This window comes from Spiroplasma endosymbiont of Sarcophaga variegata (genome assembly GCF_965178695.1).
In the GTDB taxonomy this organism is placed as follows: Bacteria; Bacillota_I; Bacilli_A; order Mycoplasmatales; family Mycoplasmataceae; genus Spiroplasma; species Spiroplasma poulsonii.
Map to the genome: position 1 here is coordinate 576,713 of NZ_CBCXVU010000002.1, position 57,671 is coordinate 634,383.

57 protein-coding genes, 1 tRNA gene and 1 pseudogene (2 of these 59 running past the window's edge) are annotated in these 57,671 nt (G+C 26.4%); 17 read left to right on the plus strand and 42 right to left on the minus strand.

The window, feature by feature from the left end:
• A protein-coding gene (locus ACOBME_RS04785) for a hypothetical protein (protein WP_419334470.1) crosses the window boundary here: on the plus strand, nucleotides 1-1,879 show its 3' portion. 539 nt of this gene lie to the left of the window's left edge; only the last 1,879 of its 2,418 coding nucleotides appear in the window; its start codon lies off the left edge, out of view; the stop codon is at nucleotides 1,877-1,879.
• A gap of 14 nt (nucleotides 1,880-1,893) precedes the next feature.
• Here the strand turns inward: ACOBME_RS04785 and ACOBME_RS04790 are convergent, their stop codons facing one another.
• Nucleotides 1,894-2,391: a lipoprotein gene (locus ACOBME_RS04790; RefSeq protein ID WP_419334472.1), complete on the minus strand. Its 498-nt coding sequence runs from the start codon at nucleotides 2,389-2,391 to the stop codon at nucleotides 1,894-1,896.
• Nucleotides 2,392-2,805: 414 nt separating this feature from the next.
• Here ACOBME_RS04790 and ACOBME_RS04795 point away from each other — a divergent pair, with 414 nt between their 5' ends.
• Nucleotides 2,806-3,132, plus strand: a complete 327-nt coding sequence (locus ACOBME_RS04795; RefSeq protein ID WP_127093498.1) for a S1 RNA-binding domain-containing protein — start codon at nucleotides 2,806-2,808, stop codon at nucleotides 3,130-3,132.
• A gap of 39 nt (nucleotides 3,133-3,171) precedes the next feature.
• Here ACOBME_RS04795 and ACOBME_RS04800 read toward each other — a convergent pair whose 3' ends face one another.
• On the minus strand, nucleotides 3,172-4,908 hold the full coding sequence (locus ACOBME_RS04800) for a hypothetical protein (RefSeq protein ID WP_338966379.1): 1,737 nt from the start codon (nucleotides 4,906-4,908) through the stop codon (nucleotides 3,172-3,174).
• 102 nt (nucleotides 4,909-5,010) lie between these two features.
• On the opposite strand from ACOBME_RS04800, the gene ACOBME_RS04805 reads away from it, so the two are divergent.
• The 10 genes from ACOBME_RS04805 (at nucleotide 5,011) to ACOBME_RS04850 (ending at nucleotide 17,155) form a co-directional block, all read left to right on the plus strand.
• On the plus strand, nucleotides 5,011-6,327 hold the full coding sequence (locus ACOBME_RS04805) for an Mbov_0401 family ICE element transposase-like protein (protein ID WP_338966382.1): 1,317 nt from the start codon (nucleotides 5,011-5,013) through the stop codon (nucleotides 6,325-6,327).
• A 1,086-nt stretch (nucleotides 6,328-7,413) separates the two neighbouring features.
• A complete protein-coding gene (locus ACOBME_RS04810) occupies nucleotides 7,414-7,698 on the plus strand; it encodes a hypothetical protein (protein ID WP_040092454.1) in 285 nt (94 codons plus the stop codon).
• Nucleotides 7,653-8,144, plus strand: coding sequence for a hypothetical protein (locus ACOBME_RS04815; RefSeq protein WP_338966353.1), 492 nt, complete (start codon nucleotides 7,653-7,655; stop codon nucleotides 8,142-8,144). The genes ACOBME_RS04810 and ACOBME_RS04815 overlap by 46 nt, the downstream gene beginning before the upstream one ends.
• The gene (locus tag ACOBME_RS04820) at nucleotides 8,125-8,523 is read left to right on the plus strand and encodes a hypothetical protein (RefSeq protein WP_338966354.1); all 399 of its coding nucleotides are present in this window, start codon (nucleotides 8,125-8,127) and stop codon (nucleotides 8,521-8,523) included. The genes ACOBME_RS04815 and ACOBME_RS04820 overlap by 20 nt, the downstream gene beginning before the upstream one ends.
• A 490-nt stretch (nucleotides 8,524-9,013) precedes the next feature.
• Nucleotides 9,014-10,240: a hypothetical protein gene (locus ACOBME_RS04825; RefSeq protein ID WP_338966359.1), complete on the plus strand. Its 1,227-nt coding sequence runs from the start codon at nucleotides 9,014-9,016 to the stop codon at nucleotides 10,238-10,240.
• A 36-nt stretch (nucleotides 10,241-10,276) separates the two neighbouring features.
• A complete protein-coding gene (locus ACOBME_RS04830) occupies nucleotides 10,277-11,872 on the plus strand; it encodes a hypothetical protein (RefSeq protein ID WP_419334465.1) in 1,596 nt (531 codons plus the stop codon).
• Nucleotides 11,873-11,884: 12 nt separating this feature from the next.
• Nucleotides 11,885-13,066: a hypothetical protein gene (locus ACOBME_RS04835; protein ID WP_419334467.1), complete on the plus strand. Its 1,182-nt coding sequence runs from the start codon at nucleotides 11,885-11,887 to the stop codon at nucleotides 13,064-13,066.
• 123 nt (nucleotides 13,067-13,189) lie between these two features.
• The gene (locus tag ACOBME_RS04840) at nucleotides 13,190-13,468 is read left to right on the plus strand and encodes a hypothetical protein (protein ID WP_338966369.1); all 279 of its coding nucleotides are present in this window, start codon (nucleotides 13,190-13,192) and stop codon (nucleotides 13,466-13,468) included.
• 13 nt (nucleotides 13,469-13,481) lie between these two features.
• Nucleotides 13,482-14,738, plus strand: a complete 1,257-nt coding sequence (locus ACOBME_RS04845) for a hypothetical protein (RefSeq protein WP_338966371.1) — start codon at nucleotides 13,482-13,484, stop codon at nucleotides 14,736-14,738.
• The gene (locus ACOBME_RS04850; RefSeq protein WP_419334470.1) at nucleotides 14,738-17,155 is read left to right on the plus strand and encodes a hypothetical protein; all 2,418 of its coding nucleotides are present in this window, start codon (nucleotides 14,738-14,740) and stop codon (nucleotides 17,153-17,155) included. Before ACOBME_RS04845 ends, ACOBME_RS04850 begins: the two co-directional genes overlap by 1 nt.
• A gap of 14 nt (nucleotides 17,156-17,169) precedes the next feature.
• On the opposite strand, the gene ACOBME_RS04855 is transcribed toward ACOBME_RS04850, so the two are convergent.
• Complete coding sequence (locus tag ACOBME_RS04855) at nucleotides 17,170-17,667, minus strand: lipoprotein (protein WP_419334472.1); 498 nt, start codon at nucleotides 17,665-17,667, stop codon at nucleotides 17,170-17,172.
• 414 nt (nucleotides 17,668-18,081) lie between these two features.
• On the opposite strand from ACOBME_RS04855, the gene ACOBME_RS04860 reads away from it, so the two are divergent.
• Nucleotides 18,082-18,408, plus strand: coding sequence for a S1 RNA-binding domain-containing protein (locus ACOBME_RS04860; protein ID WP_127093498.1), 327 nt, complete (start codon nucleotides 18,082-18,084; stop codon nucleotides 18,406-18,408).
• 39 nt (nucleotides 18,409-18,447) lie between these two features.
• Here ACOBME_RS04860 and ACOBME_RS04865 read toward each other — a convergent pair whose 3' ends face one another.
• Complete coding sequence (locus tag ACOBME_RS04865; RefSeq protein ID WP_338966379.1) at nucleotides 18,448-20,184, minus strand: hypothetical protein; 1,737 nt, start codon at nucleotides 20,182-20,184, stop codon at nucleotides 18,448-18,450.
• A 102-nt stretch (nucleotides 20,185-20,286) separates the two neighbouring features.
• Here ACOBME_RS04865 and ACOBME_RS04870 point away from each other — a divergent pair, with 102 nt between their 5' ends.
• The gene (locus tag ACOBME_RS04870) at nucleotides 20,287-21,603 is read left to right on the plus strand and encodes an Mbov_0401 family ICE element transposase-like protein (protein ID WP_338966382.1); all 1,317 of its coding nucleotides are present in this window, start codon (nucleotides 20,287-20,289) and stop codon (nucleotides 21,601-21,603) included.
• A gap of 209 nt (nucleotides 21,604-21,812) precedes the next feature.
• Here ACOBME_RS04870 and ACOBME_RS04875 read toward each other — a convergent pair.
• From ACOBME_RS04875 to ACOBME_RS04970, 20 genes and pseudogenes are all read right to left on the minus strand, one after another.
• Nucleotides 21,813-22,679: pseudogene (locus tag ACOBME_RS04875) on the minus strand (spiroplasma phage ORF1-like family protein); the annotation flags it as partial.
• 16 nt (nucleotides 22,680-22,695) lie between these two features.
• On the minus strand, nucleotides 22,696-22,932 hold the full coding sequence (locus ACOBME_RS04880) for a hypothetical protein (protein WP_338963583.1): 237 nt from the start codon (nucleotides 22,930-22,932) through the stop codon (nucleotides 22,696-22,698).
• Nucleotides 22,932-23,243: a hypothetical protein gene (locus ACOBME_RS04885; protein ID WP_419334477.1), complete on the minus strand. Its 312-nt coding sequence runs from the start codon at nucleotides 23,241-23,243 to the stop codon at nucleotides 22,932-22,934. Before ACOBME_RS04885 ends, ACOBME_RS04880 begins: the two co-directional genes overlap by 1 nt.
• Nucleotides 23,236-24,249, minus strand: a complete 1,014-nt coding sequence (locus ACOBME_RS04890) for a hypothetical protein (RefSeq protein WP_419334479.1) — start codon at nucleotides 24,247-24,249, stop codon at nucleotides 23,236-23,238. Before ACOBME_RS04890 ends, ACOBME_RS04885 begins: the two co-directional genes overlap by 8 nt.
• On the minus strand, nucleotides 24,249-24,452 hold the full coding sequence (locus ACOBME_RS04895) for a DUF2649 family protein (RefSeq protein ID WP_338964381.1): 204 nt from the start codon (nucleotides 24,450-24,452) through the stop codon (nucleotides 24,249-24,251). The genes ACOBME_RS04890 and ACOBME_RS04895 overlap by 1 nt, the downstream gene beginning before the upstream one ends.
• Before the next feature lie 153 nt (nucleotides 24,453-24,605).
• Entirely contained in the window at nucleotides 24,606-25,043 is a 438-nt protein-coding gene (locus ACOBME_RS04900; protein ID WP_338964384.1) for a DUF3627 domain-containing protein, read from the minus strand.
• Nucleotides 25,044-25,647: 604 nt separating this feature from the next.
• On the minus strand, nucleotides 25,648-25,899 hold the full coding sequence (locus tag ACOBME_RS04905; RefSeq protein WP_338964387.1) for a hypothetical protein: 252 nt from the start codon (nucleotides 25,897-25,899) through the stop codon (nucleotides 25,648-25,650).
• Nucleotides 25,893-26,048, minus strand: a complete 156-nt coding sequence (locus ACOBME_RS04910) for a hypothetical protein (protein ID WP_419334482.1) — start codon at nucleotides 26,046-26,048, stop codon at nucleotides 25,893-25,895. The genes ACOBME_RS04905 and ACOBME_RS04910 overlap by 7 nt, the downstream gene beginning before the upstream one ends.
• 429 nt (nucleotides 26,049-26,477) lie before the next feature.
• The gene (locus tag ACOBME_RS04915; RefSeq protein WP_338964392.1) at nucleotides 26,478-27,917 is read right to left on the minus strand and encodes a M60 family metallopeptidase; all 1,440 of its coding nucleotides are present in this window, start codon (nucleotides 27,915-27,917) and stop codon (nucleotides 26,478-26,480) included.
• Complete coding sequence (locus ACOBME_RS04920; RefSeq protein WP_338964395.1) at nucleotides 27,918-28,049, minus strand: hypothetical protein; 132 nt, start codon at nucleotides 28,047-28,049, stop codon at nucleotides 27,918-27,920.
• Between the two features lie 504 nt (nucleotides 28,050-28,553).
• Nucleotides 28,554-29,039: a Fur family transcriptional regulator gene (locus tag ACOBME_RS04925; RefSeq protein WP_338964398.1), complete on the minus strand. Its 486-nt coding sequence runs from the start codon at nucleotides 29,037-29,039 to the stop codon at nucleotides 28,554-28,556.
• A gap of 14 nt (nucleotides 29,040-29,053) precedes the next feature.
• Nucleotides 29,054-29,278, minus strand: coding sequence for an acyl carrier protein (locus tag ACOBME_RS04930; RefSeq protein ID WP_338964400.1), 225 nt, complete (start codon nucleotides 29,276-29,278; stop codon nucleotides 29,054-29,056).
• A gap of 82 nt (nucleotides 29,279-29,360) precedes the next feature.
• Nucleotides 29,361-29,792: a hypothetical protein gene (locus ACOBME_RS04935; protein WP_338964403.1), complete on the minus strand. Its 432-nt coding sequence runs from the start codon at nucleotides 29,790-29,792 to the stop codon at nucleotides 29,361-29,363.
• Nucleotides 29,773-30,258, minus strand: a complete 486-nt coding sequence (locus ACOBME_RS04940) for a hypothetical protein (RefSeq protein WP_338964406.1) — start codon at nucleotides 30,256-30,258, stop codon at nucleotides 29,773-29,775. The genes ACOBME_RS04935 and ACOBME_RS04940 overlap by 20 nt, the downstream gene beginning before the upstream one ends.
• Before the next feature lie 204 nt (nucleotides 30,259-30,462).
• On the minus strand, nucleotides 30,463-31,086 hold the full coding sequence (locus ACOBME_RS04945) for a hypothetical protein (RefSeq protein WP_338964409.1): 624 nt from the start codon (nucleotides 31,084-31,086) through the stop codon (nucleotides 30,463-30,465).
• 54 nt (nucleotides 31,087-31,140) lie between these two features.
• Entirely contained in the window at nucleotides 31,141-32,562 is a 1,422-nt protein-coding gene (proS, locus tag ACOBME_RS04950; RefSeq protein ID WP_338964412.1) for a proline--tRNA ligase, read from the minus strand.
• A gap of 3 nt (nucleotides 32,563-32,565) precedes the next feature.
• On the minus strand, nucleotides 32,566-33,255 hold the full coding sequence (locus tag ACOBME_RS04955) for an acetyltransferase (RefSeq protein ID WP_419334487.1): 690 nt from the start codon (nucleotides 33,253-33,255) through the stop codon (nucleotides 32,566-32,568).
• 58 nt (nucleotides 33,256-33,313) lie between these two features.
• Entirely contained in the window at nucleotides 33,314-34,852 is a 1,539-nt protein-coding gene (gene cls, locus ACOBME_RS04960; protein ID WP_338964418.1) for a cardiolipin synthase, read from the minus strand.
• Nucleotides 34,853-34,966: 114 nt separating this feature from the next.
• Nucleotides 34,967-35,057, minus strand: a tRNA-Ser gene (locus tag ACOBME_RS04965).
• Nucleotides 35,058-35,127: 70 nt separating this feature from the next.
• Nucleotides 35,128-36,702 (minus strand): TrkH family potassium uptake protein, encoded by a 1,575-nt coding sequence (locus ACOBME_RS04970; protein WP_338964421.1) that lies wholly within the window; start codon nucleotides 36,700-36,702, stop codon nucleotides 35,128-35,130.
• A gap of 104 nt (nucleotides 36,703-36,806) precedes the next feature.
• Here ACOBME_RS04970 and ACOBME_RS04975 point away from each other — a divergent pair, with 104 nt between their 5' ends.
• Entirely contained in the window at nucleotides 36,807-37,508 is a 702-nt protein-coding gene (locus ACOBME_RS04975) for a potassium channel family protein (protein ID WP_338964424.1), read from the plus strand.
• A 10-nt stretch (nucleotides 37,509-37,518) separates the two neighbouring features.
• On the opposite strand, the gene gatB is transcribed toward ACOBME_RS04975, so the two are convergent.
• The 6 genes from gatB to ACOBME_RS05005 all read right to left on the minus strand — a co-directional run bounded on the left by gatB (nucleotide 37,519) and on the right by ACOBME_RS05005 (nucleotide 44,955).
• On the minus strand, nucleotides 37,519-38,961 hold the full coding sequence (gene gatB, locus ACOBME_RS04980; protein ID WP_338964427.1) for an Asp-tRNA(Asn)/Glu-tRNA(Gln) amidotransferase subunit GatB: 1,443 nt from the start codon (nucleotides 38,959-38,961) through the stop codon (nucleotides 37,519-37,521).
• Nucleotides 38,954-40,426, minus strand: coding sequence for an amidase family protein (locus tag ACOBME_RS04985; protein ID WP_338964430.1), 1,473 nt, complete (start codon nucleotides 40,424-40,426; stop codon nucleotides 38,954-38,956). Before ACOBME_RS04985 ends, gatB begins: the two co-directional genes overlap by 8 nt.
• 1 nt (nucleotide 40,427) lies before the next feature.
• Nucleotides 40,428-40,721, minus strand: coding sequence for an Asp-tRNA(Asn)/Glu-tRNA(Gln) amidotransferase subunit GatC (gatC, locus tag ACOBME_RS04990; protein WP_338964433.1), 294 nt, complete (start codon nucleotides 40,719-40,721; stop codon nucleotides 40,428-40,430).
• Nucleotide 40,722: 1 nt separating this feature from the next.
• Nucleotides 40,723-42,726, minus strand: coding sequence for an NAD-dependent DNA ligase LigA (gene ligA / locus ACOBME_RS04995; protein ID WP_338964436.1), 2,004 nt, complete (start codon nucleotides 42,724-42,726; stop codon nucleotides 40,723-40,725).
• 10 nt (nucleotides 42,727-42,736) lie between these two features.
• Nucleotides 42,737-44,359 (minus strand): hypothetical protein, encoded by a 1,623-nt coding sequence (locus ACOBME_RS05000; RefSeq protein ID WP_419334490.1) that lies wholly within the window; start codon nucleotides 44,357-44,359, stop codon nucleotides 42,737-42,739.
• Nucleotides 44,360-44,472: 113 nt separating this feature from the next.
• Complete coding sequence (locus ACOBME_RS05005) at nucleotides 44,473-44,955, minus strand: PTS sugar transporter subunit IIA (protein ID WP_338964441.1); 483 nt, start codon at nucleotides 44,953-44,955, stop codon at nucleotides 44,473-44,475.
• A 167-nt stretch (nucleotides 44,956-45,122) separates the two neighbouring features.
• Here ACOBME_RS05005 and ACOBME_RS05010 point away from each other — a divergent pair, with 167 nt between their 5' ends.
• Entirely contained in the window at nucleotides 45,123-46,088 is a 966-nt protein-coding gene (locus ACOBME_RS05010; RefSeq protein ID WP_419334492.1) for a transposase, read from the plus strand.
• Nucleotides 46,089-46,194: 106 nt separating this feature from the next.
• On the opposite strand, the gene ACOBME_RS05015 is transcribed toward ACOBME_RS05010, so the two are convergent.
• Together ACOBME_RS05015 and ptsP are read right to left on the minus strand one after the other, a co-directional pair.
• Nucleotides 46,195-46,482: a hypothetical protein gene (locus ACOBME_RS05015; protein WP_338964444.1), complete on the minus strand. Its 288-nt coding sequence runs from the start codon at nucleotides 46,480-46,482 to the stop codon at nucleotides 46,195-46,197.
• A gap of 55 nt (nucleotides 46,483-46,537) precedes the next feature.
• Entirely contained in the window at nucleotides 46,538-48,271 is a 1,734-nt protein-coding gene (gene ptsP / locus ACOBME_RS05020) for a phosphoenolpyruvate--protein phosphotransferase (protein WP_419334495.1), read from the minus strand.
• Nucleotides 48,272-48,944: 673 nt separating this feature from the next.
• Here ptsP and ACOBME_RS05025 point away from each other — a divergent pair.
• On the plus strand, nucleotides 48,945-49,523 hold the full coding sequence (locus ACOBME_RS05025) for a nitroreductase family protein (RefSeq protein WP_338966574.1): 579 nt from the start codon (nucleotides 48,945-48,947) through the stop codon (nucleotides 49,521-49,523).
• Between the two features lie 393 nt (nucleotides 49,524-49,916).
• Here ACOBME_RS05025 and ACOBME_RS05030 read toward each other — a convergent pair whose 3' ends face one another.
• The 10 genes from ACOBME_RS05030 to ACOBME_RS05075 form a co-directional block, all read right to left on the minus strand.
• Entirely contained in the window at nucleotides 49,917-50,105 is a 189-nt protein-coding gene (locus ACOBME_RS05030; RefSeq protein WP_338964448.1) for a hypothetical protein, read from the minus strand.
• Nucleotides 50,106-50,345: 240 nt separating this feature from the next.
• Nucleotides 50,346-51,308: an IS1/IS1595 family N-terminal zinc-binding domain-containing protein gene (locus ACOBME_RS05035; RefSeq protein ID WP_338963247.1), complete on the minus strand. Its 963-nt coding sequence runs from the start codon at nucleotides 51,306-51,308 to the stop codon at nucleotides 50,346-50,348.
• A 234-nt stretch (nucleotides 51,309-51,542) separates the two neighbouring features.
• Nucleotides 51,543-52,547, minus strand: coding sequence for an NAD(P)-dependent oxidoreductase (locus ACOBME_RS05040; protein WP_338964459.1), 1,005 nt, complete (start codon nucleotides 52,545-52,547; stop codon nucleotides 51,543-51,545).
• Between the two features lie 38 nt (nucleotides 52,548-52,585).
• Nucleotides 52,586-53,800 carry an AEC family transporter gene (locus ACOBME_RS05045; protein WP_338964462.1) on the minus strand — a complete coding sequence of 405 codons (1,215 nt, stop codon included), beginning with the start codon at nucleotides 53,798-53,800 and terminating at the stop codon, nucleotides 52,586-52,588.
• A 122-nt stretch (nucleotides 53,801-53,922) separates the two neighbouring features.
• Nucleotides 53,923-54,603 carry a 50S ribosomal protein L1 gene (gene rplA, locus ACOBME_RS05050; RefSeq protein ID WP_338964464.1) on the minus strand — a complete coding sequence of 227 codons (681 nt, stop codon included), beginning with the start codon at nucleotides 54,601-54,603 and terminating at the stop codon, nucleotides 53,923-53,925.
• 2 nt (nucleotides 54,604-54,605) lie between these two features.
• Nucleotides 54,606-55,040, minus strand: a complete 435-nt coding sequence (gene rplK / locus ACOBME_RS05055; protein WP_338964466.1) for a 50S ribosomal protein L11 — start codon at nucleotides 55,038-55,040, stop codon at nucleotides 54,606-54,608.
• Between the two features lie 233 nt (nucleotides 55,041-55,273).
• Complete coding sequence (locus ACOBME_RS05060; RefSeq protein WP_338964468.1) at nucleotides 55,274-55,744, minus strand: hypothetical protein; 471 nt, start codon at nucleotides 55,742-55,744, stop codon at nucleotides 55,274-55,276.
• Nucleotides 55,744-56,862, minus strand: coding sequence for a hypothetical protein (locus ACOBME_RS05065; protein WP_419334499.1), 1,119 nt, complete (start codon nucleotides 56,860-56,862; stop codon nucleotides 55,744-55,746). The genes ACOBME_RS05060 and ACOBME_RS05065 overlap by 1 nt, the downstream gene beginning before the upstream one ends.
• Nucleotides 56,863-57,046: 184 nt before the next feature.
• Nucleotides 57,047-57,397, minus strand: coding sequence for a hypothetical protein (locus ACOBME_RS05070; protein ID WP_338964473.1), 351 nt, complete (start codon nucleotides 57,395-57,397; stop codon nucleotides 57,047-57,049).
• A 165-nt stretch (nucleotides 57,398-57,562) separates the two neighbouring features.
• On the minus strand, nucleotides 57,563-57,671 hold the end of the coding sequence (locus ACOBME_RS05075) for an IS1/IS1595 family N-terminal zinc-binding domain-containing protein (RefSeq protein ID WP_338963247.1). Its footprint extends 854 nt past the window's final position; only the last 109 of its 963 coding nucleotides appear in the window; its start codon lies off the right edge, out of view; it ends in the stop codon at nucleotides 57,563-57,565.

Below are 57,671 nucleotides of genomic sequence, written 5' to 3' on the forward strand. Positions count from 1 at the left end.
TACGCATTTAGTTAAAATAACTGACTTTAAATGAAAAAATCAAAATAGCATTCATTTAGTATTACAAAAATCATTACCCGAAGATACAGTATTTACTGGTATTGAGATTAAATACCCTAAATCAATGTTATTTGGTAATATTAAGTGCTGAGGGGATATTAATGGTGTATATTCTTATCCAGCATCCAATATTGAAAATGCTAGTTTAGTCCCTTTGTTATCAATGCCTATTGAAACAAATCCTACTTTAAGAGTATTTCAATATTGATTTACGGAAAGTTTTTTACCTTGATTTATTGCAAAAATATATGTTCAACCAGATAATATTTTAAGTTTAATAAAAAATAATGGTTTAGAAAAAGTTTTATTAAATTATTTAACATATCGTTATAATTATGACCGTAAATTTCAAGGAGCAAAATACGATGAAAAAGGAAATCCCATTAATAAAGCAGCAGAATTACGCCAAAAATTCGAAGGACAAAAACCAGAAGATGTTATTGATGGTTTATTTGAAAACTGAAAATTAGATAATCCAAGTGAATTACATAAAACATATGTAAAAAGATTTAAACAAATTATATATATGTTGTCAAATTATACATATAGTAAATATGCAATTAATAAAGGTTATAATGATGATGTTAAATTATTTGCACCATATTATTTTGAATTAATTTCTAATCCAAGAGAGGTAGAAACTGGATATTGAGAATTTGAACACTGCAAAGTTAAATTAAATTCATCTTATTTTAATTTTACCGGCGGTTCTAATCCACCAACTCCAATAAACTATTGAATGGAAGTTTATGCAAATGATAAACCATTTAGTAAAGTAGATAATAAGTATTATTTTGTTGTGTGGCATATAAAGAATAATGATGATTGAAGAATTATTAAATTTAAAAATAACATAGCTATAGGTTATTATCAAAAGATAATTTTAGATAAATATAATACTTATGATCTTAAAATAACAGAAAAAAATTTACTTGCTGATGAAAATCGTTTTGCGCATCATTTTTGATGAGATAGTGATGATGGAAGTCATATTAAAGCGGTTTATCATTGAAATAATGATAGCGAACCAAATACACCGTTTATTTCTCCTAAAACTGGACAAATTACAGATTGAAATTTAAAACAACAAAATAATATAAACAATGATGATGAAATTAAAGTAACTGCTAAAAACAAAGATATTTCAGAAAATCCTGTTTATCAATTAGAAGCAAATTTTTTTAATTGATTATCATTAACAAATGAATTAGAAACAAATAATATATCTTCTCTTATTCCGGCAGAAATTAAACTGTCAGATGGAGAATATGGCAAATATTTAACAAATTTAATTATTTCTAATGACAAAATAGAAGAATATTTAAACTATTTTTCACAATGATATAGATTACTTTATTCTAAGGCGGTTTGGGCAAGTATGACTAAAAATTTAGTTGAAGATAGTATTAAAATAACTTATGATGTTAAACTATTTGCTTTAAATCAAATTGAAATATCTGGAATATGAGGTTATGAAAACTATGATATAAATATTTTTATTGAAAAAACAAATGAAAAAATTATTCAAGGAAAAGATATAAAATTAGAATTAATCGAAAATACACCAATTGGAACTAAAGTCAGTGGAAAAGATAGGAATACATATTTACAACTAATAGAATTTGATACCTGATATCTTTGAAAAAATGGCATTGAAGATGAAAAATCATATTCAAATATAGCAGTTGTTGATTTTTTAAAACAATCAAATAGTATAATATTTGCTTATCCAACCATAAAAGAACAAATTAATATTAATAATTTACAATTGTTTAGTAGGAATAATGAAAAAATATCCTTACTTACATTAGAAATATAAAAAGTTATTTAGATTTATAAATCTAAATAACTTTTTAATTTATCTTCAACATCTGTATTTGGTTCGCTATCATTATTTCAACGATAAACCGCTTTAATATGACTTCCATCATCACTATCTCATCAAAAATGATGCGCAAAACGATTTTCATCAGCAAGTAAATTTTTTTCTGTTATTTTAAGATCATAAGTATTATATTTATCTAAAATTATCTTTTGATAATAACCTATAGCTATGTTATTTTTAAATTTAATAATTCTTCAATCATCATTATTCTTTATATGCCACACAACAAAATAATACTTATTATCTACTTTACTAAATGGTTTATCTTGTGGTGCTATTCATTCTAAATTGTCTTTAATTTCTTTGTTTTCAGTATATATTTTATGTTTTTCTTTTAGTTCTTTTAATTGTTGTTCTGTATATTGTGATGTATTACAAGCAACTAAACTTGTTGTACTTGTTCCTATTAAAGTGATTGTTCCTAAAAGACTTAATATCTTTTTCATTATATAATAATTCCTTTCGCTAAATCTTTTTACAATCACAATTATATATATATATATATATATATACAAGGGCTATTTAAGAATTTAAAAGGAAATTATTTAATTTATATTATATGGAAAGGGTCAATCTGGGCTCGCGGTGATTTCCATAAGTTTTGCGAAAAATTACTTAAAGTTTAAAAAAACTTTTGCCGCGCTTTTCAAAATACTTGGGAAAAATTCTAAGCGTTAAGCGAAGAATTTTATAAAGGTTCCCAAATTTGTTTGAAAGAACCTCAAAATCTTTTTTAACTTGTAAGTCATTTTATCACAAAAATTTAAGAAAATCAACCGCTCGCCCAATTCCTGCAAATGATTTTTTATAGTCTTAATGATATAATTAAATTATTTAAAGAAAGGAAATATATTTAATTTATGTATAAAAAAGGAAATAAAATTAATGTTAAAATAACAAACGTTACACCTTATGGTGCTTTTTGTAGAGCAGAAAAGGCTGATGGTTTAATCCATATTAGTGAAGTTTCAGATTACTTTGTTAAAGATATTAAAGATTTTTTTGATATTGGTGATGAAATTGAAGTTGAGGTGTTAGATTTTAATACAGTTAGAAAACATCTTAAATTAAGTTATAAAAATTGTCATCCTGAACTATTGAAAAATGATGATGGTAATGAAATACAAGAAAAATCACCTAGTTTAGAAAAGTCATTAAATATCAATTATTTAATAAATAAAAAGTAAATAAAATTTATAAATGTTAGAAGGTTTTAAAAACCTTTTTTATATTCCCATTTTAAAACGATATGGATAAGAACCATAAAACAAAGCATCATATGGGTCATGATACATTTTACTATCGGGTGTGTTTGTTTTGGTGTCACTAAATCTTAGTTCACTAATGCATTTATCTAAAAATGAAAAGTTATCTAATGTGCCATATATTTTGCCTTGAACAAACATTTTTCTTATTCATGTTACACGATTTATTATACCTGCTTCTTTATTAAGGGATGTCTGATGTTTTTTGGCTTTAAACATTTTAATTTTATAACCCAAATAAGGATAAATATCTTCTTGTAATTTTTGCATAAAGTCGTGGGCATTAATATCATAATGAAATGTAGCATATTCAAAATCATCAAATTTATCAAATGTATTAATTATTCATTGTCCGTAATGTTCAACTATTTCATTTAAATTCATTGCGTTTTTTGGTGTAACAACATTTTCTTCAATTAAATATTTATCATATTCATTATTTTCATTAATTTTATATCCACTAAATAAAAATACCGTATGGTCTTCACTACCGTTAGCATAATCAACACCAATTGAATAACTATCAAATTGATACTGTTTTGTATTGGAATTATAAAAATCTTGTAAATTATATTCTTTAATATATTTACGATAATTTCGTAAAACATAAATACTGGGGTCATTATCGTTATATTCAAAACCGTAGTATTCAAGTTCAAATAAATCAGGTCGTTCTTGTTTGTTTGTTAAAACAAGTTTTTTAGTAATATTAGGTATTTTATTTCAAACAGCACCCATTGTTAATCGTAAATTAAAAATACCCAAACCATTAAATGCTTGTTTGTTTTCTGAATATACTTGATTGTGTTCTTTTAAAATATTTTTAATTCTTTCATTTAAGGGTAAATATGGGGTTACAAATTTTTCATAAAAGACATGGTATTTATCAAAAGGATTAAAAGTAAATTGATTAGAATATGTTTTATGAAAATATGTTGTTACTGTTATGTATTGTTTTGCTATGTTGTCTCATTCTTGAAATATCCAAGATAATTCTTTTACTGGAATAGGATTATCTAAATTATATTGTTCATTATCATTTTCATCCGTGTATTTTTCATAAGATACTTTTAAACTTTTTGAACGAAACATTGAAACTCTTAAATTATTATATCTTTTATCTAGTTCTTTATCAGTTAAAATTTCTTTTTCTTCGGCATGTATCATTTCATCTGTTCACGCCGATATAATACCACTACCTTTACCAACTTTACCCATAATTTTATTACCATTAGCATAGCCAGCAAAAGCAATACGAACACCACTAGGAAAAACAATCTCACCACCTTCTTTAACATTTTTAGGTCAAACAATGCCATTTTCATTGTCAGGTCCTATATCAATCCCATATTTATCGTATAGATAATTACAAACATTAATTGTATCGCCGAAAGTAGTATCTTCGTGGGTGTTGGAATATCTTCGTAAAATATTAGATGAAGCATCGGCAAAATTACAAGCAAAAAATAATTTTTCGGCTAAATGATTTCATGTTTTATTAGTACCACGCCCCGCTGAAACAAACTTAAAAAAAGTTGGCGAAGTAAAATATCGGGCATAACTATCACCAACAAAATCTTTAAATACTTCTCAATCAAAACCAAAATTATAGTCACTAAAATTTAAATCATACTTTTTATTTAAATGTTCATAACTAGTAATTCGTTTTTTGTTATTAATTTTTGTAAAATCTTGCATTTTCAATTAGCCTCCTTTTTTGATAAGATTATATGAAGTATTAAGTATCAATTAAGTATCATAATTTAAAATATTTTTTTAATTCAGAAAGGAAATTATAAAATGGAATTAAAACAAAATTTATTAGGAAATTATAAGGAAAATAAAATAATAGAAACAAACAATGAAGTTAAAAATTTATTTATTAATAGAGATAATGAGATATTTAAATTATATCAACAAGAACAAATATTACAAGGATATAAGGTGATATCAAAATTGCCAAAAACAATTAAAACAGAATATGGAGATTTTCCTATTAAAAGAAGATTATATGTTAAATATGATGAAGAAAAAAAAGAAAATATAAATCGTTATCCTTTAGATGAAGAATTAGGCTTAAAAAAATATGAAAGAATCGAAATAAATTTAAAAGATAAATATATGTCTTTTATGGGCGATGGAAAAAGATATAAAGATATTTTGCATACAACAGAGAATGTAAATATTAGCGAAAGAACAATATCTAATATTTTTAAAAATGCCAATTTAAAAAAAGTTGACTATATAAGCAACAAAAATAACAATAAAATTAAAATTCCAAATAATGTTTTATATATTCAAATTGACGGAGCTTTTGAACCAATGCGAGAAAATAAAAAAAGAATTGAAAATAAAATATTTCTTGCTACTATGCATGTTGGTGTTGATAAAGAAAAGTCAACAAAAACCAAAATAAAAATGAAAAAGAAAAAAGGCGTTTTCCAAATGATGAATAAAAATCATAATAATAAAAATAATAAATCTAATATTGATAATTTTATTGATAAAATTTTTAAATTAATAGATACTTATGATATTAATGAAGATACTAAAATATTAATATTAAGTGATGGTGAAAAACAAATTAAAAAAATTTATAGAGCAGTAAAAGCAAAATATAAAAATAACAAGGTATCATATAGCTTAGATAAATTTCATCTTACAAGTATATTTAAAAAAATATATCCCTTTCAAAATAAAAATAAGGAAAATAGAGAAGCATATCATAAAGCTGTTGATTATTTTTTTAATGGTAAATATGAAGAATTATTACAGTATTTAGAAGATAGTAAATCGTTTATAAGTGATACTAAATTAGATTTTTTGAATAAAGCTATTAGATTAATTAAAAATAATAAAGAAGGTATTGAAAACCAAACATTAGAATATAATATTGGTTGTCATGTTGAAGGTGATGTATCGCATTATATTAAGGCTGTTAAAGGGCGGGGTGCGAAAATATATTGTAAAGAAACATTTATCAATATGTTAATTGGTTCAATGTTAAGACTTAATAATCAAATTAATGATGAGAAAGTTGATAAAAATGATAAAGAAAAAATTGAATTTAATATATTTAATTTAAATCAATTTCAAAATCAATTTTTATCTTTATAAAAAAAAATAAAAACCTTTTAAAATTAGCAATAATTTTAAAAAGTATTTTTTAGTGTGTCAAAATTTATAAATTATTTTTTCAACTAAAAATTATATTTTTAAAAAAGTTGAATTTTTTATAAATTTTGTTATCATTTAATTATAAGCGAAACTTAATTTGTTTCTAATTACTTAATTTTATTAAAAACCTAAGAATAATGAATACTACCGATATTGGTAGTCGGAAAAAAACTTAGGTTTTATAAAAAATATAAATAAAGTAATTAAATACAAATTAAATTAATCGCTTATTAGAGCGATTTTTTTATTTGCATTATTCATCAGATAGTATCTTTAAAATTAAAAATTAACCTATTTTGCCCTACAAACTAGTTAATTTTTATAATTTCCTTTCTGTGATTTATTATATTTTTTCGGTTTAACAACTAATAATATCATTTTTAATAAAGGTACTACCTGATGAATAATGCAATACTAAAACTTAATATTTTGATGCTTAAAGATGGATAACTCATCTATGGCACGAAGCCTTAAAGAAAGTGTGAAAGCGATTGGATTTACTCTCCTATTTATTTCTTTAATTCTCGGCAAGATTAATCCCTTGCGAAATGTCAGAGCACGTGTTTTTTGGCTTGTTTTCATAAAAAGAGTGTTGTTAAACCTAAAAAAACAATATCGGACACTAAAAAAACAAGAGGGTTGGAACTCCAAAAGGTTATTTTCTTTATATAAAGTTGTCTAGGGATGGATGAAGCGTAATTAATAACTGGGTAAACTGTTTTTTGTTTATTTCCGTATGGGGGTAAACTCTATCAAAATATCCTATCCGCCCCCGCTCACCTTCAAAGTGAAGCGGGCGGCGAAGTAATTAAATACTAAAATAAATTATTTACTAAATATCAAAATATTAACCAATAAAGGAATATTATGTTTTTTTACAGAAAGGAAAATATTTTATGAAAAAATGAAATAAAAAAATTAAAAATAAATTACAAGAATTAATGATACGAGCTTATCCAGTAACGGTAAATGATATTAATGATGAAATTTGAGCAACAAATAAAAAGAATTAAGGAATATAGATAAATGACAGAATATAAAAGTTTGTATATTAATAAAACTTGAAATGAAATAACAACATCTTTTGAATGAGCTAATTGTCAGCCTGTTAATTGTCGTATTTCACATCATAAAAATCATTATGATTTGCAATGTTTAGAATGAGCCAAAATGTACTTAAATTTATTTAAAGACAAGTGAGATGTTATTGCTTCTTATATGCAATATTATAAAATTAACGATATTTTAGATTTAGCATCAGATGGATGAAAAATATTACAAATTGACAAAAAAATAAAACAAATAAATTAAAATATATTATTGTAATTGACCCTGCTGGAATTGGACAAACTGGTATTATTATTTATAATGTTTTGCAAAAGAAAATAATTAATAATATTACTTTTAATTCCAAAAATGAAGAAGAAGCAATAAGTAATATATATTTAATATTAAATGAATTTAAAAATAAAATTTGTTCTTATTTAAATAAAGTTATTGTAATAATTGAAGATTATCAACTTCATAAAGGTTTAAAAATAAAAAACCCATTATCTACTCCTAAATTTATTGGTGGTTTAAAAGTTTTATGCAAATATCTATTTAATTTAAAATATATTTTACAATCACCAGTCATTAAGAAAAATTATATTTATAAAGGAAATATTAAAATGTCAGAGCACGAACACGATGCTTGAAAACATTTACAGTATTTTTTAGCAAAAGGAGTTGATAAAAATGGCACAATCAAAAAGTAATTTACCTAAAAAATCAGTAACTAATAAACCTAAAATAAAAAATAAAAAAATTAATAAGTTAGAATTAACTGTTAGATTACATGAAAATCCGATTAAAACTAAAATTAAGGCACTGGTTGCTGGGGGTGTTGAAGTTGATGCTTGTTCGGCTAAATGTCAATGAGACGGATTAAATTATTCAACATTATCAATATATAACCCATCTATTTTAACTGAGTTTTTAAAATTAAAAAAAGATGATGAGATAAAAATTAAAGGCTCAGTATTTAATCAGTTAAATATAAAAACTAAACGCTATTTTTTATCTTTTAGAGTAGATAGTTTTGAAATTATACAAAAAGCGATTAGAAAAAGAACAAATACAAATATTAAAAAATAGGAGGAAAAATCAATGGCATTAAAAAATGTAAAATATGTTCTTATTGATGAAAATAATGAACCTATTAAAAGCGAAGATGGTAGTTTAGATATTAAAACTGCTGAAATTTTATTTTAGAAAATACTGCTGAAGTTGAAGAATTTAATGCAAGTAATTTAGAAAATAATAATCAGCAAATCAACGAACTACAAACAAAAAATACTGAATTAACTTCACAAATTGAACAACAAACAATTCAATTAAAACAAATTGAAGTAATTGACTTTATTAATTCTTTAACTGATAATGAAGAATTTAAAAATGTTTTATTAAAGTCTTATGATATTACTGATGATATTGAAATCATTAAAACACAATTGCAGAGTGTTTATGATGAATTAATTAAGGTACAAACAGTTAATACTGGTGGCGTACCAAAAGTAGAAAACAAAGAAAACAATATTTTAGATACAGACAATGTATTTAATAAATAGAAAGAAGGAAGTAAATTATGGCACAAAACCCACAAAGAATTTTCGGAGATATTGCTAATCAAGCAACAAAACGAGACCGAGAAACATTTGAACAATGATATTTACAAACTTATCAACAAAAATTTAGTTGAGAAGCTTTATTTGCATGAAAAGAAGTAAATAAGTTTGGTTTAACATATAAAAGAAAGAAAAATATTAAATACAATGAAGGTCTAGGAAACGAAGGACAAGTATTTAATACTGATGATAACCTACTAAAATATTCAACAGTGGAATTTGAAGATGGAACTGTTGAATTAGATACAATTTTAACTTTTGCTCGTAAATTAGACCCCGTAGAAAGTGATTTTAATCCTAATCTTTGGGCTGCTGATATTGAGCAAGCAATGGATACTGAGGTTGCTTATAAACGCAATAAAATTTTAGAAATTATTAATAAAGGAACAGTTACAACTATTCAAGGACAAAAAGCAGATGATACAAATGCTTTACAAATCCACGATGAAATTATGGATAAAATATATGAAAACGGCTTTACCCCATCAGAAACAGTTGTATTAGGTTCGGCTGATTTTATTCGTGGAATTCGTAATAAATTACAGTTACAACTTGGAGCAAACGACCAAATAAATAGCGTAATTGAAACGAGTGGAGCAATGAAAACTGTTGAAGGAACAACATACTATATGGTTCCTAAAAAATTACCAATTATTAATAAAGATGGTTCTGAAGGAACAATTACTCTATTACCAGATGGTGTTAATGCAATTGCTTTTAAATTTAGCAAAAAATATGACCCGCTTATTTTACGCAAAAAAGATCATACTCCGTTAAGAGTTGGTGCTGCTGCGTTAGGTACTGGAATGGGTAATACTTTGATTATGGAAAGAGTTTTATATTTAGGTGGAGCAGTAGTTGAACCCAAAGGAATTATTAAACATATTGTTACAAAAATTGATATTAGTAAAATTAATAAATTAGATAAACCAACTATTCATGTTACAGATCCAACACAAGCAACACCAGAACAGTTAAAACCACAATTTAAAGCTGTTGTTTTAAAAGCAGTTAAAGCCGTAAATAGTTCTTTAACTGAAAGTGATTTTGATTACTTTATTGAAAGTAAAGGTGAAGATTGACCAATTAATATTACAAATGAAAAAACTGTTGAAGTTCAAATTGAAGGTAAAAACAACGCTACTGGTCAAACAAATCCGATTGATGTTAAAATTAAAAATTCTTAATAGTACTAAAAAATAGTACTTTTTCGTTTGATAGATATGCCAATTGGAACATCTAAAACAGCCCTTATTTATGCTGTTAAAAAAAATCCAACTAGATTGTCAATCCAACAACAAGAAAAAAGTTTTGGTTTACAGTTATTAGAATTTTTAGGAATTCAAGTTTTAGCCCTTGGTTTATCAGTTTTAACTGGTGGTGTAGCATCTACTGTTGGTCTTGGTGCGGGATTATCTAATTTTGCCGCAGCATTTATTTCGTTTGGAGTAGAAACAGCAACCGATTTTGCTGTAAATCAAATATACGATAAATTAACATCAGAAGTGACAGTAAAAAGTACTGCCTTAAATTTATTACCAGCAATTGGTGGAATTGGTAAATTAACGCGTGCTGCTCGCACAACTAGAATTTTAAAATTAGCAAAAGAAACTAAACTACTTGAAAAATTAGGTGTAATAACTGCTAATAATTTAGAAGATGTTGTAAAACAAGTTACGGGTAAAAAGGTTTTATCTGATAAATTAATATTTGATTTTACAAAGCAGGCTAATAATGAAACTTTATTATATACAATTGGAAAATTAGCCCGAAATGATTTTTATAAAGGTTTTAAAGTTTCTAATTTAGAAACAATTAATAATTTATTAAAAATTGAGAAAAATATTCAAAAAATAAGTCCTAAATTAGTTCAAAAAATACCACGCGTAAATGAAAAAAATGCTAATAAATGATTGTCTGAATATGGATTAAATATTGATAAAATAAGCAAAATTAATACTAATGATTGATATAACATTATGACTAATCTTCATAAAAAAGGTGTTGGTAAAAACCTACTATTAAATGCTAATTTAATGCGGGGTAGTAAAATATATAATAATAAATTATTAAATCTTTTACATCAAACACCAATTAAATTAAATAAATTATTAAATCATTTAAACCCAAATTTTTATATTCAAAAAGTAACTAAAAAATTATTAGCCCCAATTGAAAAACAAATAATTACTATTAAACAAAAAGTAATTAGTAAAATTACTGATAAAACTAAAAAAATATTATCTAAATTTGAAACTAAGGTTATTAAAAAAGGCCAATTATTACCTTTTGCTTATGGTTCTGATGTTTTTTTAGCAGTAAAAATTGTTCCTTTATCAGTTGCAGGTGAAGTTGCTTTAACAATATATTATAAAAATCCTAAATATGCCCCTATTGTCGTTATGACAACTTTAATCAAAGCAGAACAGTTTGTTTTGGCTCCTGAACCCTTTAAATTCTATATGAACAGTGAGTGGTTTATTGGTTGAGGATTTAAAAAAACAAGTTTGTTTAATTTAGTTTCTTTTGCCCCACTTGCTTATCAGCAAGTAGTAAAAGATAGTTTTAAAATATGTTGGACAATTGCTAAGATATTAAAAATGAAAGAACAATTTAAAAATAACTTTAATAAAGATAAATTGTTAAATACGCTAGAAGATAGTGTGGTTACTAGTTTATTGGGTAAAGGATTAGCATTTCAAACATACAAACAACTCAGAACAAAACAAGATTTAAACAAAACAATTAAAACAAAAACATTACTAAATAGTAAAAAATTTATATTAAAGAAAATATATTCTAAAAAAAGTAAATGATAAGGAGATGATTAAATGTTAAATGAATTATGACCAAATGTTACTTTGGAAAATTATAATAATTTTATTCCAATGACAGGTAAAATTACACAAGTTCCAGTTCGTTATAATAAGTTCTTTAAAGGTGATTTAGAATTATGATTTAAAACATTTGCTTTAAGAGCCCAAAATATGATTAATTCCTATTTGAATTATCCATTTTCAAAATTAAAGTTTGAAACATTTAAAGACCCATTATTAAAGAAAATTTGTATTAATATGGTGTTTATTACTATTGAGCATTGAATATTTAACCGTATTCCAATTGAGTTTTTTACTTCGGCAAATATGAGTGTTGGTGATATTAATTATTCATCTCAAAATGACCCAATGGCAACATGACAAGGTTTATTACCTAGTTATGCAAAATCACTGGCTAATTTAACAACTTTAAAGAAAATGTTTCGTACTTTTCAAGAAGAAGGTATTGATTTAACTATGATAGATTTAGAAGCATATTATACTCAGTTAGAAGTTGATGCATTATTAGAAAAAGAAAAAACTAAGATTGATAATAAAAGTATTATTAAAAATAACAAAAATGAAATAGGTGTTCCATTTGATAATAAAAGTATTATTAAAAATAGTGATGGTGAAATTGCGGTTTCAGATTTAAAACAAAATAAAATTACTTTAATGCCAAATGCTAGTAAGCGTAATAATGCTGATTTTAATGCTGAAACTGGTGAATTAAGAATATGAGACCCAATCTTCCAAAATAATGACCAAGTTGCAGATTTTAGTGTTATTAAAACAAACAAAACGCCTGGACTAGAAGCAACAGATGACACATTACCAACTACTAAATATATTAATGAACATTATGCTTTAAAAGAAAGTATCGAGCAGTGAAAAGAAGTTGGAGAAAGAGTAAATGAAAAAGTAATTAAATATAAATTTATTTTAGGGAAAAAATATAAAGTTCATTTTATTTGAGAACGACCAACTGCAGATTTTGTTATAACAACTTGTTTTGAATGTAAAGATAATCATGGTGGTTTGCAAACTATTTCAACTAGTTTAGCATTGGGAAAGAATGGAGCAACAAGAATTGGTTTTTTAAGTGCAGATAATTCTCTTAATAATCATAAAGTAGTAATTTCAATGACAGGTGATGAATATTCGCCAACAATTCTAAAATTAGAAGAGTTACAATAAATTAACGAGGATAATTATGGTTAATAAAAATATTATAATTAAAAATAATAATGAATTAATTACAAATGAATGCTAATTTATTAAAAGAAAAAAATAATTTAGAAAGAAAGTGGAGTGTTATAAATGAATTTAAAAGAGTATAAATCAGAAATTTTATTATTAATTCGCAAAATATTTATTTGAGGATTAGGAGCAATTTTAATAATAAGTGCAATTGTGTTATTTTTTTGCAAAGCATTTAAAGTAATTGAAATTTCATGACCAGAATATTTTTATATTGGCTTATCATTACTTATTAGTGGTGTTTTGGTCTATTTAATTGATAAAATTTTTGAATTTTTTAAAAAAGATAAAAAACAAGATAGCATTGAAGATGTTATTAAAAAAGATGAAACAAAATAAAGAGGTGTTATAAATGGGATTGTTACCTGCCAAAAAGAAATTAAAAAAGAGTTATGATATTGATAGTTATTATCTTAATTTAGCATCAACTATTACTAATCGTAAAAATGTTACTGTTCAAAAACATAATGAGATTTTAGAAAAAAGAATTTGTGAAGATAATGCTAATTTTTTAAATCCACGAGATTTAGAAATTAGCATTTATAATCCACTTATTAATAAACAAATAAACTCTCAATTAATTAATAACTTTTTAAAAATGCAAGACTTTACTAATAAGAATTGATATAACGAATATAAAATTAATAAGAATGGTAAGGGTGCATACTTTATTTTTGCTAATAATTCAAAACTTAATTTTATTACTATTGATTTTTACAATGACCAGTATGATGAATTGGGTAATTTAGTATCTTGTACTTTTGATTATGATCCTTATATTAAAAATGACCAGAGTGTTTTTATTACTGAAAAATTAGAAATTGATTATGTAACTAAACAAGTAAAAGTTATTAGAAAGTTAAAAACACAATTATACAGTACTATTACCGACTTATATATTGATGATACTAAATGAAATAACTATACAACATTACAAAGAGAAGAAATATTACCACTTAATTTTATTCCAATTGAAATTATTCCTAATAATCCTAATTTTGAACCTTCTGCTCGTTATGGTAAGCAATTTGCTAGTATTTTAGATATTATTGCTGAAAAGATAATGTTAGACCCATTATTAAATAGTGGTAAATTTACCATTAATACTAATGGGGTTACTGGTGTGGTTGACCAAGAAATTAGTAAAATGTTAGCTTCATTTATTGAAAATGACTTGTTATTAGTTGAAGGTGACCCTGATAGTAATTTTCAACCAGTAGACTATATCGCTGGTAATTTTAAAGGTGAGCAATTAACCAAAATATATGATTGATTATTAACTAATTATTATAAAATAAATCGCCATCATATTCCCGCTATTGCTAAGGGAGCACAACAAACACAAGCTGAAGTTGCTGGTGTAAATATTCAAACAAACGCATCATACGAACAAATGATATATATTAGAGAAATTAAATTAACTGAATTCATTATTAAGTTAATTAAATATGATAACGCCATCTTAAACAGTAGAACATTTAATATTAAAAATATTGATGAGTTAATTATTGATGTTCATTTACCAGTAAATGCTACTTTAAATAGACAACTAAAAAATAACGAAACTATTATCAATATGCCTAATGAAGAAGAAGGAGAACAAGAATAATGTTAAAACCATCTGAAAAAATGTTAGCACAATTAGCGCAAAATGATGAACCAATTGATTATTCAATTGATAGTATTCCGTTAGATTTTGCTAATCAATCACAATATAGCGACCCCGACTTAGAACAATTATTTACAGAAGACCGTGCCAGAACCTTATATATTTATAAAATTAATAATCTTGTTAAGACAAAAGAAAAACCTACCTTAAATTATTCTCAAAATAGCGTTAAAATAGGTTTTATTGATAAAGACGAATATATAAAAATTACTGGTTATGAAATTAGCGACTTTAATTTTAAATTACAAATTCAACAAAATACAACAATTCAAGACAACAGTACAAGTTATATAATGATTGATGAAAAAGATATTTTAATTAATGATATGGCAAAACAAGATAAAGAATTTTTAGAAACATTAGACTTAAAAATAGTATCTATTAATGAACCAATTAGTGAAGACAATAAAAATGAATGTTATATCATTGAAGAATATAAATGCCCTTATTCACCAAATGGTGTTGATATTATTAAATCTACGCATTTAGTTAAAATAACTGACTTTAAATGAAAAAATCAAAATAGCATTCATTTAGTATTACAAAAATCATTACCCGAAGATACAGTATTTACTGGTATTGAGATTAAATACCCTAAATCAATGTTATTTGGTAATATTAAGTGCTGAGGGGATATTAATGGTGTATATTCTTATCCAGCATCCAATATTGAAAATGCTAGTTTAGTCCCTTTGTTATCAATGCCTATTGAAACAAATCCTACTTTAAGAGTATTTCAATATTGATTTACGGAAAGTTTTTTACCTTGATTTATTGCAAAAATATATGTTCAACCAGATAATATTTTAAGTTTAATAAAAAATAATGGTTTAGAAAAAGTTTTATTAAATTATTTAACATATCGTTATAATTATGACCGTAAATTTCAAGGAGCAAAATACGATGAAAAAGGAAATCCCATTAATAAAGCAGCAGAATTACGCCAAAAATTCGAAGGACAAAAACCAGAAGATGTTATTGATGGTTTATTTGAAAACTGAAAATTAGATAATCCAAGTGAATTACATAAAACATATGTAAAAAGATTTAAACAAATTATATATATGTTGTCAAATTATACATATAGTAAATATGCAATTAATAAAGGTTATAATGATGATGTTAAATTATTTGCACCATATTATTTTGAATTAATTTCTAATCCAAGAGAGGTAGAAACTGGATATTGAGAATTTGAACACTGCAAAGTTAAATTAAATTCATCTTATTTTAATTTTACCGGCGGTTCTAATCCACCAACTCCAATAAACTATTGAATGGAAGTTTATGCAAATGATAAACCATTTAGTAAAGTAGATAATAAGTATTATTTTGTTGTGTGGCATATAAAGAATAATGATGATTGAAGAATTATTAAATTTAAAAATAACATAGCTATAGGTTATTATCAAAAGATAATTTTAGATAAATATAATACTTATGATCTTAAAATAACAGAAAAAAATTTACTTGCTGATGAAAATCGTTTTGCGCATCATTTTTGATGAGATAGTGATGATGGAAGTCATATTAAAGCGGTTTATCATTGAAATAATGATAGCGAACCAAATACACCGTTTATTTCTCCTAAAACTGGACAAATTACAGATTGAAATTTAAAACAACAAAATAATATAAACAATGATGATGAAATTAAAGTAACTGCTAAAAACAAAGATATTTCAGAAAATCCTGTTTATCAATTAGAAGCAAATTTTTTTAATTGATTATCATTAACAAATGAATTAGAAACAAATAATATATCTTCTCTTATTCCGGCAGAAATTAAACTGTCAGATGGAGAATATGGCAAATATTTAACAAATTTAATTATTTCTAATGACAAAATAGAAGAATATTTAAACTATTTTTCACAATGATATAGATTACTTTATTCTAAGGCGGTTTGGGCAAGTATGACTAAAAATTTAGTTGAAGATAGTATTAAAATAACTTATGATGTTAAACTATTTGCTTTAAATCAAATTGAAATATCTGGAATATGAGGTTATGAAAACTATGATATAAATATTTTTATTGAAAAAACAAATGAAAAAATTATTCAAGGAAAAGATATAAAATTAGAATTAATCGAAAATACACCAATTGGAACTAAAGTCAGTGGAAAAGATAGGAATACATATTTACAACTAATAGAATTTGATACCTGATATCTTTGAAAAAATGGCATTGAAGATGAAAAATCATATTCAAATATAGCAGTTGTTGATTTTTTAAAACAATCAAATAGTATAATATTTGCTTATCCAACCATAAAAGAACAAATTAATATTAATAATTTACAATTGTTTAGTAGGAATAATGAAAAAATATCCTTACTTACATTAGAAATATAAAAAGTTATTTAGATTTATAAATCTAAATAACTTTTTAATTTATCTTCAACATCTGTATTTGGTTCGCTATCATTATTTCAACGATAAACCGCTTTAATATGACTTCCATCATCACTATCTCATCAAAAATGATGCGCAAAACGATTTTCATCAGCAAGTAAATTTTTTTCTGTTATTTTAAGATCATAAGTATTATATTTATCTAAAATTATCTTTTGATAATAACCTATAGCTATGTTATTTTTAAATTTAATAATTCTTCAATCATCATTATTCTTTATATGCCACACAACAAAATAATACTTATTATCTACTTTACTAAATGGTTTATCTTGTGGTGCTATTCATTCTAAATTGTCTTTAATTTCTTTGTTTTCAGTATATATTTTATGTTTTTCTTTTAGTTCTTTTAATTGTTGTTCTGTATATTGTGATGTATTACAAGCAACTAAACTTGTTGTACTTGTTCCTATTAAAGTGATTGTTCCTAAAAGACTTAATATCTTTTTCATTATATAATAATTCCTTTCGCTAAATCTTTTTACAATCACAATTATATATATATATATATATATATACAAGGGCTATTTAAGAATTTAAAAGGAAATTATTTAATTTATATTATATGGAAAGGGTCAATCTGGGCTCGCGGTGATTTCCATAAGTTTTGCGAAAAATTACTTAAAGTTTAAAAAAACTTTTGCCGCGCTTTTCAAAATACTTGGGAAAAATTCTAAGCGTTAAGCGAAGAATTTTATAAAGGTTCCCAAATTTGTTTGAAAGAACCTCAAAATCTTTTTTAACTTGTAAGTCATTTTATCACAAAAATTTAAGAAAATCAACCGCTCGCCCAATTCCTGCAAATGATTTTTTATAGTCTTAATGATATAATTAAATTATTTAAAGAAAGGAAATATATTTAATTTATGTATAAAAAAGGAAATAAAATTAATGTTAAAATAACAAACGTTACACCTTATGGTGCTTTTTGTAGAGCAGAAAAGGCTGATGGTTTAATCCATATTAGTGAAGTTTCAGATTACTTTGTTAAAGATATTAAAGATTTTTTTGATATTGGTGATGAAATTGAAGTTGAGGTGTTAGATTTTAATACAGTTAGAAAACATCTTAAATTAAGTTATAAAAATTGTCATCCTGAACTATTGAAAAATGATGATGGTAATGAAATACAAGAAAAATCACCTAGTTTAGAAAAGTCATTAAATATCAATTATTTAATAAATAAAAAGTAAATAAAATTTATAAATGTTAGAAGGTTTTAAAAACCTTTTTTATATTCCCATTTTAAAACGATATGGATAAGAACCATAAAACAAAGCATCATATGGGTCATGATACATTTTACTATCGGGTGTGTTTGTTTTGGTGTCACTAAATCTTAGTTCACTAATGCATTTATCTAAAAATGAAAAGTTATCTAATGTGCCATATATTTTGCCTTGAACAAACATTTTTCTTATTCATGTTACACGATTTATTATACCTGCTTCTTTATTAAGGGATGTCTGATGTTTTTTGGCTTTAAACATTTTAATTTTATAACCCAAATAAGGATAAATATCTTCTTGTAATTTTTGCATAAAGTCGTGGGCATTAATATCATAATGAAATGTAGCATATTCAAAATCATCAAATTTATCAAATGTATTAATTATTCATTGTCCGTAATGTTCAACTATTTCATTTAAATTCATTGCGTTTTTTGGTGTAACAACATTTTCTTCAATTAAATATTTATCATATTCATTATTTTCATTAATTTTATATCCACTAAATAAAAATACCGTATGGTCTTCACTACCGTTAGCATAATCAACACCAATTGAATAACTATCAAATTGATACTGTTTTGTATTGGAATTATAAAAATCTTGTAAATTATATTCTTTAATATATTTACGATAATTTCGTAAAACATAAATACTGGGGTCATTATCGTTATATTCAAAACCGTAGTATTCAAGTTCAAATAAATCAGGTCGTTCTTGTTTGTTTGTTAAAACAAGTTTTTTAGTAATATTAGGTATTTTATTTCAAACAGCACCCATTGTTAATCGTAAATTAAAAATACCCAAACCATTAAATGCTTGTTTGTTTTCTGAATATACTTGATTGTGTTCTTTTAAAATATTTTTAATTCTTTCATTTAAGGGTAAATATGGGGTTACAAATTTTTCATAAAAGACATGGTATTTATCAAAAGGATTAAAAGTAAATTGATTAGAATATGTTTTATGAAAATATGTTGTTACTGTTATGTATTGTTTTGCTATGTTGTCTCATTCTTGAAATATCCAAGATAATTCTTTTACTGGAATAGGATTATCTAAATTATATTGTTCATTATCATTTTCATCCGTGTATTTTTCATAAGATACTTTTAAACTTTTTGAACGAAACATTGAAACTCTTAAATTATTATATCTTTTATCTAGTTCTTTATCAGTTAAAATTTCTTTTTCTTCGGCATGTATCATTTCATCTGTTCACGCCGATATAATACCACTACCTTTACCAACTTTACCCATAATTTTATTACCATTAGCATAGCCAGCAAAAGCAATACGAACACCACTAGGAAAAACAATCTCACCACCTTCTTTAACATTTTTAGGTCAAACAATGCCATTTTCATTGTCAGGTCCTATATCAATCCCATATTTATCGTATAGATAATTACAAACATTAATTGTATCGCCGAAAGTAGTATCTTCGTGGGTGTTGGAATATCTTCGTAAAATATTAGATGAAGCATCGGCAAAATTACAAGCAAAAAATAATTTTTCGGCTAAATGATTTCATGTTTTATTAGTACCACGCCCCGCTGAAACAAACTTAAAAAAAGTTGGCGAAGTAAAATATCGGGCATAACTATCACCAACAAAATCTTTAAATACTTCTCAATCAAAACCAAAATTATAGTCACTAAAATTTAAATCATACTTTTTATTTAAATGTTCATAACTAGTAATTCGTTTTTTGTTATTAATTTTTGTAAAATCTTGCATTTTCAATTAGCCTCCTTTTTTGATAAGATTATATGAAGTATTAAGTATCAATTAAGTATCATAATTTAAAATATTTTTTTAATTCAGAAAGGAAATTATAAAATGGAATTAAAACAAAATTTATTAGGAAATTATAAGGAAAATAAAATAATAGAAACAAACAATGAAGTTAAAAATTTATTTATTAATAGAGATAATGAGATATTTAAATTATATCAACAAGAACAAATATTACAAGGATATAAGGTGATATCAAAATTGCCAAAAACAATTAAAACAGAATATGGAGATTTTCCTATTAAAAGAAGATTATATGTTAAATATGATGAAGAAAAAAAAGAAAATATAAATCGTTATCCTTTAGATGAAGAATTAGGCTTAAAAAAATATGAAAGAATCGAAATAAATTTAAAAGATAAATATATGTCTTTTATGGGCGATGGAAAAAGATATAAAGATATTTTGCATACAACAGAGAATGTAAATATTAGCGAAAGAACAATATCTAATATTTTTAAAAATGCCAATTTAAAAAAAGTTGACTATATAAGCAACAAAAATAACAATAAAATTAAAATTCCAAATAATGTTTTATATATTCAAATTGACGGAGCTTTTGAACCAATGCGAGAAAATAAAAAAAGAATTGAAAATAAAATATTTCTTGCTACTATGCATGTTGGTGTTGATAAAGAAAAGTCAACAAAAACCAAAATAAAAATGAAAAAGAAAAAAGGCGTTTTCCAAATGATGAATAAAAATCATAATAATAAAAATAATAAATCTAATATTGATAATTTTATTGATAAAATTTTTAAATTAATAGATACTTATGATATTAATGAAGATACTAAAATATTAATATTAAGTGATGGTGAAAAACAAATTAAAAAAATTTATAGAGCAGTAAAAGCAAAATATAAAAATAACAAGGTATCATATAGCTTAGATAAATTTCATCTTACAAGTATATTTAAAAAAATATATCCCTTTCAAAATAAAAATAAGGAAAATAGAGAAGCATATCATAAAGCTGTTGATTATTTTTTTAATGGTAAATATGAAGAATTATTACAGTATTTAGAAGATAGTAAATCGTTTATAAGTGATACTAAATTAGATTTTTTGAATAAAGCTATTAGATTAATTAAAAATAATAAAGAAGGTATTGAAAACCAAACATTAGAATATAATATTGGTTGTCATGTTGAAGGTGATGTATCGCATTATATTAAGGCTGTTAAAGGGCGGGGTGCGAAAATATATTGTAAAGAAACATTTATCAATATGTTAATTGGTTCAATGTTAAGACTTAATAATCAAATTAATGATGAGAAAGTTGATAAAAATGATAAAGAAAAAATTGAATTTAATATATTTAATTTAAATCAATTTCAAAATCAATTTTTATCTTTATAAAAAAAAATAAAAACCTTTTAAAATTAGCAATAATTTTAAAAAGTATTTTTTAGTGTGTCAAAATTTATAAATTATTTTTTCAACTAAAAATTATATTTTTAAAAAAGTTGAATTTTTTATAAATTTTGTTATCATTTAATTATAAGCGAAACTTAATTTGTTTCTAATTACTTAATTTTATTAAAAACCTAAGAATAATGAATACTACCGATATTTTCTTGTACAATAACATCAATATATTTAAGCAAAAAAGAACGAACATTTTGATAATATTCAGTATATCATTTTAATTTGCCACCATTATCAACAACGGGTAATTCTGGTTCACCGTTTCCATCTCAACGATATACTAAATTATAGTTTCAAATAAAATCTGAATCATTTTTTAAGTGTTGTCATCAAGTGTTTTGATTATTAATAAAATTATTATCAAAATAAAATTTTGTCGTTATATAATTATTTTCATATTTATTTATATAAAAATATCATTTATTAGTAGCAGTTAAAAATTATTTATTAGGTGCCTGTGTTCTAGGAATTTGTATTCAAAACTCATTAATCATTTTAACTAATTGTAAATTATCAATACCTCTTTCTAATTTATTAATAACTTCCACAGTATTAAAATACTTAGCAAAAGAATAAGAAAAATTAGTTAATTCTTTTAAAAATTGTTTCTTATCCACATCATAAAATTTATCAATATTATATTGTTTAGAATAAGTATCTCAATTTTTATATAAATCCATAAACTTATCACTAAGCTTATCAAATGAAATTCCCGTTGAATAACTATCTTTTAGAAAATCTAAATATCACTTATCATTATAAGTTAATGATTGTGATGTTTTTAGAGTTGGATTAATAAAGTAATTTGTTTCAGACCAGTTTTCAAAAAAACTACTGCGTAAAAACATTGTATTAATAAAATCAGTTTCATTCATTCCCGTTGTTTGTTGATTAACAGTATAATTCTGCTGATTTAAGGGTTTAAATGCTGTTAAAGTAATAAATGGAATAATTAAACCTAAAATACCTAAAATAGATATGGCAAATAAAGATAATGATTTTTTCATATTTATAATTCAACCCCTAACTATACAATGTTTTTGAAACAATAAACCCAACAATATATAAACTTGATATTGTTAACATTAATGGATGACTAAACAAAATTGCCATTTTACCAAACAAAGAAAGTAAAAAAGTATCTGAGTTATATAAATCCATAATGATATTTTTTGCTGATGTTAATTGATTTATAATCACCGTAATAAAACTAGTACCAAAAATAGCAATTGCAGCAACTAATAAAACTAATCTAATCATTAATCTGTTTCCTTTCACTGACCCTTTTTATTAGTCTTATATGCTTTTTTAACACCACGTGCTGTTGAAGCATACAATTTTGATGTATTGTTTTTAACAGTTGAACCTAATTCATTATATTGTGTTCTTGTTCCGTGGATAGCATAAATTGATAACTTAACAACCATAAAAAAGATAATAAAATAAGCAATAGTTGTATTTGTCATTGGTAATTTAGTATTTCAAATTACATCAAAAATAAACAAAAATACATCAAAAATAAAACTAAAAATATTATCTCAATTATTACTTTCTGATAATAAATTAATCATCTTTATCACTTCCTTTTTCTTTTTTAGGTTTTAAATTTTTTTTCAAAATATCAATATCAAACAATTCTAAACGCTCTTTAACACTTAATTTAGTAATTTCTGACCAATAATATTCTTTTTTATTAACTATTTCATCATTTTTTAAATCACGAACAAACTTTAATCATTTACTATCATATTTCTGTGCAAATTCTAACGGAATAATTATTTTAAAAAACCGAATTCCTAACCCAACATCAGATTTATGTTTTGCTCGTTTTCCTTCTGCTGTTCGTTCTACTGATTTTATCTTTCAAATTTTATAATCAGTAATATCTTGAAAAATACCAATTCTCATAATAAAGAAACGATTAAAAAAATTTAATCCTTTTTTAGCAATAGGTTTTTTCAATGAAATTGGAATAATAATACCACTTGCTAATTGTCGAATATTATTTCAAATCATACCCTCACGCTGAGCAGTAAATAAAGCACGATTACCAAAATGTCTTGCTAATACAATTCACGGAATTTTACCACTATGAACTTTTTTCTCATCGTGGGGACTAGTTCCATCAATATATAAATAACTTTCATCAAATAAAATAACACTATCATCAGGGGGAACCGGTTTTGTTCTATCTGTAAAATCTAAATTTTTAAATGTTAAAACCTTAACTTTATCATCTTCTAACGGATAATTACTATAAATCTTATCTGTTAATAATTTCATAGTTTGTGATAAATAAGTTAAAAGTAATGTTTTTCCCTTTACTAACTTACCAATAATTACTGATAACGGATTATCTCAAACAAAATTTACTAACCGAAAAGCATTTAACTGATAAAATATGTTTTTTCAAACTCATCAGACAAAATAAACACATTGCAAAGCAAACAATAATCAAAATACTAAACCGGTATAATTTAATGAAATTATTCAAAGTAATAAATCAATTAAACTAAACAAAATCATTGAACCACTAATATAACAATAATTTTTTACGAAAAATATAAACTTTTTCATTACTTAAAATACCCAACTATTTTAAAAACCATTCACAATAAAAACCACGTTAAAAATAAAATCACAATTCAAACACCAATCATCAGAATTAAATATTCATTTTGAGTTAAATTTCAAGTTGTAATAGTTTCAACATTTGTTTTATCTATAAACAAAAAGATATGAATAAAAAACTCTTTTAATTTTTCTCAATCATTTTGCATTTTTAAAAACTCCACATTTTTTTGAATAAGTTTAAAAAACATCCCCAAAAATAAAACGATAAATAACACAAACGATATAACATATAAAAATTCAGGAGCATTTGAACCAATAATATAACTAACAAATTGAACTCAATAATCATATAAACTCATTTAATTTAAACTTTCTAAATCATTGATTAATTGTTGCACTTTTTCATCACTTCAATTTGTTAAATTATTATTGTTATTTGTTTTTACTTTTTTAGGTTCATCTTGAAATAAAGCCTTTTTCATTTGTGTAAAATAATTTTGTTTATATTGATTGTATAAATTAATTAATTCTGTTCCAGTTAAATACTTTCAAATATGTCGTTTTAAATTTTCATCATATTTTACAATAGGATAAGAATTATCATAAATCAAACCAATTGCTACTTGTTCTGAATGTTTTTCACTAGGATAAATAAATTTATTACTCAATCAAAAACCAATATGACGATTATGATTAGGTAAATTTATAAAACTTGCTTTTTCTGTTTCAAAAACTATCAACTCTTTACGAATAAAATAATTTTCTACATTTTGATTTTTCTTAACAAAATTACTCAATTTTATCAACTCCTAACTAAATATTTATTTAATAAACAATGTTATATTTAATGTTTATATATTGTTTATTTATTAATAAAAACATTGATTATTAACAATGTTATACATAATGCTAATATATTGTTTATTTAATGTTTAATAAACATTGTTAATAAACATTGTTAAATATAAAAATAATAAAAATTGGCACACTGAAAAATACTATTTAATTTTTAACAATAGTTATTAAAATATAAAATTAATAATTTATAATTAAATTGATATTTTTGCACTACATACTGCCTACAAATTTTAAAAAGAAAGTAGATATATTTATAAAGAATATTATAAAAATTTATATTCCAAAACTACTATTAATATGACCCTTAATAAAAATATTCTTATTTTTATTAAATCCTACTTTAAAACAATTATTTCATTACTAATAATTTCAATAATAACATTTAAATTTATTATTTGAATTTTTAATAAATTAACAAATTTATAAATATTTTTATACAGAGAGAAAACCATAATAATATTTTAAATTTAATTACTAAAAATATAACTAATAGTGTGCCTTAGTTTTTGTTAAAATACTTTGAATTTATAGAGTAATATACTCTTAAAATCCTTTAACCATAACACGTAAAAAGTTTAAAATCTTAATAATTACAAAAATACCAAATGGAATTAAAATAATTCACGCATCACCTAAAAAGGTCATTAATTGTGGTAATACAGCATAAATTGCTTCTTTAACTTTCATCATTGCTTGCCCTAAACCACTTCAAATAGAACCCATTCCATCTGAAATAGTAGGTTTATCACCAACTGCTAAAAAATTAATTGCTGTTGTTAAATACATACCTAACATTGTTTATTATCCTCCTTATTTTCAATTTCTTTTTTATCTTTTTTCTTTCCTCGAATTTGGCGAATTTTTTGATAAATTGATAAACCAATTCACGCAAAAATACCTAATATAATAACAACACTAAATATTGTCGTTAATCAACCTGGCATAATATATCTCCTTTCAATAAATTAAAAAATTGAAATTTGCAAACTCGCTCCGCTCATTGTCGCTTTGCTCCATTAAAAAACATTATTGAATAAATTATCCGCTAATAAATTACGCGGAATAATTTATTCTTTTACTTTTTAATTTCAATATCATTTGCAATCTTATTGACAGTATTAATAACATTATCTTTACCATATTTTTTCACTAACGACCGCAAAATAAAATATTGCTTTGTTTGCATAATTCCAACTCCTTAAAATTTTTAAAAAATAATAACTTTAATATTAATAATTTCTATATATAAAAGAAAAAACAAGATTATATCTTGTTTTTAACTAAAACCCGTATCTTTGCAACGGTCCCTTTAATTATCAATAATGATTTACAGGTTTTAAAAAGATGATAAATACTTTGCAAATAAGTTGAATTTAACTTGTTAAAAAATAATATTTTTTAGGAAGTATATTTACATTTAAAAAAATATAAACAATATTTCCTTTGTTATTAAGTAACACTGTATTCTTCTCTAAATTTAAATATCGCTCATTTTCTTTTTTATAGTTGCTTTGTTCCTTATATATTAATTTTTTTTGAACAATTGGGCTATTTTCGGTTTTTGGATCAACAACATTATCTCAAATAGGACGTGTTAAATCTTTATATTGTCTAACCTCATCAATCGTTGCTTGATTTGGTGGTAATCCTCACTTAACAAAAAATTGTGCTAAATTATAGCCTGTTAGTTGTGAAGTTATTTTAATGAATTCTTGAACTTTTACTTCATCAGAGTTAAGACCATCATTTCAATTTAAATCTCAACTAATTTTACGATATTTTTGGTTTAATAACGGATAAAAGTTATCACCAAAAGCCATATGTAATTGTCAAAACATTGAAATCTTCGTTCATGTATTATAAGAATGATCTTCTTTTAAACTAAGAAAATCTCTTTTTTCATCAGACTTATTTAAATATTCTTTTACAGTATCTCGGAAACTAAATACTTTCGGTTTAACATTTCATAAAGTTTGTTTAACATATACAGTAATAATTTCGTTAGTGGTTTCTCCTACATTTGAAAATCTATATCCTGGTGTTTGATATGTATGAGCAAGTTCATGCCATAGAGGGTTTAAATAATTACTTTCTTCTCATATAAATAATTCTTCTCCAGCGGCTGACGCATTATGGAACATTAATCGCCCATCAGTTGTATTGGCATAACCCCCGGATTTGTCTTCATTAGCAATGTGAATATATTGGGGGTATTTATGATTAATACCAGTATCATTTTCATCTAAACCTCAAATTTTATTTGTTAAATGCCATCCTTTGTCTCAGTTTTGTAAAACTTCATTAAACATTCTTTCTCGATCTCTTTTGTATAATGGAATAACTTTATTTTGTATCATTTCTGTTTGCATCGTTGCAATAAAATGATCAGATACAAATTCAACAAGAGGTGAATTCGTCTTTAAAACATCATTAATAAAATTATTTTGATTAGATTTATTTAATTTAAAAGTTGGAATTTTGATAATATCATTTTGGTTTTGTGTTGTTATATTTGTTACTCTTAAATTAGTTTGATTACTATCATTAACATAAAGAACACCGGGATTTTCAGCTGTTAAAGAAACTTTTTTACTGTCTTTTGATATTTCATAATTTGAGAAATTATCTTCTGTTTGATTAATCATTGGGTTTTTATATTGGCCTCATTGACCAACTGTCAATTTGACGATGTCAGCTTCATCCGCTGTCACTTTACGATTTAAAGTAATTTCATAGGCTATACCCTCTTTTAAAAAATAACCAGTTGGTTTAAATCCAGGGTGTATAAATCAATGATTTTCCCGTTTTCGCATTTATTCACTAGTTATTAAAGGTCCGTGATTGTCTTTGTCGTCATCATCACCTTTACCACCACTTTTACCATCATCACCTTTGTCACCCTTATCACCTTTTTCACCTTTTGTACCTTTTTTTCATCTGTTCAATGTTCAAATAGTTCTTTAACCCGTTCATTATTGTTGTAAACATAAATTATAAAAAATAATACTAAAAAAGTCAAAGCAAAAAAATGAAAAAATTTCAAATCACAAAAAATATCTTTTTCATCAAATTCTATTCCTCCTTATGCTTTAATTTTTTTTTGAAAAATTATATCGCTGCTTGTGGACGAGTTTTATTAAAGAAAAAAAGATATTTAGTATGTAAAAAATTAATTAAAAGAATAATTTTACAATAAAATCTGATATTATAAAAAATCAACATAAATTTTCATCCCCATTCTATCTATTTTTATGTAGTAATAAAAAGATCATAACATTTAATTATTATATTAAATTATTGACCTTATTTTTAGTAATTAATTTCACAAAAAACCATAAGAACTACAAAACAAAAAATATAAATGCTTTCCTTTAACATTACTAAATTATTTAATATTTCAAAATAAAAAAATTATCTTGCTTTAAAAAAAGTTTATGGTAATTTTTATTTTATTCGTTGTCATCATTAAAATTTTCGTCAAAATTAAGATGTTCATTTTTTTTGTTACGGCATTGATCACAAATTCCATGTCCTTCAATTTTAAAGTGAACTGGCTCTCAATTAGTATTTTGCATCACTTCTTTTAAGTTATCTAACTTAATTTCTTGTAAAATTTTTGAATCCTTAATATGAACAACATTTTTACAGATATCACAAACCATATGGAGTGATGGATTTTCAGCTAAATCATATCAAATTTGCTTACCATCAAACGAATTGGTAAAAACAACATGCTCACTAATTAAGAGGTCGATTGTGTTGTAAACTGACATTAGATTAACATTTTTAAATTCTTGTTCTAACAACTCAACAATTTCTGATAAAGTTAAGTGTTGTTTTTCTGTTAAAATTTTAATAACTGCCAATCTAATTTCGGTACTTCGATAATTTTTGTTTTTTAATAACTGCACAATGTTTTCATATGATAATGCCATCTTTGCCGGCTCCTTTATTTTTTAATTTCTTCAATAATTTTAACTAAATCTGCTACTGTTTTAATATCCATTAATTTATCATCTGGTATTTGTATTCCAATTTTTTTTTCAGCTTTAATTACTAAATCTATCAAATCTAATGAATCTAACCCTATTGATTTAAATTCTGTGTTTAAATCAACTTGTTTTGAAACGCCATGTTCTTTTAAAACTTTTTTAACTTCATTTAACACGTCCATTTAAAATCCCTCACCTTCTCTTTTTGTCTGTATTATTATATCAAGTTTAACAATAAAATAATAGACTCTCTGTTAACCCCTTCTAAAGAGTTATTTTTCAAACTTGATATAATTGTTGCTCATTATAATAATGGTAAATTAAAATTAATTTCGAATAAGCAAGTTGTTCATTACTATAATAAAAACTAAGATAACTGGTGGGTGGTTGAAATAAAACCATTTGGGAAATTCACCGTTTTAAAAAATAATGATGAAATTGTTCATTATTGAAATAATATTCACCATAGACATAATTAATTTTTAATCGTAAGCGTTTAGAATCTAATATCTTATTAAAACTTGGTTCTAATATTGCTTCACCCTCTTTATTAAAAACTTGTAATTTAGGATTAGGTTTATTATTACTAATTAAAACATTTTTATAAATAAAAACAAAAATAACACTTAAAAAAATAACAATTGGTAATAAAAAATCAAGAATAATAATAGCTCTCCTAGTAAAAAATTTTTTCATTGTTAACGATCTTTTCAATCAATAAAAAATCAAGTTCAAATTGAGCAAATAATTCTTGGTTAAATTCTTTATTATAATAGTTTGCTAATTTCTGGGTACAAATATAATATGTTATTGCTAAATTATCAAATCAATTAACTGCTGGAATAAAATTAGTGTTAACATTTGGACTAGTAATAATTGGTTTGAAAATAAGCTGTTGGGTAAAATTAATATTAAATCCTTTTAATTGCGTAATGAAAGTTACTTTTGTTTGTTGCAAAAACGGATGGACCAAAAATTTTTTAGCAGAAAAATTATCATTTACTGCAATTTCAATTTGATTTTTAGTTTGATTATAAATTGTATTATCACCAAAAAAATGTTCATATAATTTTTGATCTGAATTATATTTTAAATAACCATTTAATGATTTAAAATTATATTTTGTTTCTTTACTAATTATTGTTGTTACTGTTGGAATCAACAAATAACGATTATTAAAGAATGTTCATAACTTTGTTATTTTTTTATAAAAATCAATTGGAAAATTTAATACATAATTAGAATAAAAAGAACTAAAACTACGTAAAGAAAATAACGAGCTTATTTGTTCATCACGAGGTAAAGTTGTAATAAATTCAAAGTAATGCTCAAAAACATTTTGTAAAGTTTGAAACTGTTTCTTTTTTTAATCATAATTTTTATACTGAATAACTCCTATTGTTTTGGCTGTCTGGTTATAAGTTAATTTTTTATTGTTAAAATTTAAATAAAGTTCCTGATAAGAATTTTTTGTTATTAAAACATCACTTTTTAGATTGGGAACACTAATAACAAGACTAACTTTATTAATTTTATCTTCATCAAGACATTGTCCTGGCACAATAACTTTTCCTCAATTTGAATATTCAACTTTAGTTCCAGAAATTTGCAAGACTGCTTTACTATACCCCGCTTGTAATTGGGTCGTTATTTTACAATTTTTTTTATTATTAAAATTTCAATATATTTCTAACATTGAAAAACTATAATTGAATTGAAAAAAATGCTTTTGAAGAATATTAGCAATATTACTTGGTTGCTTACGATCAACTTGATAAGCTATTGTTGTTCGACCATTCTCAGTAAACCAAGGTTTAATATTAGCAATATTTGGACGAATATAAAAAGCATAGGCTTGATTATTATCAACGTTATCAAAACTAAATAAAGGAATAGTTAAATCTAATGCTAAACTAATTTTATTGTTAGGAGCAAATTGAAATGAATTAAAGACTGCCAATGGTTGATTAAGAAAATTTTCACCAAACAAATTAAAAACCTCCTTAATTAGCATTTACCAAAAATTAAAGAGGTTTCCTTGAAATTAATAAGCACGCGCAAAATAAACTAAATTAGTTGCTGTTTGACCACAGTGAAAGCAAACTGTTTTTTGTGGTTTTACATCAAAAGGAATACAACGTGATGTTGTTTGTGTTTCCGCTTTAATAACATCTTCACATTCAATGCGTCCACAGAAATGTACTAAAAATAAATCGTTTCCCTTTGCTAATGCTTTTAAATAATCATTATAAGTTGTAATTTTTTGTGTCCGTTGTTGGCGATTATCTAATGCTCTTTGATATAAGTTTGCTGCAATCTCAGATAATAACTTTGCAACAGTTTCTTTTACCGCCATTAATGGCACTGAAATTTTTTCAAAAGTATCACGACGAGCAATCATAACTTGGTTTTGTTCTAAATCACGAGGTCCTACCTCAATTCGCAATGGAATCCCTTTAATTTCAGCATTTGCAACACGAAAACCAAAACTTTTATCTGATTCGTCAATTTCACAACGATATTCTTGTAATTCAACTTGTAACTTTTGAACAGCTTGTAATTGTTGCTGTTCATTGCTAATTGGCAAAATCATAATTTGTGTTGGGGCAATGGCTGGTGGCAAAACAAGACCATTATCATCACTATGTGTCATAATGATTCCCCCTATTAAACGGGTCGAAACCCCCCATGATGTTGAATAAACATTTTCTAATTCATTTTGTTGATTTGCAAATTTAATATCAAAAGCTTTTGAAAAATTTTGACCAAAATAATGACTAGTTCCACATTGTAGGGCTTGGCCATCATACATTAATGATTCAATTGTATATGTCTCTTCTGCCCCAGCAAATTTTTCACGCGCTGTTTTTTGTCCTTTAATAACTGGTAATAATAATTTTTTCTGTGCAAATTCAGCATAAATATCTAAAATTTTTAAAGTAAAATCCCGTGCTTCTTGGCTTGTTGCATGAATTGTATGTCCTTCTTGTCATAAAAATTCACTAGTTCGTAAAAAAGGGCGGGTTGTTTTTTCTCACCGTAGAACATTTACTCATTGGTTATATAACAAAGGCAAATCACGATAACCCTGAATTTCTTTACTAAAGAAAGTTCCAAATAAAACTTCTGATGTTGGTCGAATATAAAGTTCTTCATCTAAAACTTTATCACCAACCTTTGTAACAGTTGCAATTTCAGGTGAAAAACCTTCGATGTGGTCTTTTTCTTTATTAAAAAGAGTTTTCGGAATTAACAACGGAAAATAAACGTTTTTGACACCAACTCGCTTAAATTCTACATCTAAAAATTTTTGGATATTTTCTCAAATGGCATAACCATACGGTTTAAAAATCATTGTTCCTTTAACAGTCCCATAACTAATTAAATCAGCATTTAAAACAATATCGGTATATCACTGGGCAAAATCAACTTCTCGTGGTGTAATTTTCTCTAACTTTTTCTTCATGATTTACTTCTTTCTATTTTCTGTTAAAAGATCAGAAATATTCCCTTTTTCACCTTGGAAAATTTTAAGGTTTAAACAATTGCTTTCAACATAAGTTTGAATTCGATTTAAATACTGATTATTTTTCATTAAAATTCAACGAATAGCTTCCGGGTTAACATCTTCAAAAATTCTTATTCGCCGAGTAACATCATCATATTCCCAATCTTTCTTTGTTAAAGCAAAGAGTTTTTTAATGTCAATTGCAATAACAGCAATTTGAGATGGATCAACTTTTTGTTCTGCCACTCAACTTCAAAAATAATGACGTGTAGAGTTATCTAATTCAAATTCTAGATGATCAGGTTTTTCTAAATAAGTCCAAACAATGTACTCACTTTCTTTTGCTAAATGAATATTTTGAACTGGTTGTAAACCAAATTCTAATTGCCGCAAAACATTACTAGTATCAGTATAAAATAATAACGATTTAATGCGTTGTCGATTTAGTTCTTTAATGATTTTATGTGTTTTATGTCGTTTAAAACTAAAACCAGTTTTAATCTTACCTTCGTTCTCATCATCTTCAAATAGACTGGTTTCTAAATTATCCGGTTCTGATAATTCTTCTTGTAATAAATTTCGTTTTTTTAATTTTTTATCTTCTGGTTCGGTATCTTGCTCGTCTTTCTTTTTTAACTTATTAAATAACATCGTTAATCCTCCTCAAATAATAATTATACAAAAAAATTATACTTGATTTTTCCACAACTTATAAGATTGGTGCAACTAATTTTAAACATGTTAGTAATAACCGATAACTTAATGGCTTATATTTAATTGGTCATTCATGTCATAAAATAGCATGCTTATAATCTCATTCTCAGCGTGGAATAAAACTTGTTACAACTGCTGGGTCATAAATAACCGCTGTTGTTTGGTGATCAGAAAAGAAACTACGATAATCTAAATTACATGTTCCAATCACAGCAACTTCATCATCAAAAATGGCAATTTTATTATGATTAAACATATTATTCATTTCATAAATTTTAACACCACTTGCAATTAAATCTTTACAATAACTTTTGGTTAAGTCTAACACAAAGATTTTATCTGTTAAACCAGGAATTGTTAAACGAACATCTACTCCGGCACGAGCTGCTAAAATTAAAGCTTGAATAACTTCATTCGGGGGAATAAAATACGGTGTTGATAATCAAATTCTTTTCCGTGCTTTATTAATTAACTCAATATATAAATCTTCGGTAATTGAATGATCAACACTAGGACTATGATTAACAATTTGTAAATGTGATTTTCCACTAATATTATATTTTTTCATCGCCAAAACACTTGGTTCTAATTCAGTAATTTTTTCATGGCGTTTTGTGGCAAAATACCAATCATCTGCAAAAATAACTTCTAAACCACGAACAGCTTCGCCTTCAATGCGGACTTGTGTGTCATGAAAGATTCCAAATTTTCATAATTGATCAGCATATAAATCAGCTAAATTAATTCCTCCTGTATAGCCAATTAAACCATCAATAATAACATCTTTTCGATGATTACGATAATTTGCATTCCCACTAATAAAGGGTGTAATAATTGGTAAATACTTATGAATTCGAACCCCTGCTTTCATTAATTTTTTAATGCTTTTTTTACTAATTTTAAAATAACTACCAACATAATCATAAATCATATAAACACGGACTCCCGCCGTAATGCGTTCTTTTAAAACCGCTAAAAATGATTCAAATAGTTCACCATCAGCAACAATAAAATAAGTTAACAAAATATATTCTTGAGCTTGTTGCAAATCCGTTAGCAACGATTTGAAAACGCGGGTTCCATTTGTTAAAATTTCAATTTTATTATTTTGATATATTGGTTTATTAGCATTATGCATTAATAATTCAACAACATTACCAAATTTTTGGTTCGGACTAGTATATTCAGTTAAACACTTTTTATTTTTTTTAATATAAGTATCATATTCTAATTTATTTAAATGATTATATAATAATGATTTTTTATTTGAATAGTGATATTTTCGACCAAAAAAAACATAAGAACACAAGCCAATAAAGGGAACAAAATTAATAAAAATAATTCAAGAAAATTTAACTTCATAACGTCGCTTTGAAAAGAAGAAAAAGAATGAAAAAATTAAATCAATAATAACAATTGCTAAAAAAATATATAAAAACTTGAAATTAAAAATAACAACTACCACAATTAAACCCATAATTGCCATTCCAAATAAAAAAATCATTGATAAAATAATTTTTAATCAATTTTTCATTATGTTTCCCCTTTATTGCACAATCTTAATACGCATATTATACCAATAATTTAAAAAGAGTTATAGATATAATAACTCTTTTTTGTTTCTTTTTAGTTTAAAATCAATAATTAATGGCGGAACAGGAGAGACTCGAACTCTCGCGCCAGTTACCCGACCTAACACCTTAGCAGGGTGCCCTCTTCACCAACTTGAGTACTGTTCCAAATCGATATCTTATATATTATACAAAAGATATCATTTTAAACAAGTGAAAATAGTTATTTTTTAAAAAACTAACCAATTAAAATATTTTCTTCAACATAACTATACTCTTTTTCGCCAGTTCCACGAATTGAAACTAATAATGTTGATGAAACTCCCAATTTTCCAATAAACATTAATAAAATTAAAACTAACGTACTTAAAACCCCTAAATTATATAACTCCAGAAAACTTAAGATACTTAATCCCGTTGTCCCAAACGCACTACAAATTGTAAAAAAGGCATTTAAAACATCAATATTAGGATTTTCAGCACTAATACAAATAATAGCTCCCATAATTAGCGCTCCGGAAATTGTTGTTACAACTAATGCTCGTTTGACGGTTTCATTTGGAATTTTCCGTTTAAAAACATTGACACTATTATTATTTCGAACAATAGATCAAATTGTAATAATAATAATGGCCAAAGTTGTTGTTCGAATTCCTCCCGCCGTTGATGATGGCGCTGACCCAATAAACATCATAACTGACATCACAATTCGTGACCCCGGCAGGAATTTACTCATATCAACTGTTGAATAACCAGCATTTCTAGTTGACATTGTATTAAAGAAAATGTTCATAAACCCATTTCAATTGGACGTTGAATTTCGTAAAATGCTTTCAATATACGGTCCGTTTGGACTCGCTATTGCATTAAGATTAGTAAATTCAATTAATCAAACACTAAAAACGCCCGCAATTGATAATCCAACATAAGTAATTAAATTAATTTTTGTAAATAAAGTAAATTTAGCATGTTCTTTGCGTCGCCAAGCTACAAACTTACGTTTTAAATCATAAAAAGTTGGAAAACCTAAGCCCCCAATAACAAACTGAAACATAAAGACAAATTGCATAAAATAATTGCTATTGTAAGGCATTAATGATGAATTTCCAATAATATCAAATCCCGCATTATTAATAGAAGATATTGAGTGAAAAATCCCACTTCATAAACTTCGTAAAAAATTGTGGTGGGTTACATTATCAATCATATGTTTTCCTTCAATTGATGCTGATGAAAAATAAAAGTTACAAAATAATAAAATGGCTCCAAAGCATTCTAAAATAATTAAAAAAATAAAACTATTTTTAATTAAATCAACAGTGTGACCAAAATTACTACTTCCACGTTCTCCTTGCACCAACATTTTGTCTTTAATTGAAATGCGGCGTCCTAATCACACAAAAATCATAATTTTAAAAGTTGCAATCCCAAAACCACCAGTTTGGATTAGGATTAAAATTATTAACTGCCCCCAAAAACTATAATCAGCCGCCGGATTACTAATCGTAATTCCGGTATCAGAAAAAGCACTTGAAGCAGTAAATAATCCTACTAAATAATTTCATGAAAAATTATAGGTTCCTAAAACTTTTCCATATCCATCACTAACCACCCGATTAACATTATTAACAAAACCTGGAATTGATAACAACAATCCCCCTAAAAAAACAATTAAAATATAAACTAAAAATAATTTTCCCGCTATCTTTGAGAAAGGTAACCAATGGCGGCGACGTGCTAATGATGCTCCTGGGTCATTATTACGTTGCCGCTTACTATCGTTTTTTCTTTTAAAATATAACTGAGAAAACACCCTTTACGCCCCTCTTTCATTAATATTATATACTACAAGTACTAATTATTGCTAATAATAAAAAAAATAGTATAATTAAAATTGCAATAAGGGGGAAGAATTCAATGTCACGAAGAAAAAGTTTTGCAATTATTGGACTAAATAACTTTGGTCGTTCAATTATTGAAACATTAATTGTAAGAAAACAACATATTATGGTTTTTGATGTTGATCAAGCCAAAGTTAATAATATGATTGCTAGTTATGACCAAGTTGATGGTGTTGCATTAGATTCAACGGTTAAAGCAAATTTAATTGAGCAAGGATTAGACCAATACGATACAATAATCGTTACGATGGCAAGTAATATTGAAGCTAGTGTTTTAACAATCATTGGTTTACAAGATATTGGTATTACAAATATCATTTCAAAATCAAAAGATATTCGTCATACACGAATTTTAAAAGCACTAGGAATTACTAATATTGTCCAACCTGATACCATGGCTGGAAGCATTACTGCAACTAAAGCAATGTTTGATATTGAAATTGAGATCCAAACAGTTGATGAAAACTATGCATCATTAACAATCCAAGTAACTGACCCAAGTATTGAAGGGCAATCACTATCTGACTTACGTTTTATTAATAATAAAGATTACAATATTGTTTATGTTAAACGCAAAGGACGAGTTATTTTACCAGGGGATGTTGATTCAATCAAGTTAGACGATGAATTATTATTTATTGCTAAAATTAGTGCAATTAATGATTTAACCGTTAAACTGCAAAAAATTGATCATGAATATGAAAAAGATGGTAAATAACCATCTTTTTTTATTTTGTTTGTTTTGCTGTAATTAGGGCGAGAACTACTTGTTGCCCAATTTCTGGGGCAACTTGCCCTTTTGTTAACTTCATTAATTCTCCCATAAAGAACTTAACAACACGTTCTGGCCGTTGGTCATACTGTTCTAACATGGCTAAATTACTGTCAAAAACTGGTTCAATAATTGCTTTGATTTCAGCTGGATCACTAACTTGTTTTAACCCTAAATCAACAACAATTTTTGCTGGGGGATAATCCTCTGTTAAAATTCGTTGTAAAACTATTTTTGCTTGTTTATTAGAAATTACGTTCTTAGTAATTAATTCAATCATTGCTACTAAATTTTGCGGTGTTAATGCTGTTTCACCTAATGTTACATTTTTTTGATTTAAATAAGCGGTAACATCACCAATCAAATAATGAACAATTGTTTCATATTGTGATGATAACTTAATTGCTGCTTCAAAAAAAGTCATTAAATCATAATCTTGTAAGATAATATCAACATCAACCGCTTTTAAATTTAATTTCGTTAAATAACGCTGACGAATTGCTGCTGGTAGTTCTGGCATCTTATCTAAGACCGTTTTAATTCAAGTTGGTGATAATTGAATTGGAAAAATATTTGGCTCTGAAAAATACTTATAATCAGTCGCGTCTGTTTTTTTCCGCATTAAAACAGTTGTTTTAGTTTTTTCATCAAAACGGCGGGTTTCTTGTTCAACTGTTTGACCCATTAATAAAATTTCAGTTTGTCGTTTAATTTCATATTCAATTGCTTTTTCAACATTAGAAATTGAATTTAAATTTTTTAACTCCACTTTATTTCCAAAGGTTGAAATACCAACCGGGCGTAATGAAATATTAACATCACAACGAAGCGAACCTTCGTTCATTTTGGCATCACTAACTTGGGTATAAACTAAAATTTCTCGTAGCGCTTCTAAATACTTTCGAACTTGAAATGCTGATCGTAACATTGGGTGGGTAACAATCTCAATTAAACCAATTCCAGCACGATTATAGTCTAATAAGGTCCCAAAATCCTCATGTAATTGCTTTGCCGTATCTTCTTCAATGTGTAAACGTTCAATCGCAATTTCCAATGGTTTACCATTTTCATCAATAATTGTTAAATGCCCATTGCGCCCAATTGGATAATATTGTTGAGTAATTTGAAATCCTTTTGCTAAATCAGGATAATAATAGTTTTTTCGATCAAATTGAATAATTGGATCAATCGTTAGATTAAGTGCTTGACAAGCAAGCAATGCTAATTCAACTCCTTTTTTATTAACCACTGGCATTACCCCAGGATAACCAACATCCATTACGTTAACCATACTATTGGGTTTAGCACCATAAGTAACAAGTCCTGGTGAAAACATTTTTGTTTTTGTTTTTAATTCCACATGATTTTCAATTCCAATTATTACTTCAAAATTAACCATTGTTTTTTCCTCCCTCTGGAGCAACTCTATTCTTAATGCCAATTATTTCTTCAATTAGTAAACTGGCATTAAAGACCTTTTGGTCTGCAAAAGGAGCTGCATTAACATTAATTCCAATTGGCATATTATCAACAAAAGCAAGCGGTAATGTTAAAGAAGGATTTCCCATCAAATTACCTAAAACCAATAAATCATCAACATAATTTTCTAATTCTGCTTCGGTTAAAATTTGATCTTTAATATCACTAATTTTTGGAGCAACAGTTGATGCTGTTGGTAATAATAAAATATCATAGTCCTTAAAAACCGTCGTTAAAGCATCAACAATTAACCGGCGAACTCGTTTTGCTTTTAAGAATAACAGCGTTTGGTTTTCTTTTGATAAAGCATACGAACCAATGACATAACGACGCTTCACAACATGACCAAATCCTGCTGTTCGTGAATTCATCATTACTGCTTCGTAACTATCTCCATCAACTCGTGTTCCAAAGTTGATTCCATCCAACATGGAATGACTGCTTACTGCTTCAGCAAAAGAAATTACCATATAAACCGGTAACAATGCCTTTAGCAAGTCTTCGGGAAAATCAATTGCAGTAACCTTAATTCCTTGCGCTGTTAATTGCGTATATAAACTATCAAAATGTGTTTTGATTTCAGCAGGTAAAGCCGAATGAGCATTTTTTAAATAAGCAAATTTTTGGTTTTTAACTACTGATGATAAATTTTTAAAATAATTTTGTTCCTTACTTTTTAATGAAGTAGCATCTTGGTGATCTTCTTGTGCTAAATAATCAAAAACAATGGCACTATCTTCCACCGTACGAGTAAAATAACCCACGGTATCTAACGATGGCGCATAAGGAAAAACACCATAACGCGAAATTAAACCATAAGTTGGTTTAAAACCAATAATTCCACAGTAACCTGCTGGTTTACGAACCGAATCACCAGTATCTGTTCCTAAAGCAAAAGGTACCACGCCAGCAGCAACTAATGCTGCTGAACCTGATGATGACCCCCCTGTAATGCGGGTTAAATCTCATGGATTTAAAACATCACCAGTTAAAGCATATAATCCATGCCCCCCCATTCCAAGTTCATCTAAAGCACTTTTCCCTAACAAAATACTATTATTTTGTTTTAAAATATTAGTTACTGTTGATTCATAAGTGGGTACAAAATTTTCTAAAATTTTTGAACTTGCTGTTGTTTTAACCCCTTTTGTTGCAAAATTATCTTTTGCAAAATATGGTAAAGCAAATAAATAATTATTTGTTGATACGGGGACTTGATCTAGTTCTAACGCTAAAGCTGTTGCTGCTGTTGTTAATTCAGTTACGGTTGCATTTAAAACTTGATGCTTTGCTAAATTAGCAAAAGCTTCCTTAACAATTTGTGATGGCGTAATTTTTTTAGTTATCAAAAGTTGATGTAATTCTTTAATTGAATAATATGTCATACTATTTAACCACCTTATTAATTACGATATAATCATCCATTGTTTTTGGAGCTGCTGCTAAAATTTCTGCCTGAGAAGAAACAACGGCTGCATCGTCTTCACGTAAATAATCAACCGTTAATTCAAACGGAAAATGCATTGAATGAACATTCGTTGTATCAATTTTTTGCACTAAATCCATTTGTTGTAAAATAACATCAAACTCTTTACTCAAATTTGTTAACTCTTCATCTTTTAAATCCAACATGATATTATTTGCTAATAAATGTAAGTCCTCTTTTGTAATTCTTGCCATATTATTCCTCCTTTATTAATAAATTATTAAATTCTTCCTCATTAATAATTTTAACATTTAATTTTTGTGCTTTTACTAATTTACTACCTGCATCACTACCAGCTAACAAATAAGTTGTTTTAGCACTAACACTATCTGAAGTTTGACCACCATAACTTTCAATTAACTCTTTAAAATATTCTCGTGGTTTTGATAAAACACCAGTAATAACAAAACGATAATTTTCAAATTTTTGTGACAATGTTTGATTAGTAACAAGATATGTCATATTAATCCCTTGTTGCTGTAACAAAGCAATTTCTTGTTGATTTGCTACAATAGCAAAATAATCAACAACACTAGCTGCAACAATTGGGCCAACATCATTAATAACTGATAATTGTTCAATATTCATTGCAGCTAATTCTGCTATTGTTTTAAATTGTCGCGCTAATAATTTTGCTGTTTTTTGGCCAACATGACGAATTCCTAATCCAAATAATAATCGTTCTAATGAATTTTGTTTTGAATTATTAATTGAAGTAATCATATTTTCAAAAGATTTTTCCCCAAAGTTTTCTAATTGAATAATTTCCGCACGATATTGTGATAATTGATATAAATCACTAAAACTCTTTAAATATCCTATTTTATATAATCGTTCAATATTTTTTTCACTAACCCCCTCAATATTCATTGCGTTACGAGAACAATAATGTTCTAATCCCCGCGTGATTTTCTTTGGGCAAACTGAGTTAATACAATATTGATCGACTTCCCCCGTTACTCGTTCTAATAAAGACTGACACTCGGGGCAGTGCGTTGCTTCTTGTCATTTTTTCGCTTTTTGCTGACGACGCTCAACAACATAATTAATAACCTCGGGAATTATATCACCCGCTTTTTTAACTTGAACATCATCGCCAATTCGAATATCACGTTCAGTAATAAAATCAGCATTATGTAAGGTTGCTGCACGAACAATTGTCCCCGCAATACGAACTGGTTCTAACACAGCATTATAAGTAATCCGCCCTGTTCGCCCAACAGATGGAAAAATATTAAGTAATTTTGTAACCACTACTTCTGCTGGAAATTTATAAGCAATCGCTCATTTTGGGTTTTTTGCAGTATAACCAATTCGATTATATAGACTTAAATTATTTACTTTAATGACAATTCCATCAATTTCATATCCTAACTGATGACGTTTTGGTTCATATTCTTGGATATATGCTCAAACAGCAGCAATATTTGAACAATAACGATATTCTGGATTTGTTTTAAATTTTAATTGTTCTAAACTTTGCAATGAATCATATTGAGTTTGAATTTCATCGCCTAGGGCATTAACATAATAATATAAAAAAGCATTTAAATTTCGTTTTGCCACAATTGTTGAATCCAATTGACGTAATGTTCCAGCAGCAGCATTACGAGGATTAGCAAATTCTGGTTCACCAAGTTTAATTCGTTCATCGTTAATTTTGTTAAATTCTTCCAATGACAAATAAACTTCCCCCCGAACAGTTAAATTTGGGTGATCAATTCGTAGTGGTACTGATTTTATTTTTTTAATATTAACAGTAACATCTTCACCAATCACACCATCACCTCGTGTAGCGCCCATTATTAATAAATGATTTTCATAAACCAGTGAAATTGATAATCCATCAATTTTTAACTCACACGTATATTCAACTTCTGATAACCCCGTCAACTCTTTAATTTGTTCATCAAAATGAATTAAATCATCATAATTAAAAGCATTTGCCAAACTTAACATTGGTGTATTATGGACATATTTATTAAATTTTTCACTAATTTGACCCGAAACCCGTTGGGTTGGTGAATCAATTGTAATCAATTCACTATATTGTTGTTCAATTGCGATTAATTCTTGCATTGCCCGATCATATTCTTGGTCACTAACACTCGGGGCATCATTAACATAGTACTCATAATTTCATTTATCCAACTGTTCTCTTAGCACTAAACTTCGTTTTTTTGCTGCTTCAAAATTCATAATTTCCTCCTTATTTCATTGCTCTTAATTTCTGCTTATTGTGGGGTGGCATAGTTGGCTTTTTGAAATGTCACTTTTTAAAGGGCTTAATACGTAGGGCATAAACACTAATATTTAAGGCAACTAATAATGCAACAATGAAGACCGTAGCATTGTTTAATAACGCTTGTTCATTAAAAATTAAAATTAGAAAACGTCCCACTAATGGATTGAAAAACGTTACTGTTAAAAGAGATAACATATTAATTGGTGTTTTTGCCAAAAAATTTGGGATTTGTTCAAAAAACAATAATCAAATTAGCGCTAACCCCAAGAAAATAAAGGAAATGATTAAGAAAACAATATTCGTTCATAGTTGAAAGCGCATAAATTCTAACTGAACATATAATGCCGAAGCAATATTTTCTAACGTTCAAAAGTTCAAATTATTTTCCCCCGTTGCTAAAACAACAACTGAAATTAAAGTGAAAATAAACGGCACCACAAACAATAATTTATTGCGACCAACATACATTATCAACTCAATATCATGGACACGAGAATAATTTCGATATAATAAGATTGATAAAATTAACATTAATAAAAATAACCCTAAGAAAATAAAAATTAATAAGAAGTTTTTGATTTGAGCATTATAAAAAATAAAACATAACGTTGGAAATAAAGTGAACTTAACCATATCTTTTAAGAAATTAGTTTGATATTTTAGCATCGTAATCAATGTTGAAACACAAATAATAAGTAACATAATATAGGACGCATCTCATTCAAAAGTAATATAACTTGAAAAAATAATTCCAATAATTCATGGCATATTACGACTACGATATTCTTCATTAGTATAAATTGTCATTAAGATAAATGTTACAAAGAACAGACTTGTTAACATATTTTGCGGATATCATGAATCATAACCAAAATAATAAATTAATAATTTTGATGCTGATAAAACTAGCAAAGATAATAACCCAATTAAGAAACGATTACTTTTTTTATTAGCAAAGTTACTTAATAATGTTACAAAAATCGAAGCAAATAACATTGCATCTAAAATATTTAATAAATTTCAAATAATTTCACTTGGATCAATTCCTGTCATTACAAATCACACTGAAACATTAGTAAATCACGAAAGTGAAGCTAAAGCACGAACATTTCCAACAATAACATCCGGATTTAATTTAAAAATAATATTATTATCAACAGAATCATACCGATAAAAACTTAAAATATACGTATTAGTAATGTTTAATCCCGACGGTGAAATAAAATAATTTTTTAAATAATATAAAACCATAAAGACTCCAAATGCCACAAAGAAAATGGCATGGTTTCAATCTCATAAATTAATGTTAAACCAATAACGAATAAATAATAATAAAAATAATGAATATAAAATATTAATGGATAATAACGAATAAACTAAAATGATATAGCGTAAATCAGTAATTAATTCTAACGTAATCAATAAAAAAGAAATTACAGCAAAATAAAAGAAAAAACCCATAATCATCCCAAAATAAATGTTCTTAGTTCGAATCTTTAAAACTTCTGCTAAAATTGATCCTGTGGAAGAAAAAACTCAATAATAATATAGAAAAAAGGCAATCGCAATTAAAACTATTTTTGTCATTTCATCTTCTCCTCTTCTTAACAATTATAGCAAAAACGCGGCAAAATATTAGGGATCTTCCAAAAATAAAAGTGATTTTTAATTATAAAATCACTTATTATTTAGCTTATTTCCTATTTGATAATAGCAATAACTTCCCCTTGTTTTACTTTTCCTTCTTTAACAACGGTAATTGTTCTACCACTCATTGTTTCTGGTGTAAACACAATTGGTGTATCTAAACTTGGTACTTTCTCTGCTTTTAAAACAGCTAAATCAACTTCACATAACAAGTCGCCTTGTTTTACATTATCATCTTGTTTCACTTTAATATCAAATCCTTTACCATCTAATGAAACAGTATCCATTCCGATGTGTAATAACATTTCAACACCAATATTACTTTTAATTCCATAAGCATGCCCTGTTGGAAAAACAGTAATTAATTTTCCAGCCACTGGGGCAACAAAGTTTCCTGCACTTGGTTTAATTGCTAAACCATCACCTAACATTTTTTGTGAAAATACTTCATCCTCAACTTTATCTAAGGCAATAATCTCACCATCCACTGGGGCAATAATTTCAAGTTCTTTTAATTTTTTACTAAACAATCCCATCATTTCTTCTCCTTATTCTTTTAATCAGACACTGCTATTATATATAATTAGTATACTATAAATTAATTAAATTTACTTGCTATTTTTCTTTAATTTTGTCGAAAACTCTTGATATTTATAAAATATACCTAAAATTAGGTATATTTTTAATATATGGAGGTAAATAAATGATGAAAAAAATAATTACAGAATTAATAAATAGCTTAACAGATGATCAATTTTTAGAATTTTATGAAAAAATAAAACAACAAGCAGACTTAATTAAAAAACAAAAACGTTTAAATGAAATTGATCAAAAATTTAGAGATAAAGGCATTATATGTCCTAATTGCAAATCTTTTCATTGTGTTAAAAATGGTCATAATTCCGAAGGAAAACAAAAATATTTATGTAAAAAATGTCGTGCTAGTTTTGATGCATTTCGTCATCATTTTACTTATTGAAGTCATTTAAATTATGAACAGTGAAATTTATTAATTCAAATTTCATTGTTAGGACAATCTAGTAAAATAATTTCTCGTTTTATTAAAACAACCCCAAAAACCGCTTGATATAATCGACAAAAATTAATGCAATCAAAACAATTAGAAAATACACAGTTAAAATTTAAAAAATTAAATGGTCAAATCCAAATGGATGAAACATTTATTAAAGAAATTCATAAAGGCAATTTTAAAGATAAATTTGATAAACGAAAAACTCATCTCGATCCATTTTCAACTGATACCAAATGCTGTATTCAAATGGCAGTTGATAGCAATAATAATATTTTTGTTCAATCCACCAATACCAAAAGATTACAAAAACAATGGATTATTGAAAATATGAATAAGCAACTAATTAAAGAAAAATCAATAATTATTTCTGATATGCAACCACTATATTTATTAGTAGCAAAACAAACAAATTCTACTCTATATTCCACCAAAACTAGTACAAACCCTGATACTAGTTATCAAAAGTTAAATAAGATTAGTAAATTACAATCCAGTCTTAAAGAAGCCTTAATTCATTATCATCATGGTTTGGGTTTCACTAATATTCAAAATTATTTAAAGCTCTGAAAATGAAAATACCAACACAAAGGTTTAACACCAAACCAACAATCAACGGTATTATATTTTAACGTTTAAAAAATTTAAAGCAAAATCATAATCTTACACAAAATTAGTTTTCAAATTGTCATATTGATGATTTTTTTTATTTCATCAAGAGTTTTCGACAAAATTAAAGCTATTTTTAAAACAAGGGAAAATCAGCTAGTTGATTAACTAAAACTAAGATTAAACCAATTAAACAAAAAACACAACATAAAAAAAGAATTAAATATTTATTTTTTCGAAAAGCAGCCCGAATTGTTAATTTTTGTTTGGTTGTAAAGTCATCATTATGTGAATTTTGACGAGCTTTCCGTGACTGTCATCACCATCAACCACCACTTGCAATTGATAACAATGTAAACAATACAACCAAAACAATTAAGACTGATACTGGAATATTACTTGCTTGCGCATTTAAATAAAACATTAAAATCACCTATTTAATAAAAAAATAACACTAATAGTGTTATTTTATCAAAAATTTAAACATTTAAAGCACTTTTTGTTGTTTTTTGTACTAAAGCTAATACTTCTTCAGCGGTTTGACAAGTTAGAGCTTTTGCCACTAATTGTTCCATCGCTGGAACTTCTAATTTACTAATAACTCGACGGGCATTTAAAATACTTGTTGCTGACATTGAAAAGTAATCTAACTTCATTCCCATTAAAAGGGGAATTGCTTGTTCTTCTCCCGCCATCTCACCACACATTCCAACTCATTTGCCTTCTTTATGAGCTCCATCAATAATTGTTTTGATTAAACGTAAAATTGATGGATTATATGGTTGATATAAATAAGCAACAAATTGACTCATCCGATCAGCTGCCATTGTGTATTGAATTAAATCGTTTGTTCCGATTGAAAAGAAATCAGCATGTTTTGCAAACTGGTCCGCCAACACAGCTGCTGATGGAATTTCCATCATCATTCCAATTTCAATATTATCCGCAACTTGATGTCCGGCTTTAATTAGATTTGCTTTTTCTTCTAATGTAATTTCTTTTGCTGCTTTAAATTCATCAATTGTAGCAATCATTGGGAACATAATACCAAGTTTCCCGTGGACACTCGCGCGTAATAAAGCTCGTAATTGTGTTCGAAACACATCCGTTTTATCTAAACATAATCGAATCGCACGATAACCTAAAAATGGATTCATTTCTTCTGGGAATTTAAAATATGATAGTTTTTTATCTCCCCCAATATCCAACGTACGAATAATTACTGGTCGGTTTTGCATTCCTTCTAACACGCCTTTATATGCTTTATATTGTTCATCTTCCGTTGGAAAATGATCATTATCCATATATAAGAACTCACTTCTAAAGAGTCCAATTCCTTGGCCACCATTATCTAACACCCCTTGAACATCTTTTGGGGCCCAAATGTTACCTTCTAAAACAAATTTTTGGTATCCATCTTTTGATACGGTGGTTTTATCTTTAAATGCTAATAATTCTTGTTGCAATTGGAAAAACTTTGTTCGTTCTGCGGTTCAAGTTTTAATCTCGTCAGCTGATGGGGCTAAAATAACCTCCCCAGTTGTTCCATTAATCATCATCGCTTCATTATGTTTTGCATGTTTTGTAACATCTTTTAGGCCTAACACTGCCGGAATTTCTAAACTACGAGCCATAATAGCAGCATGGCTAGTTCTTCCCCCCATATCACAACTAAATCCTTTTGCAAATTTAGGGGCCAATTGCGCTGTTTGTGATGGTGTTAAATCTTCTGCGACAATAATAACTTCTTCATTAATTGTTGCTAAATCTAACACCGGCACATTTAAAATATATTTAATTAACCGATCAGTTACATCTTTGATATCCGCTGCTCTTTCCTTAAAGTATGGATCCTCCATTCCAGCAAATATTGTAATAAATTTCTGTGCAACAGTATGAATTGCATAAGCCGCATTGTTTTTATCATTATTAATCATTTTTTTTGCTTCATCAATCATCGCCGGATCCTGTAAAATCTGACTATGGGCTTCGAAGATCGCCGCTTTCTCAGCTCCCAATTTTTCTAAGGCAGTTTCTTGTAATTTTTCAATATCAGCATTTGCCTTCTTCATTGCTGTTTCTAAACTCTTAATTTCACTAGCTGAATCAGAAACCGTATTATTTGAAATCTCATATTTTGGTTCTTCTAATTTAAAAACTTTTGCAATTGCAATTCCATTACTCGCACCTATTCCGTGCAGTTTTTTTGACATAATAAAAATTCCTCACTTCTCTTTCTACTAAAACTATTTTTATTATATACTGAAAATTGGAAAATTACTGTAATTTAAGCATAGTTTTCATCCTCAAATTATTATTTTTATTACAATTTACAAAGTTCATCAAAAATTATTTAAAAATTAAAATGATACCCCACCCAACTCACGAATCTTATAAACTAAATTATTAGATGTGTGGCACTCCCACATTTCCTGTTTTCTATTCTCTTGTAAATATATTCAGCAAGAGTTATAATGATATGGATTATTTAATATAGTTTTTTTATTTTTGTATTAATCAAAGTACATTTTTAAATTAAATTATTATTAAATAATAAAAAATTTTAATTTTAGTTATGTTATTAATTATTTGATTATAAAATAAAGCAAATTTATTTACTAATAAAAAACATTAATTAAAATTAAAAAATAGTAAAACATTTATAATATCATCAAGTATCAAAATCATTAAAACAAAATATTTTATCAATATTATACATTTATAGTTCAATTCTTCGTTTGATAATGATAAATGCGGTACATGACTTTGATTATGGTCATTTAAAATAATCAACAAATATTAATTATCAACAGGGAGAACAAAGCAATATGAAAACAGTAGAACAAGCAATTAAATTTCGCCGTTCAATGTCTGGTTTTAATACAAATAAAAAAAGAAGATTTGAACTTAATTTTAAATGCTGGTCGGTTAGCTCCAAGTGCACTTGGATCAGAACCAACAAGAATTTTAGCAATAAGAAATAATCATGTTAAAGAAAAACTAGCTGAAATTTCTTATGATGAACCAAACTGAAAAAAGGTGAAAACAACAGATGTTTTAATTCTTTTTGTATCAGTAAAAGGAGATATTTTAAACAGTAAAACATTTATTAAAAATAGATTAGATAGATGGGGTTTGCCAGAAGACCAATTAGAAGACCGCGTTGATTCTTATTTAGAATATCTAAAACAATTTGATTGTGATAGTTATTCAATCAACAAAGCATTTATATCTGCAGCATATATGAGCTTACAAGCTGCATCAATAGAAGTTTATTCAACAATCATGCAAGGTTTTAATTTAACTAAGTTAAATGATTGTTTAAATAAAAAAGGATATATAAATAAAGAAAAAGAATCTGTCCATTTATCAATGGCAATTGGTTTATCTAATAAAGAACTGAAAAATAAAATTTATCCACAAGTTCAATTATCATCAGAAGAATTATACACATTAATCGACTAAAAAAATACCCTTAATTGAAAATATTAAGGATATTTTTTTATTTAGTTTATTCTAAACAAAATCAATATAATTGTCTACAATATTGTGGTTAAATCAACTGCTTCTGCAATACATAGAATAAATAATGATTAGATCGGTTTTATTAACAAGTAACTAAAATAATAGTTTTAGCATATTTGCTCTTATCATTTATTTAACAAAATAAAAAATGCCTTTTCATTTTAAAGATAGCGCGGAAGATTATATCAACGACTCTTAATAATTCCGTTGGTAAAGATTCGGTATCAATAACTGCCAATAAATAACGTATGATTATTAAAATTAAAATTTTGGTAAGTCTTTTCTGACATTTGACGAAGTTTTCTGGCGCTATAAATAACAAACCATCTTTCATTACACAAAAAAAGCATAATCTGGAATTAACTCGGTTAAATCAAGTGTTCCTCCTGAAGTTCTCAATTTTCTTTGTACAAAAAAAATAAATAATTTATTATTTTGATTGTTTAATTTTCATCTTTTATGAAATGATTTAAAATTAGAACAACAATCATCACAAATTGGATGTAAAACATCAGCACGCATTTAAAAAATGTTCCCCTCTTTCTTTTAAATTAAGTAATAGCGTTAGTTTAAATAAAAAAATTTGTAAATAAAATATAAATAGAGTTTATAGTTTTTTGCTAATTAAATTATAATGGATTTTTTATATTTTTAAATATATTCTTTAATTTTGTCGAAAACTCTTGATGAAATAAAAAAAATCATCAATATGACAATTTGAAAACTAATTTTGTGTAAGATTATGATTTTGCTTTAAATTTTTTAAACGTTAAAATATAATACCGTTGATTGTTGGTTTGGTGTTAAACCTTTGTGTTGGTATTTTCATTTTCAGAGCTTTAAATAATTTTGAATATTAGTGAAACCCAAACCATGATAATGAATTAAGGCTTCTTTAAGACTGGATTGTAATTTACTAATCTTATTTAACTTTTGATAACTAGTATCAGGGTTTGTACTAGTTTTGGTGGAATATAGAGTAGAATTTGTTTGTTTTGCTACTAATAAATATAGTGGTTGCATATCAGAAATAATTATTGATTTTTCTTTAATTAGTTGCTTATTCATATTTTCAATAATCCATTGTTTTTGTAATCTTTTGGTATTGGTGGATTGAACAAAAATATTATTATTGCTATCAACTGCCATTTGAATACAGCATTTGGTATCAGTTGAAAATGGATCGAGATGAGTTTTTCGTTTATCAAATTTATCTTTAAAATTGCCTTTATGAATTTCTTTAATAAATGTTTCATCCATTTGGATTTGACCATTTAATTTTTTAAATTTTAACTGTGTATTTTCTAATTGTTTTGATTGCATTAATTTTTGTCGATTATATCAAGCGGTTTTTGGGGTTGTTTTAATAAAACGAGAAATTATTTTACTAGATTGTCCTAACAATGAAATTTGAATTAATAAATTTCACTGTTCATAATTTAAATGACTTCAATAAGTAAAATGATGACGAAATGCATCAAAACTAGCACGACATTTTTTACATAAATATTTTTGTTTTCCTTCGGAATTATGACCATTTTTAACACAATGAAAAGATTTGCAATTAGGACATATAATGCCTTTATCTCTAAATTTTTGATCAATTTCATTTAAACGTTTTTGTTTTTTAATTAAGTCTGCTTGTTGTTTTATTTTTTCATAAAATTCTAAAAATTGATCATCTGTTAAGCTATTTATTAATTCTGTAATTATTTTTTTCATCATTTATTTACCTCTATATATTAAAAATATACCTAATTTTAGGTATATTTTATAAATATCAAGAGTTTTCGACAAAATTAAAGAATATATTTATTATTATATTAAAAAAAGACACTAATGTCTTTTATCAAATAATTTGTAGTTAACTCTTGTAAAACAAACAAATAATTTGCTGAGATTAAGCAAATTATTTGAATCAATATTTTGTTTTCCTACTGTTTGTAAATTTATCTTAAATTAGATTTTATTTTTTGTTTCACCAGTTGTTAAAATTTCTTTTAAATTTTCATATGTTGTTTCAACCATATTTTTAACCGCTTCATCGGTATATGAACCGACGTGTGGAGTAATAATTACCCGTGGATATAATGTTAATAGTTTATTAGTAATGTCATCTGGCATTTTTTCACCCTTAAAATCTTTAAAGAAAACATCACCTTCATTTTCTAAAACATCTAAGCCAACCCCTTTTAAATGGTTTGACTTTACTGCTTCATAAACAGCTTCACTATCCATTAATTGTCCTCGTGCGGCATTAATTAAAACGGACCCTGGTTTCATTTTTGCTAAAAATTCTTTATTAACTAAATGATGATTTTCCTCTTTAATATATGGACAATGCAATGAAATTAAATCTGATTCTTTAATTAATGTGTCTAAATCAGTATAAGTTAAAATTTCTTTTGCTGCATCACTTTCATAGATATCTTGTCCTAGAACTTTTGCTCCCATCCCATGTCATGCTTTTGCTGTCTCAAATCCAATGCGTCCTGTTCCAATAATTCCAATTGTTGAATTACGAATTTCTTTTGCAAACATAAAATCATCAACCTTAAAATTAGTATTTTTTTCATTATTCGCCATATAAAATAAATTTCGTAACAAAGCATTTCCCATTGCAACCGCTAGTTCACTCACAGCATTTGGTGAGTAACCTGGAACATAAGCCATCTTAAATCCTAATTCATACGCTTTTGCTAAATCAATGTGATTATACCCAACTGTTCTTGTCAATAAATATTTAACACCATATTCTTTCATCTTTAATAAGTTTTCCTCATAACAATCACAATTAGCTCGCACCATGACAGCATTATGGCCTTTCGCTGTTGCAATATTATCTTTTGTTAAATATTCTTCGATTAAAGTTAACTCATAACCATATTTTTCATTTAACTGTTCAAAAAATGGACGTTCAGTTTTACGAACCCCATAACAAACCATTTTAATTTTTGTACTCATTAATATTTTCTCCTAATTTGTATTAATTGTTATTTTTCCTAATATGTAAATAATGAAGTTGCTCCAATTGCTGTTGTAATAATTACTCAGAATGGTAACGAAATAATTGAAAATAACGTTGAAACTAATGTTAAGTTACTTGTTAACATTTGTTGTTTATTATAGCCAATTGAATATGCAACAATTACCGAAGCTGGTGGTGCTGCTAACATAATAACAATTACCGCTAATCCGATTGAATCTAATTTTCATGCGCCAATTTGTTTTCCAATTACGGCAAAAATAACTGCCAACACTAACCCAACCACTGGTGCTAAAATAACTTTCATCATCATTCCATACCATACTTTTTTATCTTGCATTGCTTCGCGAATTTTTCCTTTCGCCAATGTCATCCCAATTGCTAATCAAGCTAATGGTGTACAGACTCCTTCTAATGTTTTTGTTATTTTAAATAATGGTGGGAAAGAATTATCTAATCGTAATGGTGAAAATAATTTACCACTACCAATCGCATTTTGATCAGGAACAACTGCAATTCCTGGAATTAACTGTGTTACTCAAAAGATAAATCCAATAATTGTTGCAATTAAAATTGGATTAACAAAAATTTGTTTTAAGTTTGCTTTAACCGTTGCCATTTTTTTAACTCGCATTTCAGCTTTTACTTGGGCATAACCAGCTGGATCCATTTTGACATCAACAACTGTTTCAACTGTTGTTTGCCCAACTGGTGCTAACTGACCTGCCACTGGTTTACTCATTACAATAAACCCTAATGAATATAAGAATACTCGATAAGGAATATTAAAGATATTAGCTGGTAAAGCTGCTTTCCCCGCTCCGAATAAAGCAGTCACAACTGGAATTCCGAAGAAAGTAGTTGAGGCAAAAACAGTACACATTGCTAAAGTATCTCGAACATCTTGATCATATTTAATGTAAAAATATTTTGCAACAATTCCTAAAATAATATAAAATAAAAATCCCACTAATAAAATGGCTGCTTGTGTTTTAACTTGTTCAACAGTTGTATCAGCCATAAACCCATCAAATGCTAAACATGGTAAACCAACTACCATTACAATTTTAATTAAAACTGCTTCTCAGTCTTTTTTAAAGGTTCCCCGTTTTGTTAAAAATCAACCCAAAAAAATCACAAACATCGTCGCAATAATTGCACTTCAAAAGCCCCATGCTTTTAAAGTATCAACAACCGCTTGCCCAACATCCGCTTGTAAATATAAATGCATTAACTTGCGTCTCCTCTCATTTTTCTAATAATGTACTTTTGTACTACTAATATTATACAATAATAGTGGTAAATTTTGACAAATTAAAAAACTAACTCTCGTTAGTTTCTTAAATCTTATAATTAAATTAAGACTTTAATTCCTGGCCCCATTGTTGTTGTAACAGCAATATTCTTAATATATGCTCCTTTAACAGCAGCTGGTTTTGCTTTCCGAATTGCCTCATAAATTACATCATAATTAGCTTTTAAATCTTCTGCTTTGAATGATGCTTTTCCAATAATTGAATGAATGTTTCCATTTTTATCAACACGATATTCAACTTTTCCTTTTTTAACATCATCAATCGCTTTTGTAACATCTGGTGTAACAGTTCCTGTTTTAGGGTTTGGCATTAGACCTTTTGGTCCTAATAATTTCCCAATTTTCCCTAATTCAGCCATAATATCTGGTGTCGCAATAATTACATCATAATCAAATCAATTTTCTTTTTGAATTTTTTCAATTAAATCTTTTCCCCCAACAAAATTTGCCCCAGCTGCTTTTGAATCAGCTTCCTTACTATTTGTTAAGACTAAAATTCGTTGTGTTTTTCCAGTTCCTTTTGGTAAAACAACTGCTCCCCTAATTTGTTGGTCAGCATGACGAGGATCAACATTTAAATTAAAAGCAACTTCAACTGTTGAATCAAATTTTGTTGTTGCTGTTTTCTTTGCCAATTCAATTGCTTCAGTAATTGGATAAACTTTGTTTTTTTCTACTAATTCAACAGCTTGATTATATTTTTTTCCAAATTTTGCCATTGTTAGTTTTTCTCCTTCTTACTTGGCATACCGTCAACAACAATTCCCATATTACGAGCAGTTCCTTCAATAATATGCATTGCTGCTTCAACATCGTTTGCATTTAAGTCAACCAACTTATATTCAGCGATTTTACGAACTTCGTCTGCTGAAATAGTTGCAACTTTTTCATCCTTTGCTTTTGCCGATCCTTTTTGGATTTTAGCAGCTTTCTTTAATAAGATCGCTGCCGGAGTAGTTTTTAATTCAAATTTAAATGATTTATCATCAAATGCTGTAATCACGACTGGTACAACATCACCCATACGGTCTTTTGTTGCATCGTTGAACTGAGTACAAAACTGCGGCATGTTAATTCCTAATGAAGCTAACTCTGGCCCCGGTTTTGCTTGCCCAGCCTGAAATTCTAATTTTGCAATTCTAGTAATCCTTGCCACGAGCAATTTCCTCCTTTTGAATTCTCGCTGTGGTCCAAACGTAATGTTAACATTACTACCACATTTAAGCATATTCTACTAAGTAGAATAAATGCCTAGTTAATTATAACAATAAGTTAAGAAAAAGCAACTTTATTTTAATTTACTTTTTAACCATTAATTAAAAAATGAAAGAACCAATAAAGTTCTTTCATTTTAATATCATTTTATCTTGTTTTTGGATAAACATAATCTTATGGTTTAAAAGCAATTCCGTAGATATTTACAGGTCATGGCGTATAATAAATATTATTAGTTGTTGCATTAACTCCAAAATTAAAACGCAAACTATAATTTCTATTTGCATAAATACTTAATGACCGATCGCTTCCGATTACAGGTACCAAATCAACAACTTCTGTTGTTACTCAAAATTTATCAATATCTGGTAAAATTTGATTTTGTGGATCAGTTTTAAATTTATTTAACAGCATTTTTCAAATTTTACGGTGTGACAAACCATCAGTTTTAACTTGTTTTTCTAGACCATTTCAATAACCAACATCTAAAAACAAAGCACCTTCTTTTCAAACCTTAATATCTCAAGTAATTTTATAATATTTATAAAAGGCACTAATAATTCGACCAAAATTTTTAATTTTTTCAATCATTCCATCACGCGTAATCCCAACACTTAAATAAAATGGTTTACCATCATTTAACACTACACCAGATAATGGTACTCTCCCGCTACCAAAATTTTTGCTAAGTTAATTTTAAACTGCCCTAATTGTAATTTTGGACCTGACGTGCTTGTTAGAATATTTAATTTTTCTCCATAATATTCTAAAAAGTTTTCTGGTGTTAATTTATCGGGAGCATAACCAGTATTAACCCACGTATATTTTTCATCATTAGGAATAACAGGGGTAACACCATTTGTATCTGTATTAATAATTGAATTTAATAAAACTAAAATTTGTTCATCTTTAGCATAAGTAATACTATTTCAAATTTCACCAAGTTCATCATCAGCCTGTAAGGCTGTATTTAATTCCTTTTGAACAATTCCATCTAACATACTATGATCAAACGCATAATTTAAATCAAAATTTTCATAAATACTCCGAAAAGCTGGATTTTCATCCACAATAATATTTTCTGCCATTGAATTAAAAAATTTTACAATTGCTTTTGAAAGGGTTCCTGTCACAGCCGTCAAAATTTCTTCCATTTTTACTTTATCATTTGTAACTGTATATTGTACTAAAAATGGAACACGTGTTTCTAATGTTTTAAATTGGATTTTAACTTCTAATTTAAAATCCAACCGAACTCCTTGCAAATTGTTAACATCAACATTTGCTAATGATCTTAACTGTTCAGTGTCAATGTGGTTTAACATAAACTGATAACCTTTTACATCAGCACTTAACAGTAATGTATTAATATAATAATTTGAATATTGGTCAGCAATTTCACGATTAACATTATCAAAAATAGTCAGAAAACCATTTATTAATGCGTTTAACCCTGAACCAACATTTTCATCATTTAAATTCAATTGTCGCTGTGATTGTTTCTTACTGACCATTGTAAATAATTTTTCAAGACCATTAGTTGGATAATCGTTAATATCAACTAATGCTTTTTCCATCGCATATTTTTGAAACGCAGCACTAACTTTTTTGGTAATTTCATTTAAAATTTTTAAATCACCTTGATAATCAATACCATTATTTTCTTCTTGATCAGTATTTGGTTTTGCAACACAACTAATAATCAAACCCGGACTAACAACACTAAAATTAAAAACCCCTAGCATTACTAATATTTTTTTCATTTTTTTCCTCCCATGAGTTTTTTCATCGGATATGAAGTGATCATACAAAAAAAAGACAAGGAGTATAATTATTCAAATCAAGTTATTATCAACCATTAATATAATTAGAACCTTGATAACCATCTTAAATAAAAAAAATGACATTATTGATAGTTGATGTCATTTTTCATAAATATTTAATTTTTTACTCATAGACAAAAATCCATCCTAATGCTCCAACCCCAATGAAAAGATTAGGAATGGCCCCTAAATAAGTTCAGGGTGATTGGTAATCTGCGTTAACAAAGAATCCAATTAAGAAAATGACTGCTAAACCAGTGATCGCTAAAGCTCATAATAATGATCAGAATCCCGGCTTAACTGATAAGGGAATTAAAATATATAAAACCCCTAAAATCAGTAAGACTGGTCAACTTGTATCTCAGCCATAAATTGAAGTTTTTGCTGGAACACCTGCCGCAAACAAAATTCCAATTATAATAATTCAAGCAGCGCCAATAAACATTAAAATTTTTGATCATGTCAAATTTTTCATATTTTTCTCCTTTCGATAATTATAGTAATTATACCGGAAAATTATGAAATTATTTTGGCATTTTTCTTTAATTTTGTCGAAAACTCTTGATGAAATAAAAAAAATCATCAATATGACAATTTGAAAACTAATTTTGTGTAAGATTATGATTTTGCTTTAAATTTTTTAAACGTTAAAATATAATACCGTTGATTGTTGGTTTGGTGTTAAACCTTTGTGTTGGTATTTTCATTTTCAGAGCTTTAAATAATTTTGAATATTAGTGAAACCCAAA